General features: G+C 43.3%; 59 protein-coding genes (2 of these 59 cut by a window edge). 41 read left to right on the top strand and 18 right to left on the bottom strand.

Annotated elements, in window-relative coordinates; all coding sequences use genetic code 11:
- On the bottom strand, positions 1-217 hold the 5' portion of the coding sequence (locus AAEO56_RS08025; protein WP_341696512.1) for a cyanophycinase. It extends 680 nt beyond the left edge of the window; only the first 217 of its 897 coding nucleotides appear in the window; it begins with the start codon at positions 215-217; the stop codon falls past the left edge of the window.
- 203 nt (positions 218-420) lie between these two features.
- Here AAEO56_RS08025 and cphA point away from each other — a divergent pair, with 203 nt between their 5' ends.
- A complete protein-coding gene (cphA, locus tag AAEO56_RS08020) occupies positions 421-3,048 on the top strand; it encodes a cyanophycin synthetase (protein ID WP_341696511.1) in 2,628 nt (875 codons plus the stop codon).
- Positions 3,049-3,206: 158 nt separating this feature from the next.
- Here the strand turns inward: cphA and AAEO56_RS08015 are convergent, their stop codons facing one another.
- The gene (locus AAEO56_RS08015) at positions 3,207-3,809 is read right to left on the bottom strand and encodes an NUDIX hydrolase (RefSeq protein WP_341696510.1); all 603 of its coding nucleotides are present in this window, start codon (positions 3,807-3,809) and stop codon (positions 3,207-3,209) included.
- 7 nt (positions 3,810-3,816) lie between these two features.
- Here AAEO56_RS08015 and pyrE point away from each other — a divergent pair, with 7 nt between their 5' ends.
- The 4 genes from pyrE to AAEO56_RS07995 all read left to right on the top strand — a co-directional run bounded on the left by pyrE (position 3,817) and on the right by AAEO56_RS07995 (position 6,627).
- Positions 3,817-4,458: an orotate phosphoribosyltransferase gene (gene pyrE / locus AAEO56_RS08010; protein WP_341696509.1), complete on the top strand. Its 642-nt coding sequence runs from the start codon at positions 3,817-3,819 to the stop codon at positions 4,456-4,458.
- Between the two features lie 159 nt (positions 4,459-4,617).
- Entirely contained in the window at positions 4,618-5,010 is a 393-nt protein-coding gene (locus AAEO56_RS08005; protein WP_341696508.1) for an SRPBCC family protein, read from the top strand.
- A gap of 92 nt (positions 5,011-5,102) precedes the next feature.
- Entirely contained in the window at positions 5,103-5,630 is a 528-nt protein-coding gene (locus AAEO56_RS08000; RefSeq protein WP_341696507.1) for a hypothetical protein, read from the top strand.
- Positions 5,631-5,928: 298 nt separating this feature from the next.
- Entirely contained in the window at positions 5,929-6,627 is a 699-nt protein-coding gene (locus tag AAEO56_RS07995; RefSeq protein WP_341696506.1) for a DUF4241 domain-containing protein, read from the top strand.
- A gap of 133 nt (positions 6,628-6,760) precedes the next feature.
- On the opposite strand, the gene AAEO56_RS07990 is transcribed toward AAEO56_RS07995, so the two are convergent.
- Positions 6,761-7,312 (bottom strand): hypothetical protein, encoded by a 552-nt coding sequence (locus tag AAEO56_RS07990; RefSeq protein ID WP_341696505.1) that lies wholly within the window; start codon positions 7,310-7,312, stop codon positions 6,761-6,763.
- Between the two features lie 81 nt (positions 7,313-7,393).
- Positions 7,394-8,122 carry a biotin--[acetyl-CoA-carboxylase] ligase gene (locus AAEO56_RS07985; RefSeq protein WP_341696504.1) on the bottom strand — a complete coding sequence of 243 codons (729 nt, stop codon included), beginning with the start codon at positions 8,120-8,122 and terminating at the stop codon, positions 7,394-7,396.
- 94 nt (positions 8,123-8,216) lie between these two features.
- Between AAEO56_RS07985 and rsfS the strand changes: the two genes are divergently transcribed.
- The 8 genes from rsfS (at position 8,217) to AAEO56_RS07945 (ending at position 15,040) form a co-directional block, all read left to right on the top strand.
- The gene (gene rsfS / locus AAEO56_RS07980) at positions 8,217-8,588 is read left to right on the top strand and encodes a ribosome silencing factor (protein ID WP_341696503.1); all 372 of its coding nucleotides are present in this window, start codon (positions 8,217-8,219) and stop codon (positions 8,586-8,588) included.
- Positions 8,589-8,601: 13 nt separating this feature from the next.
- The gene (gene ftsH / locus AAEO56_RS07975) at positions 8,602-10,533 is read left to right on the top strand and encodes an ATP-dependent zinc metalloprotease FtsH (RefSeq protein WP_341696502.1); all 1,932 of its coding nucleotides are present in this window, start codon (positions 8,602-8,604) and stop codon (positions 10,531-10,533) included.
- Positions 10,534-10,634: 101 nt separating this feature from the next.
- On the top strand, positions 10,635-11,237 hold the full coding sequence (locus AAEO56_RS07970; RefSeq protein WP_341696501.1) for a lactate utilization protein B/C: 603 nt from the start codon (positions 10,635-10,637) through the stop codon (positions 11,235-11,237).
- Position 11,238: 1 nt separating this feature from the next.
- The gene (locus tag AAEO56_RS07965) at positions 11,239-12,078 is read left to right on the top strand and encodes a phosphatidate cytidylyltransferase (RefSeq protein WP_341696500.1); all 840 of its coding nucleotides are present in this window, start codon (positions 11,239-11,241) and stop codon (positions 12,076-12,078) included.
- The gene (locus AAEO56_RS07960) at positions 12,068-12,721 is read left to right on the top strand and encodes a phosphatidylserine decarboxylase family protein (RefSeq protein WP_341696499.1); all 654 of its coding nucleotides are present in this window, start codon (positions 12,068-12,070) and stop codon (positions 12,719-12,721) included. The genes AAEO56_RS07965 and AAEO56_RS07960 overlap by 11 nt, the downstream gene beginning before the upstream one ends.
- 1 nt (position 12,722) lies before the next feature.
- The gene (locus tag AAEO56_RS07955; RefSeq protein WP_341696498.1) at positions 12,723-12,989 is read left to right on the top strand and encodes an acyl-CoA-binding protein; all 267 of its coding nucleotides are present in this window, start codon (positions 12,723-12,725) and stop codon (positions 12,987-12,989) included.
- 139 nt (positions 12,990-13,128) lie between these two features.
- Positions 13,129-13,776: a superoxide dismutase gene (locus AAEO56_RS07950; RefSeq protein WP_341696532.1), complete on the top strand. Its 648-nt coding sequence runs from the start codon at positions 13,129-13,131 to the stop codon at positions 13,774-13,776.
- 175 nt (positions 13,777-13,951) lie between these two features.
- On the top strand, positions 13,952-15,040 hold the full coding sequence (locus AAEO56_RS07945; RefSeq protein WP_341696497.1) for a hypothetical protein: 1,089 nt from the start codon (positions 13,952-13,954) through the stop codon (positions 15,038-15,040).
- A gap of 104 nt (positions 15,041-15,144) precedes the next feature.
- Here the strand turns inward: AAEO56_RS07945 and AAEO56_RS07940 are convergent, their stop codons facing one another.
- Entirely contained in the window at positions 15,145-17,772 is a 2,628-nt protein-coding gene (locus tag AAEO56_RS07940; RefSeq protein WP_341696496.1) for a valine--tRNA ligase, read from the bottom strand.
- A gap of 155 nt (positions 17,773-17,927) precedes the next feature.
- On the opposite strand from AAEO56_RS07940, the gene AAEO56_RS07935 reads away from it, so the two are divergent.
- The 10 genes from AAEO56_RS07935 (at position 17,928) to AAEO56_RS07890 (ending at position 25,949) form a co-directional block, all read left to right on the top strand.
- Complete coding sequence (locus AAEO56_RS07935; protein WP_341696495.1) at positions 17,928-18,359, top strand: DUF1573 domain-containing protein; 432 nt, start codon at positions 17,928-17,930, stop codon at positions 18,357-18,359.
- A gap of 106 nt (positions 18,360-18,465) precedes the next feature.
- Entirely contained in the window at positions 18,466-19,659 is a 1,194-nt protein-coding gene (locus tag AAEO56_RS07930; RefSeq protein WP_341696494.1) for a pyridoxal phosphate-dependent aminotransferase, read from the top strand.
- 83 nt (positions 19,660-19,742) lie between these two features.
- Positions 19,743-20,282, top strand: a complete 540-nt coding sequence (locus AAEO56_RS07925; protein WP_341696493.1) for a Crp/Fnr family transcriptional regulator — start codon at positions 19,743-19,745, stop codon at positions 20,280-20,282.
- A 56-nt stretch (positions 20,283-20,338) separates the two neighbouring features.
- Positions 20,339-20,887 carry a DinB family protein gene (locus AAEO56_RS07920; protein WP_341696492.1) on the top strand — a complete coding sequence of 183 codons (549 nt, stop codon included), beginning with the start codon at positions 20,339-20,341 and terminating at the stop codon, positions 20,885-20,887.
- A gap of 616 nt (positions 20,888-21,503) precedes the next feature.
- The gene (locus AAEO56_RS07915; protein WP_341696491.1) at positions 21,504-22,640 is read left to right on the top strand and encodes an ABC transporter substrate-binding protein; all 1,137 of its coding nucleotides are present in this window, start codon (positions 21,504-21,506) and stop codon (positions 22,638-22,640) included.
- A gap of 212 nt (positions 22,641-22,852) precedes the next feature.
- Entirely contained in the window at positions 22,853-23,887 is a 1,035-nt protein-coding gene (locus tag AAEO56_RS07910; RefSeq protein WP_341696490.1) for an iron ABC transporter permease, read from the top strand.
- On the top strand, positions 23,887-24,675 hold the full coding sequence (locus AAEO56_RS07905) for an ABC transporter ATP-binding protein (protein WP_341696489.1): 789 nt from the start codon (positions 23,887-23,889) through the stop codon (positions 24,673-24,675). The genes AAEO56_RS07910 and AAEO56_RS07905 overlap by 1 nt, the downstream gene beginning before the upstream one ends.
- A 78-nt stretch (positions 24,676-24,753) precedes the next feature.
- Positions 24,754-25,011 (top strand): hypothetical protein, encoded by a 258-nt coding sequence (locus AAEO56_RS07900; RefSeq protein ID WP_341696488.1) that lies wholly within the window; start codon positions 24,754-24,756, stop codon positions 25,009-25,011.
- Positions 25,012-25,013: 2 nt separating this feature from the next.
- A complete protein-coding gene (locus AAEO56_RS07895) occupies positions 25,014-25,517 on the top strand; it encodes a hypothetical protein (protein WP_341696487.1) in 504 nt (167 codons plus the stop codon).
- Positions 25,518-25,535: 18 nt separating this feature from the next.
- A complete protein-coding gene (locus tag AAEO56_RS07890) occupies positions 25,536-25,949 on the top strand; it encodes a hypothetical protein (RefSeq protein WP_341696486.1) in 414 nt (137 codons plus the stop codon).
- A gap of 52 nt (positions 25,950-26,001) precedes the next feature.
- Here the strand turns inward: AAEO56_RS07890 and AAEO56_RS07885 are convergent, their stop codons facing one another.
- Genes AAEO56_RS07885 through gyrB form a run of 3 tightly spaced genes read right to left on the bottom strand, consistent with a single transcriptional unit; the run spans position 26,002 to position 29,911 of the window.
- On the bottom strand, positions 26,002-26,937 hold the full coding sequence (locus AAEO56_RS07885) for a malate dehydrogenase (RefSeq protein WP_341696485.1): 936 nt from the start codon (positions 26,935-26,937) through the stop codon (positions 26,002-26,004).
- 3 nt (positions 26,938-26,940) lie between these two features.
- Positions 26,941-27,990 (bottom strand): DUF6588 family protein, encoded by a 1,050-nt coding sequence (locus AAEO56_RS07880; RefSeq protein WP_341696484.1) that lies wholly within the window; start codon positions 27,988-27,990, stop codon positions 26,941-26,943.
- Positions 27,971-29,911, bottom strand: coding sequence for a DNA topoisomerase (ATP-hydrolyzing) subunit B (gyrB, locus tag AAEO56_RS07875; protein ID WP_341696483.1), 1,941 nt, complete (start codon positions 29,909-29,911; stop codon positions 27,971-27,973). Before gyrB ends, AAEO56_RS07880 begins: the two co-directional genes overlap by 20 nt.
- A 205-nt stretch (positions 29,912-30,116) precedes the next feature.
- On the opposite strand from gyrB, the gene AAEO56_RS07870 reads away from it, so the two are divergent.
- From AAEO56_RS07870 to AAEO56_RS07860, 3 genes are all read left to right on the top strand, one after another.
- Positions 30,117-30,653, top strand: coding sequence for a hypothetical protein (locus tag AAEO56_RS07870; RefSeq protein ID WP_341696482.1), 537 nt, complete (start codon positions 30,117-30,119; stop codon positions 30,651-30,653).
- 111 nt (positions 30,654-30,764) lie between these two features.
- Positions 30,765-30,920 carry a hypothetical protein gene (locus tag AAEO56_RS07865; RefSeq protein ID WP_341696481.1) on the top strand — a complete coding sequence of 52 codons (156 nt, stop codon included), beginning with the start codon at positions 30,765-30,767 and terminating at the stop codon, positions 30,918-30,920.
- 22 nt (positions 30,921-30,942) lie between these two features.
- Entirely contained in the window at positions 30,943-31,209 is a 267-nt protein-coding gene (locus AAEO56_RS07860; protein ID WP_341696480.1) for a hypothetical protein, read from the top strand.
- Between the two features lie 40 nt (positions 31,210-31,249).
- Here AAEO56_RS07860 and AAEO56_RS07855 read toward each other — a convergent pair whose 3' ends face one another.
- From AAEO56_RS07855 to AAEO56_RS07830, 6 genes are all read right to left on the bottom strand, one after another.
- Complete coding sequence (locus AAEO56_RS07855; RefSeq protein WP_341696479.1) at positions 31,250-32,017, bottom strand: hypothetical protein; 768 nt, start codon at positions 32,015-32,017, stop codon at positions 31,250-31,252.
- Between the two features lie 100 nt (positions 32,018-32,117).
- Entirely contained in the window at positions 32,118-32,783 is a 666-nt protein-coding gene (locus tag AAEO56_RS07850; protein WP_341696478.1) for a TetR/AcrR family transcriptional regulator, read from the bottom strand.
- A gap of 90 nt (positions 32,784-32,873) precedes the next feature.
- Entirely contained in the window at positions 32,874-34,490 is a 1,617-nt protein-coding gene (gene asnB / locus AAEO56_RS07845; RefSeq protein WP_341696477.1) for an asparagine synthase B, read from the bottom strand.
- A 295-nt stretch (positions 34,491-34,785) separates the two neighbouring features.
- Positions 34,786-35,238 (bottom strand): hypothetical protein, encoded by a 453-nt coding sequence (locus tag AAEO56_RS07840; RefSeq protein WP_341696476.1) that lies wholly within the window; start codon positions 35,236-35,238, stop codon positions 34,786-34,788.
- 110 nt (positions 35,239-35,348) lie between these two features.
- A complete protein-coding gene (locus AAEO56_RS07835) occupies positions 35,349-37,079 on the bottom strand; it encodes a TonB-dependent receptor (RefSeq protein ID WP_341696475.1) in 1,731 nt (576 codons plus the stop codon).
- Positions 37,080-37,087: 8 nt separating this feature from the next.
- Complete coding sequence (locus AAEO56_RS07830; protein ID WP_341696474.1) at positions 37,088-40,102, bottom strand: tetratricopeptide repeat protein; 3,015 nt, start codon at positions 40,100-40,102, stop codon at positions 37,088-37,090.
- 432 nt (positions 40,103-40,534) lie between these two features.
- Between AAEO56_RS07830 and AAEO56_RS07825 the strand changes: the two genes are divergently transcribed.
- Genes AAEO56_RS07825 through AAEO56_RS07810 form a run of 4 tightly spaced genes read left to right on the top strand, consistent with a single transcriptional unit; the run spans position 40,535 to position 43,822 of the window.
- Entirely contained in the window at positions 40,535-41,218 is a 684-nt protein-coding gene (locus AAEO56_RS07825) for a cell division ATP-binding protein FtsE (RefSeq protein WP_341696473.1), read from the top strand.
- A gap of 39 nt (positions 41,219-41,257) precedes the next feature.
- On the top strand, positions 41,258-42,148 hold the full coding sequence (locus AAEO56_RS07820; protein ID WP_341696472.1) for a glycosyltransferase family 2 protein: 891 nt from the start codon (positions 41,258-41,260) through the stop codon (positions 42,146-42,148).
- Between the two features lie 5 nt (positions 42,149-42,153).
- Positions 42,154-42,885, top strand: coding sequence for a class I SAM-dependent methyltransferase (locus tag AAEO56_RS07815; protein ID WP_341696471.1), 732 nt, complete (start codon positions 42,154-42,156; stop codon positions 42,883-42,885).
- 4 nt (positions 42,886-42,889) lie between these two features.
- Positions 42,890-43,822, top strand: a complete 933-nt coding sequence (locus AAEO56_RS07810; RefSeq protein ID WP_341696470.1) for a glycosyltransferase family 2 protein — start codon at positions 42,890-42,892, stop codon at positions 43,820-43,822.
- Here the strand turns inward: AAEO56_RS07810 and AAEO56_RS07805 are convergent.
- On the bottom strand, positions 43,813-44,214 hold the full coding sequence (locus AAEO56_RS07805; protein WP_341696469.1) for a sugar 3,4-ketoisomerase: 402 nt from the start codon (positions 44,212-44,214) through the stop codon (positions 43,813-43,815). The two genes, AAEO56_RS07810 and AAEO56_RS07805, sit on opposite strands and share 10 nt — an antisense overlap.
- Before the next feature lies 1 nt (position 44,215).
- A complete protein-coding gene (locus tag AAEO56_RS07800) occupies positions 44,216-45,322 on the bottom strand; it encodes a glycosyltransferase (RefSeq protein ID WP_341696468.1) in 1,107 nt (368 codons plus the stop codon).
- A gap of 41 nt (positions 45,323-45,363) precedes the next feature.
- Here AAEO56_RS07800 and AAEO56_RS07795 point away from each other — a divergent pair, with 41 nt between their 5' ends.
- From AAEO56_RS07795 to AAEO56_RS07785, 3 genes are all read left to right on the top strand, one after another.
- Entirely contained in the window at positions 45,364-46,503 is a 1,140-nt protein-coding gene (locus tag AAEO56_RS07795) for a glycosyltransferase family protein (RefSeq protein ID WP_341696467.1), read from the top strand.
- A 198-nt stretch (positions 46,504-46,701) separates the two neighbouring features.
- The gene (locus AAEO56_RS07790) at positions 46,702-47,568 is read left to right on the top strand and encodes a bestrophin family protein (protein ID WP_341696466.1); all 867 of its coding nucleotides are present in this window, start codon (positions 46,702-46,704) and stop codon (positions 47,566-47,568) included.
- A gap of 160 nt (positions 47,569-47,728) precedes the next feature.
- Positions 47,729-47,899: a hypothetical protein gene (locus AAEO56_RS07785; protein WP_341696465.1), complete on the top strand. Its 171-nt coding sequence runs from the start codon at positions 47,729-47,731 to the stop codon at positions 47,897-47,899.
- On the opposite strand, the gene AAEO56_RS07780 is transcribed toward AAEO56_RS07785, so the two are convergent.
- The gene (locus tag AAEO56_RS07780; RefSeq protein WP_341696464.1) at positions 47,900-49,003 is read right to left on the bottom strand and encodes a serine hydrolase domain-containing protein; all 1,104 of its coding nucleotides are present in this window, start codon (positions 49,001-49,003) and stop codon (positions 47,900-47,902) included.
- A gap of 284 nt (positions 49,004-49,287) precedes the next feature.
- Here AAEO56_RS07780 and AAEO56_RS07775 point away from each other — a divergent pair, with 284 nt between their 5' ends.
- On the top strand, positions 49,288-49,932 hold the full coding sequence (locus AAEO56_RS07775; RefSeq protein ID WP_341696463.1) for a hypothetical protein: 645 nt from the start codon (positions 49,288-49,290) through the stop codon (positions 49,930-49,932).
- A gap of 13 nt (positions 49,933-49,945) precedes the next feature.
- Positions 49,946-50,647, top strand: coding sequence for a hypothetical protein (locus tag AAEO56_RS07770; RefSeq protein WP_341696462.1), 702 nt, complete (start codon positions 49,946-49,948; stop codon positions 50,645-50,647).
- A gap of 172 nt (positions 50,648-50,819) precedes the next feature.
- Here the strand turns inward: AAEO56_RS07770 and bshB1 are convergent, their stop codons facing one another.
- Positions 50,820-51,536, bottom strand: a complete 717-nt coding sequence (gene bshB1, locus AAEO56_RS07765; RefSeq protein ID WP_341696461.1) for a bacillithiol biosynthesis deacetylase BshB1 — start codon at positions 51,534-51,536, stop codon at positions 50,820-50,822.
- Between the two features lie 440 nt (positions 51,537-51,976).
- Between bshB1 and porX the strand changes: the two genes are divergently transcribed.
- The 6 genes from porX to AAEO56_RS07735 form a co-directional block, all read left to right on the top strand.
- On the top strand, positions 51,977-53,530 hold the full coding sequence (porX, locus tag AAEO56_RS07760; protein ID WP_341696460.1) for a T9SS response regulator signal transducer PorX: 1,554 nt from the start codon (positions 51,977-51,979) through the stop codon (positions 53,528-53,530).
- 14 nt (positions 53,531-53,544) lie between these two features.
- Positions 53,545-53,952: a tRNA (adenosine(37)-N6)-threonylcarbamoyltransferase complex ATPase subunit type 1 TsaE gene (gene tsaE, locus AAEO56_RS07755; protein ID WP_341696459.1), complete on the top strand. Its 408-nt coding sequence runs from the start codon at positions 53,545-53,547 to the stop codon at positions 53,950-53,952.
- Between the two features lie 53 nt (positions 53,953-54,005).
- The gene (locus tag AAEO56_RS07750; RefSeq protein ID WP_341696458.1) at positions 54,006-55,199 is read left to right on the top strand and encodes an alanine dehydrogenase; all 1,194 of its coding nucleotides are present in this window, start codon (positions 54,006-54,008) and stop codon (positions 55,197-55,199) included.
- A gap of 243 nt (positions 55,200-55,442) precedes the next feature.
- Positions 55,443-56,795, top strand: coding sequence for an adenylosuccinate lyase (gene purB, locus AAEO56_RS07745; protein WP_341696457.1), 1,353 nt, complete (start codon positions 55,443-55,445; stop codon positions 56,793-56,795).
- Between the two features lie 118 nt (positions 56,796-56,913).
- Positions 56,914-57,516 carry an NAD(P)H-dependent oxidoreductase gene (locus tag AAEO56_RS07740; protein WP_341696456.1) on the top strand — a complete coding sequence of 201 codons (603 nt, stop codon included), beginning with the start codon at positions 56,914-56,916 and terminating at the stop codon, positions 57,514-57,516.
- A gap of 2 nt (positions 57,517-57,518) precedes the next feature.
- Positions 57,519-57,546, top strand: partial view of a monovalent cation:proton antiporter-2 (CPA2) family protein gene (locus AAEO56_RS07735; RefSeq protein ID WP_341696455.1) — the 5' portion only. 1,847 nt of this gene lie beyond the right edge of the window; only the first 28 of its 1,875 coding nucleotides appear in the window; it begins with the start codon at positions 57,519-57,521; its stop codon lies off the right edge, out of view.

Genomic DNA, 57,546 nt, shown 5'->3' with positions numbered 1-57,546 from the left:
CATATTCCGGCCCAACCTCACGCGGCACTACTGATGCCGTGGTTATTACCTCTATCCTTGATTCCTCGTTATGTTTTGATTCGCGTATGATTCGGCGCATGATGCCGGTCTCAAAAAAATTGAGGTTGTTGGCAACATTAGCGTCAAAAGTAGCTTCTGTAAAGCTGCCTTTATCAACAGCTCCACCTATGATTATAAGTTTTCCAAGTACATTCATGCGCCAAAAATAATTAAAAATAAAATAACATTTTCCTTTATGTTAAAGTTACCTTAAAAGAAATTTATAAAAAAAATCCATAAATCGTGTATTTTAAATATTTTTTTAATTAATTTTCTGACGATGAATTGCCGACCTGTCCCAATCATTAAGAATAACCAAAAAAACACCTATAAACACCTCTAACTTACCCTTTACCGTTTATGAAGATAATGAAAATACAGGCGCTGCGCGGGCCTAACATTTGGAGCGTTTACAGGAAAAAGCTCATCCAGATGCGCCTTGACCTTGAAGAGACCGAACAAACACCTACCAATCTGATACCGGGCTTCCGCGAGCGTATCGAAGCCCTTCTTCCATCCCTGGTAACGCACCGTTGCTCTGAAGGAGTGAGAGGCGGCTTTTTTATGCGTATTGAACGCGGCACCTGGATGGGCCATGTTATAGAACATATTGCCCTTGAGATACAGACACTTGCCGGTATGGAAACCGGTTATGGGCGAACGCGCGAAACCAAAACGCCCGGCATTTACAATGTAGTTTTTAGTTACCTTGAAGAAAATGTCGGTATTTATGCTGCCGAGGCCTCGGTACGCATTGCCGAAGCGCTGATTGCCGGAACTGAATATGATATTGATATCGATATACAAGAGATGCGCAAGATACGTGAACGCGACAGGCTTGGGCCAAGTACCGGCAGCATCGTAGAAGAAGCTGTAGCACGCGACATCCCCTGGATACGGCTGGGGAGCAACTCCCTGGTTCAGCTTGGTTACGGCATCAACCAAATGCGTTTCCAGGCAACGATAACTAATAAGACAAGCCATATCGCCGTTGATATTGCCTGCAATAAAGAGGCTACAAAGCGCATGCTCGAGGCTGCTTCAATCCCCGTTGCAGGTGGCGGCATCTGTACCGAAGAGGAGGAACTGGAAGGTATCATTGAAAAAATAGGCTACCCAATAGTGCTGAAACCGCTTGACGGCAACCACGGTAAAGGCGCCTCTATCAATGTAACAAACCTCGAAGATGCCAAAGCAGGTCTTGTATTTGCACAAAAATACGGACGGCGGGTTATTGTGGAGAAATTTATTACCGGTTTCGATTTTCGCGTATTGGTTATAGACAATAAAGTGGTTGCTGCTGCACAGCGTGTCCCCGCCCATGTGAAAGGCAACGCCAAAAACACGATACAGGAACTCATTGACATAGAAAATACCGACCCGCGCAGGGGCTATGGCCATGAAAACGTGCTTACCGAAATAACCATCGACAGGGATACAACCGACCTGCTTGAAAAAATGGGCTATACGCTGGAAACCGTTCCGCATCAGGATGAAATAGTATATCTCAAATCGACCGCAAACCTGAGTACGGGCGGGACATCTGTAGATGTTACCGACCTCATGCATCCTGAAAACATTTTCCTTTCGGAACGTATTTCGAGGGTTATAGGACTGGACGTTTGCGGCATTGATATTATGGCTGAGAACCTTACGCAGCCGCTTAAAGAAAATGGCGGTGTAATTCTTGAAGTTAATGCTGCACCGGGGTTCCGGATGCACCTGGCACCTTCAGAAGGGCTTCCGCGCAATGTAGCCTCGCCGGTTATCGACATGCTGTACCCGCCTGGCAAGCCAAGCCGCATCCCTATTTTTGCGGTTACGGGCACCAACGGCAAGACCACCACTACCCGACTACTGGCCCATATTGTAAAAAACAATGGCTTTAAAGTAGGCTTTACCACATCCGACGGTATCTATGTGCAAAACCATATGCTCGAAAAAGGCGATACCACAGGGCCTTTCAGCGCCGAATATATTTTAAAAGACCCTACTGTAGAATTTGCAGTGCTGGAAACGGCACGGGGCGGCATCCTGCGTTCAGGGCTTGGTTATAGCCGTTGTGATATTGGCATAATTACGAATATACAGGAAGACCACCTTGGACTTAATGACATCCATACACTGGACGACCTGTCCCGGGTGAAGCGCGTGGTAGTGCGCAGTGTGAAAAAAGACGGCTGGGCCATCCTGAATGGTGATGATGCCGAATGTATAAAAATAGGAAAAGAGCTGGATTGCAACGTAGCCTATTTCAGCATGGATGAAAACAGTGCTTTTATAAAAGAGCTGGCGAGAGAAGGAAGAACGACTGCCGTATACGAAGATGGCTTTATTACAATAAAGAAAGGCGAATGGAAGATACGCATCGAAAAGGCCTCGCACGTCCCGCTAACGTTAGGCGGCAAAGCGAAGTTTATGATAGCTAATGTGCTGGCTGCATCGCTCGCCTCCTACCTTTGGGGCTTTAAGACCGATGATATCAGCCTTTCATTGCAAACCTTTATCCCTGGTGCTGCACAGACACCGGGCCGCATGAATATCTTCAACTTCAGGAAGTTTAGCGTTCTCATCGATTTTGCACACAATCCTGCCGGCTACCGCGCTGTGGAGGAATTCCTGCAAAATGTAGAAGCTACCCAAAAGATAGGTATCATCGCCGGTGTGGGCGACAGGCGCGATGAAGATATAAGGGAATGTGCCGAGATTGCTGCACGAATGTTCGACCATATCATAATTCGCCAGGAAAAACACCTGAGAGGCCGCACAGACGACAATATTAACGGCCTCATTATTGAAGGTATCAAGCAATCCGGAAAGGATGTTTCATATGAGATAATTGCCAAAGAGACTGATGCCATAAAGCACGCCATTGACAATGCGAAAGACGGCAGCTACATTACCGCATTAAGCGATGTGGTTGCTAATGCCATTGATATTGTACAGGGCTATCTGGACCGGGAGAATGAGGAAATATTGAGTGAGTAGCCAAAAACAGCTACAGGTTCAGGATATTTAATTTCGGGCTGCTAAGTTGAATTGAAGCATTTCCTATATTAAATTACCTCATATACTATAAAAGTGGCTTAAACTTTTTTGATTAAAAGAGTTTAAGCCACTTTCTATTTTATTTGAATGAAACGGAATTATTTTTCAACTTCAACCCCTTCAAAAAGCAGTTTTATATTTTCGTAAGAATTCTTAAGCACGTCTTTAATCTCTTCAGGTTTGAGCCAGGCAACTTTTTCGATGCATTCGTTTTCCTGAGGTACCAGCGTTCCTTTGTAACTGGTCTTCATCTCGAACCAGTGTGTGATTTTAAGCTTGTAAACACCATTCCTTTTGAATACATGATAGGTTTTTTGCAGCTTCTGTACGATCTTTAGCCCGCTTACCCCCGTTTCTTCCTCTACCTCACGAATAGCCGTGTCCTCAATTTCTTCTCCTTTCTCTATACCGCCTTTCGGGAGGTCCCACTTTCCGTTACGAAAAATAAAGAGCACTTCGCCTTCATTGTTGTAAACAAGACCGCCGCCCGCCTTGGCAACAGGTATTTTTTCCTTGAGCTTTTTGAGTATCTCTTTCTCATCAGGATAGTACAAAAAGGCTTTATGCACCTTATTATTGAACATCTTTTTGATGAGCTGCTCAATATCAACGCTTTCCAGTAAAAACATCTGGAAATCGGTTTCTTTCTCGACCTGATTTGTCAAAAAAAGTGGTTTATCGTTTACAAAAACTTTATACATTTGCAGTATGATTTTTAATACAGACACCGCTAAAAAAACAGCTGAATTGCTTTTACAAATAAACGCAATTAAATTAAATCCGCAAACTCCATTTACATGGGCTTCGGGTTGGAAATCTCCTATATACTGTGATAACAGGATAACCCTTTCATTTCCACCTATCCGCAACTATATCCGTGAAGAATTTTCGAAGCATATCGAGAAAGAATTTGGCAAACCCGATGTTATTGCGGGTGTAGCTACCGGGGCAATAGGCATTGGGATGCTCGTGGCCGAATATATGGGGCTGCCTTTTGTATACGTTCGCCCCGAGCCTAAAAAGCACGGCCGCCAGAACCAGGTGGAGGGCTTTTTGCAGAAAGGCCAGAATGTAGTAGTGGTAGAAGACCTTATCTCAACCGGGAACAGCAGCCTGCTAGCCGTTGACGCACTGAAAGCTGCCGGAGCCAACGTAAAAGGCATGGTAGCAATATTCACCTACGGTTTTGATGTTTCTGTAGAGAATTTCAAAAAGGCAAACGTAACGCTACATACGCTGGGCAACTATGATACCCTGCTTGAAGAAGCGGTGGCGAAACAATATATTACCGAAAAAGAACAGGACACCCTGAAAGAGTGGAGGAAAAGTCCTTCAACCTGGGGACAATAATTTCAGATTTCAGATCGTAGATTTCAGATTTCACTCAATCCTGAAATGCTGCATTAAAGAAATTCTGAATCATTATTATTACTAATAGCAAAGTGAACATAATCAAATTCCATTTTGAGTGAAGCTCAATCTGAAATCTAAAATCTACAATCTGAAATAATGAATTTAGAAAGCCCTAAAGTAACCGTAAACAAACCGGCCCAGTATATTTTTGATGCCCTTAGCAACGTAAAGAACTTTGAAACGCTGATGCCGGAGAACACGGCGAAGTTTGAAGTGACCGGCGAAGAGTCGTTCATTTTTGCGCTGAAAGGCATGCCTGAGATCAAGTTAAAAATGAAGGAGAAGCAGGCGCCCAACAAACTGGTACTCGGCGCCGCAAGCGATAAGCTTCCGTTTACCCTGACAGCAAACATTAATGCAACTGCCACTGACAGTAGTGAGGTACAGTTATTTTTTGAAGGGGAATTCAACGCGATGATGGCAATGATGATAAAAGGGCCTATATCTAAATTCATCGAGACATTGGCAAACAATATGCATAAGCTGTAATGTAATTTCTTTACACTTACGTTAAAAAATTAGCCTTTTAGTAAAAACTAAGAGGCTTTTTTATATTTTTATGCAAACGTTATCCTATCGTTATGAGAAAAATCTTGCTGCTATTCTGTATGATGGCCGTCATCGCGGCGCATTCGCAGGGCGTTAACGGTGCACTGGACAGTGTGATACTCACGCAGGCCGATGCTATGGGAAAGGCTTTTATCGCCAAGGATTATTCTTCTTTTGTGAAGTACAGTCACCCTACCGTAGTACAGATGATGGGAGGCAAGGCTAAAATGGTGGAAGACACAAAAAAGAGCTTCGAGGAATTTGAAGCTGAAGGTGTTATTTTTTTAAATGTGACCTTTGGCCCACCCTCGAAAATAGTGCTTGCAGAAGGCGAAATGCAATGCACTTTCACTGAGATGATAGAAATGCGTATACCGGGCGGCAAGCTAACAGCTTTCACCAATGTGATCGCTGTATCAAACGATAACGGCGCAACCTGGTATTTTATCGACTGCTCCGAGAATAACGCACAAGCTATGCGAAAGCTCATACCGTCACTAAGCCCGGACCTTGTACTGCCCGAGCCAATAGGCCCAGCATTTGAAGAAGACCCTAAATAGCCCTTAACTGCCACGTGTTGAGTTACCTTAATCTCTTATTTTGGAATCACCTGCAATTAATTCCAAGTAAATAAAAAGCCGGCAACTGAACGAATGGTGATTAACTATCATCCGGAGGCTTTACAACTACATGGGCTCGGGCTTACAGAAAAATAGTTTTTGGGATCCTGGTTGGTTTTTCTGAGCTTTGTTTTGAATTTTGTTTTTTTAGAATTTCTACTGGTGGTTAAAGATTTTATAAAGTGGCGGCAGGCATCATTGTTTTGATTAATTTTAGTACCAATAAAAAAACCACACCATGAAAGATATTAACGATTTTGAGCTGCCCTATGATCTTGATGATGAAATGAACGGCCAGGAACTGACAGAGATCCATATTGGCGATGTAAACCTGCCTACAGGAAGAATCATTGTAGCCGATCCATTTTTCACCGAAGAGCAGCAGCCTTTTTCGCGTACTGTAGAACCTGACAAATACCCTGTTTATATTTACGTGGCAAAAGTCGATGAGCTGCATCACCGGATTGCTTATGCGAAGATAAAATTCCGCCCCGAAGAAGCATCAAAGTGGATACTTGCACTCACTAACGACCTTTCAGCTGAAGAGATCAATGAACTTGGAGAAGACGAATTTTACGGTTTCCCTGTAGAATCCGGACTGGCATGCTTCCTTGATGAGCAGACCAATTCCGAACTGATTGCAAAGATAGATGCGGTACAGGACAATAAGCCGGAATCGAATTATTATGACGAGATACTCGCAGATGAGTTTATGCAATATTCCGGCAAGAACACGTTTTCCAGGCAGCTGGGGGACTGGAACGACCACTACCCTAACCCCGATTCTGATAATAATGCCATTATGTTCGCTTCAGGCTGGGGCGACGGCTACTACCCTGCATACTGGGGTGTTAATGAAAATAATGATACGATAGAACTTGTTGTTGATTTCCTTATCAATGATTTTGAAGAAGAAGACGAGGAGCTGGAGGATTAATCTATTTCAGATTGTAGATTTCAGATTCCACTCTTGCCTCTAATGAGGCTGAATGGAATCTGAAATTAATAAAAGCATTTTTAAATTTTGAGGTAATTGTTCCAACACGCAGAATTTAAGTAAGGCCGTATTGTTAATCCTTCCATTCCGGAGAAGCAGCAGAGATTGTTTTACCATCTTTTGTAGCACCCACATAGCCATAGCCTTTCTGATAATAAAAAACATAAGTAACTTTCGGGTATTCTGCTTTAATTGCAAGAAGCCCATTATATTGGCAATATGGGGTTTCCAGTTTTTCATCATACCCTATAAGAGTAAAGGTACAGTTCCGTAATTCATTTTTCCAGGTATAGCCCGGCCTGAAAGAAGGATCTATACGTATAATTTCTTTGTTATTTTCGGGAAAGTACTGAAAAACAATACCTGATTTCTCCCTGAATAAAAGAATGTCACTATCGCCTTTCTCCCAAACCTGTTTAAACTTAAGGTACTTATTTCCTTTTATAATCGTATCTTTTTCAAACATTTCAAAATAAAAGGTATCACTCCATAATAATTTCTTTTCTTTAATGTCCAATGGAAAATAAGCGCCATCAGGTATGCCTTTACAAAAGTCCTGCCCTTCCTTTTGGGCATAGGTGATGCCAAAGCATAAAATTGTAAGCGTAAGTATAATGACTTTCATAATTTGCGATATGTTTATTTTAATATAATTTATTGGTTGCCTTTATTTTTTTGTTCAGTAATATTTAGCTTGAACTGACAATTAATAAAGCAGCACCACTTCTTTCAAACCAAATGAAGCGACACTATTATCTTCCAACTGCACTTCAAGATTACCATCGCGTGACACGCCTTTTATAATACCCATAAAACGCTGGCCGTCTTTCTCAAAGGGCATGGGAACATCTTTTTTGTAAAGTTTTTGATGGTAATTGTCCCAAACTGTGGCGGTATCTTTATTTAGGATGCGCGAAACATTCCGTTTGAGTTTTTCGACAATAGCTACCATGATGGCATCTTTATCAAACACCTTCCCTTCGGCGACTGCCAAAGACGAGGCTTTCGGAAGTCCTGTAAAATCTTTTTGGTTGACATTAATCCCAATACCGATGATTGAATAGATCTCCCCATTGTTTTTAATGCTGTTTTCTATCAATATCCCGCCAATTTTATGATTCCCTGCCAAAATGTCGTTAGGCCATTTAATGCATATTTCTTTTTTTATGAACTCCTGAATAGCTTCTGTTATACCAACAGCTACTGCGGCATTAAGGCTGAATATTTCATTTATTTCGAGGAGAAGATCTTTTACCAATACGCTAAATGTAAGGTTTTTGCCCGGTTCGGCATCCCATTTGGCTCCCATCTGCCCCCTTCCCTGTGTCTGGTTTTCGGCGGCCACCACCGTGAAGTTTTCAACATACCTTTCGCCCAGCAGGCCCTTCAGGTAATCGTTGGTAGAGTTAATGGCACTGAGTTTGATTATATTCATCACAAATAATGACGTATTAAGTCTTTTAATCTTGTGTTAAGGTTCAAAAGTAAATACAAAAAATGGTAACTTTGCTAAATATATAAAATTTTAAATGGCGAAAACGAACGTAAGCAATGATGATTTATTAGCCAACATCATCAAAGGCATTGAAGAAGTAAAAGGCAACGATATAGATATCCTAGATTTAAGGGCAATAGATAACACTGTGTGCGATTATTTTGTAATCTGCAACGGTACTTCAAATACGCAGGTGAACGCGATTGTTCACTCCATCCAGAAAGTTGTTTCCAAAGAATTGAAAGACAAGCCGTGGCATGTGGAAGGCACAGAGAACGGCGAGTGGGTCCTTATGGATTATGTGAACATTGTAGTGCACGTATTCCAGAAACACATCCGTGAGTATTACAACATAGAAAGCCTGTGGGGTGATGCAAGGATAACATCAATAGGAAACAACTATTAATTAAACCAGATTCATGTCAAAAGATAATAAATCAAATAAGCTCAAAATAAGCCCATGGCTGATATATGGCGGTATTTTGCTCATGTTCCTTGCCATAAATTATGTTGTTGGAGGCTCTAACTGGAGCGACCCTAAGCCTATATCGCTCTCCACATTCTACAAATACCTTGACAGCGGCCAGGTACAAAAAGTTGTACACAGCAAGACAACGGCAGAAGTATATATCAAAGAGCAGTTCCTGAAAGATAAAGAACACTCGAAACTCCAAAAGACCGATATGCTGGGCAACCCCGCAAAGGGCCCGCATTATACGGTTATTACCGGCGATAAGAACGAACTTTTCACTCAGAAGCTTGATGAAGCGTCAAAAGCAGGAAAGCTTCCCGATTATTCTGTAGAAGGGGAAAGCATGTGGGGCGACTTGTTGATGACACTCCTCCCTATCCTCATCCTTGTGGCATTGTGGATCTTTATGATGCGCAGGATGTCAGGCGGCGGTGCCGGTGGCGGCGGGGGACAGATATTCAATATCGGGAAATCCAAAGCCAAATTGTTTGATGAGAAGAACGATATCAAGGTAACATTTAAAGATGTTGCAGGCCTGGAAGGCGCAAAAGAAGAGATACAGGAGATCGTTGAATTCCTGCGCACTCCGGAGAAATACACAAGTATAGGTGGTAAGATACCAAAAGGAGCGCTTCTTGTAGGACCTCCTGGAACCGGTAAAACCCTTTTGGCGAAAGCCGTAGCAGGTGAGGCCAAAGTTCCTTTCTTCTCACTGTCGGGATCTGACTTTGTGGAGATGTTTGTAGGTGTGGGCGCCTCGAGGGTGCGTGACCTTTTCAAACAGGCAAAAGAAAAATCTCCTGCCATCATATTCATTGATGAGATTGATGCGGTGGGCCGTGCCCGTGGAAAAAATAATTTCTCAGGCTCCAATGACGAGCGCGAGAATACACTGAACCAGTTGCTTACAGAAATGGACGGCTTTGGTACCAACACTAATGTGATTGTGCTTGCTGCCACCAACCGTGCAGATGTACTGGATAAGGCACTAATGCGTGCCGGACGTTTTGACAGACAGATATATGTAGATCTTCCGGATATCCGTGAGCGCCGCGAGATATTCGAGGTACACCTTAAGCCACTTAAAAAATCGGAAGATCTTGATACCGAATTCCTTGCTAAGCAGACTCCCGGATTCTCGGGTGCCGATATCGCCAATGTATGTAACGAAGCGGCACTGATAGCAGCCCGTAACGATAAAAAAGCTGTTGACAAGCAGGATTTCCTAGATGCGGTAGACCGTATCGTGGGCGGCCTTGAAAAGAAAAACAAAATTATTTCCCCTGAGGAAAAACGCGCTATCGCGATACATGAAGCAGGTCACGCCACTGTGAGCTGGATGCTCGAGCATGCTGCACCTTTGGTAAAAGTAACTATCGTTCCGCGTGGGCAGAGCCTTGGTGCTGCCTGGTACCTGCCGGAGGAACGACTGATCGTGAGGCCGGAGCAGATGCTTGACGAAATGTGTGCCACTATGGGAGGCCGTGCGGCCGAAAAAGTGACCTTTGATAAAATATCTACCGGTGCGCTGAGCGACCTTGAAAAGGTGACCAAACAGGCACGAGCCATGGTTACAATATACGGCCTTAATGAAAAGCTGGGCAACGTTACGTATTATGATTCGTCAGGGCAGAGCGAGTATAATTTCTCCAAGCCTTATTCTGAAGATACCGCGCAGGTAATCGATAAGGAAATATCGACGCTGATAGAAGCACAATACCAGCGTGCTATAGCGATACTCGAAGAAAACAAGGATAAACTGACCAGGCTTGCGGATATCCTCATCGAAAGAGAGGTCATATTTAAAGACGACCTGGAAGAAATTTTCGGCAAAAGGCCTTACGATAAACCGGGGCATGAGACCGTTACGGAAGCGTAATCCTTATTTTGCTAAATAATACTAAAAATCTTAATTCAATTGCATGATTGAATTAAGATTTTTTTATCTTTGAGATTCAAGGAAAAACCGGGTATAACTGTATGAGTCTTTTTAGAAAAATTTTTGGCGCCGCAAACGATATTTCCGGCGAAGAGAAAAATCCGGACGGGAGTCCTTTTCTCCCAGAGCAGCAACTTCCTGCTGATGAGCTGTTCATGACAAATTTTAAAAAGAACGGTGGCAAATTCATCTATTGTGATAACCTAAGCGAAGTGCATGAGCAGTTCCTTAATGTGCTTGAAGAAAATGACTGGTTTGAATGCGAAGTGATGTGTTTAGAACCACGCCTCTACCCACTACTCGACGAAAACAAGCTTATTTACGACAAACCGCAAAACCCAAAATTCCTTTTAGCTACCTGCGAAAACCTAATCGCCGACGAAGGCTCGATACTTTTTTCATCGAACCAGATAAAGCAGAACAAGCCCAATGAGCTTCCTGACAATATCGTGATCTATGCAACCACCAGCCAGATACTGGGAAGCAAAAGCGATGGCCTGCGGGTAATAAAGAAAAAATATGACAGGGCCTACCCTACTAATATCACTACCATAAAATACTTCGAAAAAGCAAAAGAAGAAGACTTCCTGCATTACGGGAGTTCTGCCAAGAATATGTACCTGTTGCTTTTAGAAGACCTGTAAGATGAACGAAAGCGTAGTCAGGGCACTCTCAGGCATTGTATATATCGCACTTCTCATTGGCGCTACCCTTTATTCCCCTATAAGTTTTATAGTCCTGTTCGGCATTTTTATGCTGATAGCTATTGCTGAATTCTGCAAACTGGTTAACCTGGCTTACATAATGCCGCTTATTTTGGGCGCAACATGTTTTGCCCTGTTTACGTTTGTAATACCATACAATAGCCAATCGGCAAACTTTACCCTCTCCCTTGGCGCCACTTTTATTGACTTACTTCTCTTGGAAGACCTTTTCAGCAAGAGGCCTTCAGCTAAAAAAAATACTACCGTAAAATTTGCGCAACTTTTAGGATATGTAATATTCCCGTTCCTGCTTATTATAAGGTTTGCTTTACGGCCTGCCCAAATTGCCGAAGAACAAATCGAAAATTTTTATCTGCCTCAACTTATCATTGGCGCATTCATAATCATTTGGACCAACGACACATTTGCCTATATCGTCGGCAAATCCATTGGCAAACGCAAGCTATTCGAACGTATATCACCAAAGAAAACTATCGAAGGATTTATAGGTGGGATGGTTTTTGCAATTGTCGCTGTACTGATATTGGGCAAATATTATGAATTTCCAAACATGATAATCTGCATCATTTCAGCCGTTATACTGGTAGTATTCGGGACATTAGGCGACTTAGTAGAATCGAAATTTAAAAGAAATGCCGGCGTTAAGGACAGCGGAAATATTATGCCCGGGCATGGCGGAATTTTAGACAGGCTGGATAGTATTATATTTGCAATACCTTTCCTATTTTTGTATTACCAAATCATAAGTTATGTTTCATAAAGAAGGAGCAAAAATCATTTTCATCGCACTGGCGATAACTGTAGGGGTAGTAATACTCTCTGACCAATTCATATACAGCTTTTGGCTGCTCAAGTCCATCCAGGTTTTTGCACTCATCTTCCTGATACTCATACTTCAGTTCTTCAGGAACCCGAAGCGTTATGTTGATGCTGCCGACCATGTTATCATTGCACCCGTCGACGGTAAAGTGGTAGTGATTGAAGAAGTATTTGAGCCGGAGTATTTTAAGGACAAACGCCTTCAGGTGTCCATCTTTATGTCGCCTATAAATGTGCACGTAACGCGTTACCCTGTAAACGGGCTTGTTAAATTCAGCAAATACCATCCGGGCAAATACCTTGTGGCATGGCACCCGAAAGCGAGCGAAGAGAACGAACGCACAACTGTAGTTACAGAGAATGGCTACTTTGGCGAAATATTATACAGGCAGATAGCCGGTGCATTGGCAAGGCGTATTGTTAACTATGCGCGCGAAGGCATGCAGGTAGTTCAGGGTACTGATGCAGGATTTATAAAATTCGGGTCGAGGGTCGACCTGTTCCTACCACTGGGCACCGAAGTGAATGTTACGCTGGGCCAGAAAGCCATTGGCGGAAAAACAGTAATAGCAACAAAAGCATAGTATGCCCGAAAAGGACCTCAATACCCTTTTTCTGGAAGCTTATGAAAAGGCTTCGAACATGCAGCAGGCACTCCCGCAGGATGTCATGCTTCGCATTTACGCCTATTATAAGCAGGCCACATCAGGAGAGGCGAACCAACGCTATAACCAAAGCTTTGACCTAAGGAATGCTTTTAAGATGAACGCCTGGATGCAGGTACAGCATCTAACGCCGGACGAGGCCAAACAACTGTACATAGAAACTATAAATTCTATAATTAAATATTGACGATATGAAAAAAGTAAAAATTTTCCTTTCTGCACTTGTAGTAATAGCTTCATTACAGTCCTGCAAGGATAAGAATGAGCTGGAAGAAGTGGTTGACGTGCCTGCTCCTGAAAAAGAAACGGCAGCAACAGCAACGCCGATGGGCAATCCTGACGATGTAAAAGCAGATGATGGCCCATTCCAGATGGCAAAGCTGGGCTATGCTTATGACGCGCTGGCACCTAATATTGATGCTAAAACAATGGAAATCCATTACTCGAAGCATTACAAAAAATATACTGACGAGCTTAACAAAGCTATCAAGGGGACCGATCTTGAAAAGAAAACCATTGAGGAGATATTTGCTACGCTTGACATGGAAAACAAAGCGGTACGCAACAATGGCGGCGGTTTTTATAACCACTCCCTGTTTTGGGAAATAATGGGCCCGAAAGCTGGTGGTGAGCCAAAAGGTGCACTTGCAGAAGCAATAACTAAAGACCTCGGTTCTTTTGAGAATTTCAAGACACAGTTTACTGAAGCGGCTACAAAGCAATTCGGTTCCGGATGGGCATGGCTTGTAGTAACCAAAGACGGCAAACTGGCGATTACCAGCACACCAAACCAGGACAACCCGTTAATGAAAGGTGCAGCAGTAGCCGGAAAACCGATACTGGCGCTTGACGTTTGGGAACACGCTTACTACCTGAACTACCAAAACAAAAGGCCTGATTATATCACTGCCTTTTATAACGTGATCAACTGGGATGCTGTTGCTAAAAAATATGAAGCGGCTATCAAGAAATAGTTGTTGCCACTAATTTCACAATTAGTAAATTATTATCCGCCTTCGGGCGGATTTTTCTTTTATCCAAATAAGAAATCTGTGAAAATCCGGCCAATCCGCGTTATCCGTGTTCCAGTCCCTTGCCTGTCTCGAAAAAAAGAATGATTTTTGGGATGCAAATAAACAATACAAACACATGAAATACCTTTATCTCCTAACCATAGTGCTGGTACTGGCTTCCTGCGGGGAAGAAGAAAAGAAAAAGCCTCTTGACAGGACAAAAACCGACTGGCAGTTTTATAAGCTTGAAGGCAATGTGAAAAGCGTCTCGGAGAAATCATTCGAAATTATGGATGCTGCGGGGCAAAAAGGCGGCACCAAACACGAAGTTGCCAGTAGTCATGACAACGACCTTACATTCAATGAAAAAGGAATGCTGGTTTCAGAAAAACTATGGCTGGACAGTACTACTCCCTTTGAAGATATAAAATACAGCGGGCGGGAAAATATGCTCAGCAGAGTACAATACATCAACGGGCAGATAGGCATAAAAACCGAAAACAGCCGGGATAAATCGGGAAACATTACAGGGATAATACGCCGTAACGCCGACAACTCGCAAATCGACCGTATAGCCATGACCTACAACGGCAAAATGCTAACGGAAAAGAAAACCTTTAATAACCAGGACAACCCGAATGACAGGATCACCTATGTATACGATGACAAAGGCAACCTTAAGGGTGAAAACCTGTATTTGGGCAGTGAGTATGTGCAGGTGAAAAATCTTTATGATTATGACGGGCAAAACCGAAAGGTCGCTGAATCCCGTTACAGTAAAGACAGCCCTTTATATAAGACTACTTTTGAATACGACGGCAAAAACATTGTAAAAAAAGAAACTACCGATGCTAATGGCATAGTTCTAAACAGTGAAAAAAGCAAGTACGACAAAAAAGGTAACCTTCTGGAACGCTATACTACCGACAATTCAGACAAATCAGAAGTATTTGACAGTTATAAATATAATGATAAGGGAAATGTAACCAGTTGGACGGTAACCCGTAATGGCGATCCCGAAATGCAGGTGCTTTATAAGTATGACGGGCATAATAATGTAACTGCCGTGAAATCAGTCAACGGAAAAGGGCAGGTTATTGACAACCGGGCATACGCTTACGAATATGATGATAATGGCAACTGGACTAAAAAGACGGTAGTGGTTAACGATAAGCCATTTACTGTTGTTGAAAGAAAAATAACTTACTTTCCTACTGAAGAGTAATTTTTTAGCCACGAATTACACGAATTCCATTATGGGTAATTAACAGCTCAATCAATAAAAAACTCCCACTTTCCGTGGGAGTTTTACTTCTGTAACTTTTATTATTATTTCAGGCTGGCAAGGCTTTGCTCTATGGTAGCGATCTTCGCCAGTGCATCGGCCTCTTTCTGCCTTTCAGATGCTACTGCCTTTTCAGCGGCGTTGCTAACGAATTTTTCATTTGACAGCTTTGCCTGTACTGACTTAAGAAATCCTTTATTGTATTCAAGCTCTTTAGTAAGCTTGGCTATTTCGCCCTCTACGTCCACCGCACCTGTTACCGGAATGAAGTACTCGTTGGAACCTGCCCTGAAGGTAAGCGCACCGTTTACTTTTTCGGGTGTATAATCAAGGTTGGCGACATTCCCAAGCTTTTTGATGATACTGTCGAATTCTCCCGAAAGACCTTCATTGTTCAGGACTTTAAGGTCGATCGTATCTCTAAGGATATTCTTTTCTTTCCTTATGGTACGAATACCTGAAATAACCTCTGAAGCTTTTTCAAAGCCCGCTATGAGCCTTTCGTCAGCTTGCTTCAGCGTTGGCCATTTCGATATAATAAGCGCTTCTTCAGGCTTCCTGTCAGCAATGTACTGCCAAATCTCCTCTGTAAGGAATGGCATGAACGGATGCAGCAGCTTCAGGTTGGCTTCAAGCATCTCAATAGCTTTATTATAAGTCGTCCTGTCGATCGGCTGTTGGTAGGCCGGCTTGATCATTTCAAGGAACCACGAACAGAAGTCGTCCCAAACCAGCTTATAGGTTGCCATTAGCGCATCGCTGATACGGTATTTTTCAAAATGATCTTCAATCTCTGCAATGGCCTTGTTAAGCTTTGCTTCATACCAGTTGATCGCCATGCGGGCATAATCCGGCTGTTCAATATCACTTACCTCCCACCCTTTTATCAGGCGGAACGCATTCCATATTTTATTGGCGAAAGCCTTGCCCTGGCTGCACAACTCCTCATCGAACATAATGTCGTTCCCGGCAGAGGCGCTTAGCAGTAGCCCGGTACGAACACCATCGGCACCAAATTTCTCAATAAGGTCAAGTGGATCAGGTGAATTCCCTAAAGATTTCGACATTTTCCTGCCCTGCTTATCGCGAACAAGCCCTGTGAGGTATACGTTCGTAAATGGCTTTTCACCTGTATATTCGTATCCTGCAACGATCATCCTGGCCACCCAGAAGAAAAGGATATCAGGGCCGGTAACAAGGTCGTTGGTAGGGTAATAGTATTTAAAATCTTTATTCTCAGGATCTAATATCCCACCGAAAACAGCCATTGGCCACAGCCATGAAGAGAACCACGTATCCAGTGCATCTGCATCCTGTTTCAGGTCGGCAGCAGTAAGGTTCTGGTTTCCTGTTCGTTCTTTGGCTAAAGCCAATGCATCAGCTGGGGTTTCGGCAACTACAAAGTCTTCTTTACCATCGCCAAAGTAATAAGCGGGTATTTGCTGGCCCCACCACAGCTGGCGCGAAATGTTCCAGTCGCGGATGTTTTCCATCCAGTGGCGGTAGGTATTATCAAAACGTTTTGGGTACAGTTTTACGTCTTCCGACTCAAGAACGGCTTTGATAGCTGGTTTTGCCAAGCCTTCCATTTTCAGGAACCACTGGTCGCTCAGCCTTGGCTCAATAACCGCTTTTGTCCTTTCGGAAGTGCCTACTTTGTTCACGTGAACTTCGGTTTTTGCGAGGCTGCCAAGGGTCTCAAGTTCTTTGGCAATCTCATCACGAACTACAAAACGGTCTTTGCCAGCATACTGAAGGCCAAAGCTGTTGAGTGTAGCATCATCATTAAAGATGTCAATGATCTCGAGGTTGTGGCGTTCGCCAAGTTCCTTATCGTTCACATCGTGTGCAGGTGTTACCTTAAGGCATCCTGTACCGAATTCCATATCTACATACTCATCAAAAATGATCGGGATAACGCGGTTGGCAATAGGCACGATCGCATTCTTACCTTTCAGGTGGGCATAACGCTCATCGTTCGGGTTAATACAAATGGCAGTATCGCCCAATATCGTTTCAGGGCGCGTGGTGGCTACGGTAACGTAATCCTCACTGCCTTCTATCTTATATCTTAAATGGTATAGTTTACCCTGACGCTCCTCATAATTCACTTCTTCATCAGAGAGCGTTGTTTTTGCTTCCGGGTCCCAGTTCACCATACGGTAACCCCGGTAAATAAGGCCTTTGTTATAAAGGTCAACAAACGATTTTATAACCGATGCCGACATATCAGGATCCATAGTGAACTTAGTTCGGTCCCAATCGCATGAGGCGCCCAGTTTTTTTAGCTGTTCGAGTATTACGCCACCGTATTTATCGGTCCACTCCCATGCGTGTTTCAGGAATTCCTCACGCGTGAGGTCATTTTTGTTGATTCCTTCGGCTTTAAGCTTAGCCACAACCTTGGCTTCGGTCGCGATAGAAGCATGGTCGGTGCCAGGTACCCAGCACGCATTAAAACCTTTCAGGCGCGCGCGCCTTATCAGCACATCCTGTATCGTATTGTTAAGCATGTGGCCCATGTGCAGCACCCCGGTCACGTTTGGCGGCGGGATTACAATGGTATATGGTGTCCTGTGGTCGGGTTCCGAATGAAAATAGTTGTGCTTCATCCAGTATTCATACCATTTGCCTTCAGCGGCTTTGGCGTCAAATTGCGATGGGATTGTCATGATCTTCTAAGTGCTTTTATTCCAAAAAAATGTTTGGTCTGGTTTTTGTCAATTACCTGCAAAAGTAACTATATAAGTACAATAAAAAAAGTGGCCTACTATTTGCACTTTAATTTAAACTGAGTATTTTTACTAAAAACAAATAATTACCAAAGATGAAAAGAATTTTAGGTTTAATCGCAGTGTTTGTTATCACCGCTTCAGGTTATGCACAGTCAGGAGCCAAACTGGAACTTAAGAATGGAGACACCATAGATTATGGCACAACCAATAAAGCAGACGATAACGGGGTAAGGTTTTTTGAGTTTACCAACACCGGCGATGCGCCCCTCATAATTAAGGAGGCAAAATCTACCTGTGGGTGTACCGTACCAAGCTGGCCGAAAGAGCCCATAGCTCCCGGAAAAACCGGCAAGATCGAAGTGAAGTACAATATGAATCCCGGCCCTATACGCAAAACGATTACTGTACAGTCTAACGCGGTAAATTATCCCGGCGGCACTGTGGCCCTTAAAATAAAAGGTGAAGTAGTTGCACAGGACCAGGTAAACGTATTGCAAAAGAAAAAGACAATAGTGAACCAGTAAGCATTTGCTGAGAATATGATCAATAAGCCCGTTTTTAGCGGGCTTTTTTATTTCAAATCTCTAAAAAAAGTTGCAAATTTGCCACAACAATATAAAATCTACAAAGATGCCGCAAGTATCAGAAAAAGGCAGGCAAATGCCTGAATCTCCTATCAGGAAACTGGTTCCTTATTCAGAAATAGCCAAAAAGAAAGGCCACAAGGTATACCACCTTAACATTGGCCAGCCGGACATTAAAACTCCCGAAGTGGCGCTTGAAGCCATTAAGAACAATACTGTAAAGATCCTTGAATACAGCCACTCTGCCGGTTTCGAAAGCTACAGGGTAAAACTTGCCGCTTCCTACCAGGCGCATGGTGTGAATGTAAACACCGAAAATATCATCATAACCACAGGAGGATCTGAAGCATTGCTTTTTGCCCTTGGAAGTACTATGGATGCAGGCGATGAGATCATTATCCCTGAGCCGTTTTATGCCAACTACAACGGGTTTTCTGTTGCATCAGGTGTAAAAGTAGTACCGGTTATCTCTACGATAGATGAAGGCTTTGCCCTTCCTCCTATCGCGGACTTCGAAAAACTGATCACGCCAAAAACAAAAGCGATACTCATCTGTAACCCGGGCAACCCTACGGGCTACCTTTATACGCAGGAAGAGATACAGCAACTGGCCGACCTTGTAAAGAAACACGACCTGTTCCTTATTGCCGATGAAGTGTACCGCGAATTTACCTATGACGGCGACAAGCATTATTCGGTAATGAATGTTGCGGGTATCGAAGAGAATGCAATTATGATCGATTCGGTTTCCAAACGCTACAGCATGTGCGGCGCAAGGATAGGCTGTATCGTATCTAAAAATAAAGAAGTGATGGCAACGGCTATGAAATTTGCCCAGGCGCGCCTTAGCCCGCCTACCTTCGCCCAGATCGCCAGCGAGGCTGCACTTGACACACCGCAAAGCTATTTTGATGAAGTTATCGGCGAATACCGCGAGCGCAGGGACACCCTGATCGCAGAACTAAACAAAATTGAAGGTGTAAAAGTTGCTACTCCAAAAGGCGCATTTTACTGCATCGCAAAACTCCCAATAGATAATGCCGACAAATTCGCCCAGTGGCTGCTTGAAAGCTTCGACCTGAATGGCGAAACTGTTATGGTAGCACCGGCTGCCGGTTTCTATTCCACACCGAATGTAGGCCTTGACGAAATTCGCATTGCATACGTACTTAAAAAAGAAGACCTTATCCGTTCGGTTGAGATACTGAAAGTTGCTATAGAAAAGTACAATAACAAATAATTTTTGCCATTATATATGAAAGCCTTTCGCAATTGCGGAAGGCTTTTTTATTTGCAGTTGCTATATTTGTGAAAACAAACGCAATGGATGTAATGCAACAGCTCCTCAGCGCCATGCAAAATGCCGGGCTGGAATGGTCGGCAGCCGTGGAATTAAAACGTGGCGAATCGCTGTTTATCGCGGGCAGGGCCGATTTGCCGGTGTATTTCCTGGAGCAGGGCACTCTGCGCATCATCTGCCAGAATGGCGAAGACACGAACACCATACGCTTTGCCTACAAGGATTCGCTCTTTGCCGCGATGGATGAATTAATAACGAGCCTGCCAACCCTCTATTCTGCAGAAGCTATAAAACAAACGGTTGTCAGGTTCATCCCAAAAGCAGATTTCCTACACTTCATCAACAGCGACACGAAGCATTTAGAATTATGGAATACCATTTTGGGTTACGTTATCATTGGCCAGCTCGAAAGAGAAACCGACCTCCTTACCACATCTCCCCGCGAGCGGTATGAAAGGGTACTCCGGCGTTCCCCACAACTCTTTCAGGAAGTACCGCACAAGTATATCGCCTCCTATTTACGCATGACACCCGAGACACTTTCCCGCCTTCAAAAATCTTGAGGCTGATCAATATTTTTCGTTAGGCAGGTACCGACCTTTGCTATAAATCATCAATCATGAAAACGAATAGTACAAAACTGTTGCAGGAACTCGAAAACATAACTCAGGCAAATATCGAAGCAGCAGTCGGTTTCCTTAACTTCAGCGAACAGCAGCTAAATTTTAAAGCCGTACCCGGCTCCTGGAGCATACTGGAATGCCTGGAACACCTAAACAGGTACTCATCTTTTTATCTTCCTGAACTACGCAAACATCTTAGCGCAACAACAGATGCGGCTAAGCAGGAATTCAAAAGTGGCCTGTGGGGAAACTACCTTGTAAAAATGGTCATCCCGAAAGACGGCGGCAAAAAGATGAAAACATTCCCTGCCATGGATCCGTCAGGCAGTAAGCTGGACAAAGCCGTGGTTACCCAATTCCTCGAAACGCAAAATGAATTACTTCGAATAATAGAAGTTGCAAAGTCGGCTGATCTTAATCGGGCAGGCATCCCGGTCACTTTCACCAAATTGATCAAACTGAAACTCGGCGATGCCTTGCGCTTTATGGCCGATCATAACCAAAGGCATGTAAGGCAGGCACAGCGTATTAATTTAAGCACATAAATCTTTTTTTGGAGCGAATGGCCTGGGCTTCCCTGCTGTCCATGTTCCCGCCGTCGCCTTTATCCCGCCGAAAAAAGCGGGGATACCGGCTCCGTCGGGGCTATTGGGAAACTTGCTGAACTTTTGGAGGCATAGGGTTAATCCTAATTGTTTCGCCCTTTCAGGGCTTGGATGTGTACACCTATAATTTCACCGGGCGGTGCCCGGGACTAATTTGTGTAACCCCGTTGGGGTGCCATGAGCCGGATTACATATGCATTATTTTTAAAGTCTTTAACTCGTAATTAATCCTCTTATACATTATAGGATTTTAAAAATTACATCGTCAATAAACCCCAACGGGGTTACACAAATTAGCCATCGGCAACGCCTATGGTTTAGACGGTTCTTATGAAATAGCCCTGAAGGGGCGTAACAATTCAGAAGGAGTGTAGCTCGCGTGACGGATAGAGGCGGCATACCCGCAGCGCAGCGGAGGGATATAGCCGATAGCCGGACGGCGTAGCCTGCCTGCCGGCAAAGGCAGGGCACGGAGCCGGCACGCCCAAAAACTTCAAACAGGAATAGATAATTTTGGCTGAATTATAATTTATACATTTGCAGCAATCCGAATTTCATGAAAAAATTATTCAGCGTCTTCCTCATTATTGCAGTAGCTTTTGCTTCATGCAAAAAAGAGGCTGCCTCTAAAGTCCCGGTTACAAAGGCTGTTATTAATGGTGTAAAGCACGCCAAAGGCCTTGAAATTTATAGATATGAAGGCTATACCATAGTCAAGGTGACCAACCCCTGGCCGGATGCAACAGATACCTTTACTTATGTGATGCAAAAGAAAAATTCGGTGCTGCCCGACAGCCTTAAAAACTACACTATTGTGCAGGTGCCGCTAAAAACAGTGGTGGTAACCTCTACAACGCATATCCCGTCATTGGAGATGCTTGGCGTAGAAAATACACTGGTAGGCTTCCCCGATATAAGCTTTGTTTCATCTGAAAAAACAAGGGCAAGGATAGATGCCGGGCACGTGAAAGAAGCCGGCCAAAATGAGAGCCTGAACACTGAAGTGATGCTGGACCTGAACCCTCATGCGGTGGTGGGCTTCAGTATCAGCAGCCATAACAAAACGATGGAAAACCTTCAGCAGAGCGGGATGAAAATACTATATAACGGCGACTGGACCGAGCAATCGCCTTTAGGAAAAGCCGAGTGGATAAAGTTCTTCGGGGCGTTATACGGACTGGAGGATAAAGCTGACGAGCTGTTTGCCAACATTGAAAAAGAATACAATGCGGCACGGCAATTGGCAAAAAAAGTGACCGTAAGACCCACGGTGCTTTGCGGTGCCATTTACAACAACCAATGGCTGATGCCTCAGGGCGGAAGCTGGGCATCGCTTTTCCTGAAAGATGCAGGGGCTAACTACCTATGGGCAGATTCGGATGGCACGGGCAGCCTGAGCCTGTCATTCGAAACAGTTTTGGATAAAGCAGAGAATGCCGATTTTTGGATTGGGCCGAGCCAATACACTTCATTAAAGGAAATGACCGATGCGAACCCTCATTACGCCCAATTCAGGGCTTTTAAGAATAAACAGGTCTATTCATTCGGTAACAAAAAAGGCGCAACAGGCGGGCTTATTTACTATGAGCTTGCACCCAACCGCCCGGACTTAGTATTAAAAGACCTGGTACATATATTACATCCGGAATTACTTCCCAACCATGAGCTACAATTTTTCGAGAAGCTGAAATAGGATGGATTTGGTGATATGACAAATTCTTTAAATTTCACGCAAAGTCGCAAAGCCGCTAAGACTCATGCCGAAAACAGTCTGTTTGAAGCCGCAAAGACGTTGCGTCAAAATGATTTGTGGGTAGTGGACTTTGCGTCTTTGCGACTTTGCGTGACAAAATCTGCTACATTTGCCAAAAAGACTTTCGCGCATTCCCGAACATGCATTAAACAATGATAAACAAAAAGCGGAACATAGCTGTTTTTACGATACTGGGCATTGCCCTGGTGTTCCTCTTTTTGGTTAATATAAGCCTTGGCGCTGTAAAAATTCCAATAGGCGAGGTATTCAATGTGCTGACGGGGGGTAATGCCTCTAAACCCGCTTGGGATTATATCATCCTGAATTACCGTCTCCCGAAAGCCGTTACAGCAGTGCTCGTGGGAATGGGGTTATCAGTAAGCGGGTTGCTGATGCAGACGCTTTTCCGCAACCCGCTTGCCGGGCCGGATGTTTTGGGGCTAACGTCTGGTGCCAGTTTGGGCGTGGCTTTCGTCATTTTGGGAGCAGGGCTGTTACCCGGCACTCTGGCAGGGTTTTTCTTTTCTCCGTATGGTATTGTTTTGGCGGCTACTCTCGGAAGTTTTATGGTGCTGATGGCCATACTTGTCGTAGCACAGCGCCTTCGCGATACTATGGCAATACTCATAATCGGGTTGATGTTTTCCAGCTTTACCGGGGCTATTGTGGGGGTACTCACTTATTTTAGCACTGCAGAGCAATTGCAGAAATATACATTTTGGTCTTTAGGCAGCCTTGGAAATTTGCCGTGGAGCACTATAGCTGTATTAGGCATAGTGGTTGGTATTGGATTAATTCTGTCGGCATTTTGCATTAAGCCTTTGGATGCCCTGCTGCTTGGGGAACGCTATGCGAAAAGCTTGGGCATCAATTTTAAAAAAACGCGCCTACTCATCATACTTTCTACGAGCCTGCTTACCGGTTGTATTACTGCCTTCGCGGGCCCCATTGCCTTCGTAGGGTTGGTTGTTCCACATATAGCTAAGCTTGCTTTCAGGACAAGCAGCCACTTTACCTTATTTTGGGCAACGCTGCTTTCCGGTACAATAATCTTGCTAATCTGCGATACGTTTACGCAACTGCCCGGCAGTGAATTCGTACTCCCTATTAATGCCATTACATCAATAATAGGGGCACCGATTGTAATATGGCTGCTGATGCGCAAACAAAAAGGAATATTCAGCTGATGGAAAGGAGAAAGAACATAGTAGCTACTTCGCAATTACGCATAGGTTATACTTCGGGTAAAATCACGAATGCAATTGCCGGAGATATAAATATTACTTTGAAACAAGGCAGCCTTACCGCGCTGATTGGCGCTAACGGCATTGGGAAATCGACGCTGCTGCGGACGCTGACCGGAATTCAGCCGCCATTAGCCGGAAGTATTTTGCTTAATGATAAAAGCCTGGCCTCCTATTCTGCAAAAGAACTCGCGCAAAACCTCAGTATTGTTTTAACCGGGAGCCTCCCGCCAAGTAACCTCACCGTGTTTGAACTGGTGGCGCTTGGCAGGCAGCCCTATACCAACTGGCTGGGTTCGCTTGCTGATGACGATCTTGCGCAGGTAGAAAAAGCGATGCAGCTTACGCAGATAACGTCATTGGCACATAAAAAGCATTACGAGATCAGCGACGGGCAATTTCAAAAGGTATTGATAGCGCGCGCACTGGCACAGGACACACCACTTATAATCCTCGATGAACCTACCACGCACCTTGACCTGCTGCATAAAGTAAACCTGCTGCGCCTGCTTAAAAAACTGGCTTCGGAAGCGGGGAAGTGTATCCTCTACTCTACCCACGACCTCGACCTGGCTTTGCAGATGAGCGATGAGATCATTGTTATGGCAAATGAAAAAGTAATTCAGGATACTCCAAAAAATCTCATCCGACAAAAGGTATTCGATACACTGTTCAATGACCCCGGCATTGTCTTCGATGCGGAAAAAGGCGGATTTTTCATACAGCCATAATTACCTTTAACATAAGCTAAACATTTATCGGTTTTAGATTGGGTATATTTACGTATCAAACTAAAAATATAAAATATCATGGGGCAATTTACAGTCAACTATCCGGGCGATAAATCACAGCTTTTAAATAAGATAAAAAACACCGTTGGTGAAAAAGGCAAAGTAAGCGGAGACGAGCAGCAGGGAAATTTTGCAGGCGAAACACCTGTAGGTGATTTTGAAGGAACGTACACCATCGAAGGCGATAATATCAATATCAATATTACCAAGAAGCCTTTCCTTGTTTCTACGGGAATGATAAAAGACGAGTTTGAAAAAGCCCTTAAAAAAGCATGATAATGCATAAGCTGCTCTTTTTACTGTTCTCAATAACTGCACTGGCACAGCCTCCAAAAATGGAATTGCAGCCCTATGGTTTCGATCCTGTAGACGTATCTATCCCTGCAACACAAAACGATAAACTTGTGGAAATAACGAAAGCCTGGGTGCAGGAATATAACAGGCGCGAAAAAGGTGCAGACGTTAGTAATGTAACCGAAAACACAATAACTGTAAGCGCTTTTAAGAAAAACGGCTTTTTCTACAGGAACCGCGGCCAGGCTTTTGAGCACAAAATACGCTACACCATGAAGATTACTTTTCATGAGGACCGGTATACCCTCGCTTTCTCCGTAGATGACATTTATGCTAACGGCGATGCGCTGGCCAAATATAAAATCCCTGATTATTTTAATTCTTCCGGGGTGCTGAAAGATGGTTATACCGACCTGGAACCGTCGTTGGAAAGAACCGTGAACGATATCGTAACCTCGCATTACAACTTTATACTGAATTTCAGATAACTTAAAAAAAACATTGTTATGGCATCAGGAACAGACGACCCAAAAGATTTGGGATCAAAAAAAATAGGCAACCAGGAAAAACAAAGTGACAGGAATGAGGGCTTTAGCGGGGATAACCTGCCGAAGAACTATGATCCGTCAGCTGATAAGTTAAAAATGGAGCTTGAAAAAAACAAGGATGGCGATACGGAAACGGTACAGCGTGCCCGCGATGTTGATGAAAAAAAGGCGCCGCCCATAAGCGAAAGCAGTAACACCACCCGTGATGACGGTACCGTTGTGGATAAAAGCCGTGGCACTACCAGTGAAGCCGAAGATGTAGAAACAGCAGAAAATCGCGATTTTAATTCGGATATAAATGAAAAACGTTATCCCGCCTCACATCCCGATAATAAAGAACACCGTGGAAATACCCATGTGGGCGATTCATAAAACAACAAAAGCCGCGTTAAGCGGCTTTTGAATTCTATATATCAAGAAGAAGTTATGCCAGCACCGATTTCAGGTCACCGTTCATAGCCCTTACTGCATCGGCGCTTTTTGCGAACAATGCTTTTTCTTTTTCATCAAGCTTGATATCAACGATCTCTTCAAGGCCGTTTTTACCAATGATGCACGGAACACCCATGCAGATATCTTCCTGTCCGTATTCGCCTTCAAGCAATACAGAGCAAGCTATCATTTTCTTTTGGTCGTTCAGGATGCTGTCTACAAGGTAAGCAACCGAAGCTCCCGGTGCATACCATGCTGAAGTACCCAAAAGGCCTGTAAGCGTAGCGCCGCCCACCATGGTATCCGCTGCTACTTTATCAAGCACTTCCTGTGAAAGGAAATTCGAAACAGGGCTTCCGTTGTACGAAGCAAGCCTTGTAAGCGGTATCATGGTCGTATCGCCATGCCCGCCTATTACCATTCCCTGAACGTCATTCGATGGTTTGTCAAGCACTTTTGACAAATAATATTTAAAGCGGGAGCTGTCCAAAGCACCGCCCATACCTATGATCCTGTTTTTTGGAAGGCCTGTGGCTTTCAGTGTGAGGTAGGTCATAGTATCCATTGGGTTGGAAACAACCACTATAATTGTGTTTGGCGAATGTTTCAACACATTCTCTGCAACCGATTTAACGATGCCAGCATTGATTCCTATAAGCTCCTCGCGGGTCATGCCCGGTTTCCTCGGTATTCCCGAAGTGATCACAACTACATCGCTGTCAGCTGTTTTGGCATAATCGTTGGTTACGCCGCTTACCCTTGTATTAAAGCCTGTAGTGGTAGCGCACTGCATGATATCCATAGCCTTGCCTTCTGCAAAGCCTTCTTTAATATCGAGTAAAACTACTTCACTGGCAATTCCCCTGTAGGAAATAACATCGGCACACGTAGCGCCTACATTACCGGCGCCTACTATTGTTACTTTCATAATCTAATCTTGTATTTCTGGTTTGTTGTTTTTAAAAGTATATTGTAATGATATGTTTGTATTGACAAATTTACCAAAAGCAAGTATAGTTTGTATATCAAATTTGCCAATATTATACTTAAGTGACGCTTCCCCAATGTAATTTACCTTCGTTTTATAAATATCCTGAAGGCGGGTATTGAGTATCTGCTGCAACGGAAGCGTATTTTCTATAGTGCCTTTAGGGCCGCCCACCTTATATTTAATATCACTGGTATTCACCATAAAACTCGCCATAGCTTCAAATCGGCCGAATTCCTTCGAACCGCTCACCTGCCCCTGCCATGTATCCACCAGCCCATTGATGGTATTTATGCCCAATGTACCATAGTCTGTCTGGACATTAAGGAAATTGAACTCGACATCTTCCTTACTATAGGAAACCGACACCGCAAGGTTTATTTTTTTTGCTTCAAGGCTTTTAAAATACTGGCTGAAATTGTGTTTCAGGCCAAAGCCATATACCTGGTAATCGCTCTTTTTAAGCTTTACTTTAGGAGAGTATTTTATCAAAATCTCGGTGCCATACCACAATCCTAAGGCGCCCTGCAAATAAGGATAGGCAACCGTTTCCATATCAATACCTTCGGGCGTTTCCAGCCGCACCGGGCTGTTGCCCAAAGTGCCTGTTAAATACACCTGCTGGTCATTTCCCAAAGCAGTAGGCACGGTAGCCGATGTCCTCTGCTCTAACTGGAAGAATTTAAAATCACTGTTATTGATGGTAAACTTCCTGTCACGCTGTGGCGTAAAGAATACATTGGTATGCAATCCGAACGAAACTTCCCACAACTCCCTTTTCTTCGGGCTGGTTATCCATCCGGAGGCCGACTGGTAAACAGCAGCATCGGTAGCAGGAGTTATATATTTATCTGAAAAAAACAGGGCATCGTCTAGAAGATGCCCTATTTGTGTAATTGCTTCCTGGTCTGCCTGCGCAAATGCCCTGCCCGAAACCAGGAACAAAACCGCAAACAATCCTTTTAAGAATGGCTTATGCATCAATTTTTGCATAAGCAGCATTCTTCTCTATAAATTCCCTTCTTGGCGGAACCTCATCGCCCATAAGCATCGAGAATATCCTGTCGGCTTCTGCAAGGCTGTCGATGTTTACCTGGCGCAGCGTGCGGAACTCAGGGTCCATAGTGGTATCCCAAAGCTGCTCGGCATTCATTTCACCAAGACCTTTATAGCGCTGTATGGCCGTACCGCCACCCATCCTTTCAGAGATAAGGTCGCGCTGGTTATCGGTCCATGCATATTCTTTTTTGGTTCCTTTTTTTACTAAATATAAAGGAGGTGTCGCGATGTACACGTGGCCGCCTTCTATAAGCTCTTTCATAAAACGGAAGAAGAAGGTAAGGATAAGCGTGGCAATGTGGCTTCCGTCAACGTCGGCATCACACATGATAACGACTTTGTGATAACGCAGCTTCTCAAGGTTAAGCGCCTTGCTGTCTTCAGCTGTACCAATGGTTACGCCCAGGGCTGTAAATATATTACGTATCTCCTCGTTTTCAAACACTTTGTGGTGCATGGCTTTTTCCACATTAAGGATCTTACCCCTTAGCGGCAATATCGCCTGGAAAGCCCTGTCGCGCCCCTGTTTTGCGGTTCCGCCTGCAGAGTCACCCTCTACAAGGAATATTTCGCATTTTTCCGGATCCTGCTCAGAGCAGTCGCTCAGTTTACCGGGAAGTCCGCCGCCGCCCATAACGGTCTTGCGCTGCACCATTTCACGTGCTTTTTTAGCAGCGTGGCGTGCCTGTGCAGCAAGGATAACCTTCTGTACAATAATACGCGCATCGTTAGGATTTTCTTCGAGGTAATTCTCAAGCATTTCGCTCACCGCCTGGCTTACCGGAGCCACTACCTCGCGGTTACCCAGCTTGGTTTTGGTCTGGCCTTCAAACTGCGGCTCCTGTACTTTTACCGAGATAATAGCTGTAAGCCCCTCACGGAAGTCATCGCCGGAAATTTCGAATTTAAGCTTGTCCAATAAGCCTGAACTGTCGGCATATTTTTTAAGCGTATTGGTCAGTCCACGACGGAAACCCGATAAGTGGGTACCTCCCTCATGGGTATTGATATTATTTACATAAGAGAAAATATTCTCGGTGTAGCTCGTATTGTAGATAAGCGCAACCTCGACCGGCACTTCTCCTTTTTCACTTTCCATGCTGATAACGTGCGAAATGATAGGCTCGCGGTTGGCATCAAGGAAACGTATATATTCTTTTAATCCTTCGTCCGAATGGAAAACCTCAGATACGAATTCGCCTTTGTCATCTTTCTCCCTTTTATCGGTAAGCGTTATGGTAATCCCTTTATTAAGGAACGACAATTCGCGCATGCGGGCAGCAAGGGTATCGTATGAAAACTCTGTAGTCTGCGTAAAAATAGACGGGTCAGGATAAAAAGTCTGGGTAGTACCCCTCTTTTCGGTTTCGCCAATCTGCTTAACAGGATATAGCGATTTCCCTTTTTCATATTCCTGCTCGTATATTTTGCCTTCCCTGAAAACGGTAGAGCGCATATGGTTGGAAAGTGCATTTACAACAGAGACACCAACACCGTGAAGTCCCCCGGAAACTTTATAGGAATCCTTATCGAATTTACCTCCGGCGCCAATCTTGGTCATTACCACCTCAAGAGCCGAAACACCTTCTTTTTTATGCAGGTCGACCGGGATACCACGGCCGTTATCTTCAACGGTTACAGAGCCATCCTCATTGATCGCCACACCAATAGTGTCGCAATGCCCGCCCATGGCCTCATCAATAGAGTTATCTACAACTTCATAAACAAGGTGGTGCAAACCGCGCACCCCCACATCACCAATATACATCGAAGGGCGCATCCTTACGTGCTCCATGCCCTCAAGAGCCTGAATACTATCTGCTGAATAACTGTTTTTCTTTATCTCCTCACTCATAAAAATTTGGTTCTTAAACGGATTTTAAGTTTAACGAACAAATATAAGTAAACAGGAGGGATTATGCCAAGAAACAGGTTGTTTTGGGAAGTAAGTTATTAACAATTTATTAAAATTCACGCATCAATAATAATATTGTAAAACTCAGGTGAACTAATTAAATTTTAAGTATAATTGCTAATACAATCTTACACCATCCTACTGTATGGAAGACTACCAAAATAGAATCAGGCAGCTTAAAGATGAAGCGCTTGTAGAATATAAAGCCGGCAGCATTGATAAGGCTATCATCCTGACCATCCGGTCGTGGGATGCGTTGCCCGAACCTAAATATGAAAAACCCGACAGCTACCTTATTGCAAGGTCAATGGTATTTCTACTCAATAAAGCCGAACGCTACGATGAAGCGTTAGTATGGGCACAACATTTAATGCAAAGTTCTCCAGACCGGTACGACTCGGGCGACCGCGAGTTTATGGCAGGCACAGTGCTTTATCACATTGGCCGGAAAGACGATGCATGGATGTACTTTGATGTTGCCAACGACAAATCGGAAAGCCGCTGTTTTGAAAGTACAGACACGATATACCGGGAGTTCTTTGAAAGCCGCGACGGAAAAATTCTAAAACAAAAAAAGCATATCATGGCAGCAAGTATTATCGCCTACATCCCGGACCTGCCGGAAGACAGATCGGACCTTTTTGAACGAATCGTTGACAATGAAGAATTTGAAAAAATCTAACTCTATCACCTGATCAGCCTTGATTTTGCAATAATCAACTCCCTGGCCGGCACCAAATGGGAAAGCGAAAACAACCCGGTAGTTTATGACGAAGAAGGCGGCCTTGCCATAGTGCATCTCACCCGGGAAGGCCTGCAATCTGTAATCGGGTTCGAAGGCGGGCTGGACGATATCAGTAAGGAAAACCAGGATGAAGATATTGCACAGATAAAGGCATTCGTCGAAAAGCATGGGTACGATAACCTGTATGAAGTAGCTACTTTTTAAAAATGCAGGCACCATATATTTTATGAAAACCATCCTCGAAATAGACAGCATATATAATCCCGCATCCGGTGGGACTTTTTTCGCAGGGATACTTACCGGAAATAAAGAAATGTTTTCTAAAAGCCTGTGGGTATTGACAGCTGACAGTAAACCGGCACAAGAAGTTACTATTACATCTGAGCAATGGCCTGACAATCATCCCGGCAGGAGGATATTGGTATCAGAAACTTTTTATGATAAGGATGATATACCACAAGGTTCACGATTAGAATTGATACGTTACCTGTAACCGGGTGATCCTTTTTGTCATCATTTTATATATTACAAAATCATTTGTGTAAGAATGGTTTACCCTGAAGTGCCTGGACCAGCGTGTAGGTTACGTATACAAAATAAATTGCGGAAATAATTATTACGTCGCGTCTTGTTTTTGCAAGTACATAGCTGATTAACGGAATGAGCTGTAAAGCATGCATTCCCAAAAAATGCGCTACCCGTAAATCGCCGTAATTTGTACTCCAATTCACTATCGGCAAACCTGTGCTTCCGTCGTTAGCGCCAACAGTATGTTTCATATATGCACCCATTACAAAACCCTCAAACGCAAACAGAATCATTATAACCATGCTTAGTCTAATTGATAAGATCAATACAGCCGGAGCATCAAACTTTACCTGTGAGAAAAATAAAATCGCTATGTAAACGGTATGCAGCATGAAAATGGTTATAGCTACTCCCATAGCGCCGAAAATAATTATGCCAGCAGTATTTTCCCTGTTGAAGTGGGATATTTTACCCCTTGAAGCCTGATAGGCTATGAGTATGAGCTCAACCGACAATAAAATTATTAAACTCCAGCTATATATACTAACCTGCCTTGTGTTCTCTAAGAACTGCATATAGTAAGCCATTGTCCACGCCATTATTGCTACAGAACTGCAAAACTTGAATGGCTTTATCCACCCACTGATACCCAGTATCGGATTGGGATTTATTTTACTTAATACAAAAAAAATGATGCCTGCAGCAAAACAGATTAATCCATAGTAAAACAGGGCTTCGTTTTTTAGCTTTACGGTCTCAAAAAAGTATTTCATAATATTTGGTATTTGTTATTTTATTTGGATGGCCAGGTTTTATTCTATATCAATTTACAGTGTTTTATATTTGAACAACGTTCAAAATATTACAAAAAATTTATGCTTTGCCTATCATCAACAAAAATTCATTGTAACTGTCCGTTACTATTGTCTCGGGATTAGCCAAATTAACCCCTTTACTTCTTTGCCTGATTTCTAAGCAACACATTCCGTGCACGAGGCTCCATATCATAAATGATAGCGGTTCCAGCGTATGGCCTTTAAAATGTCCTTGTTCCATACAATGCTCGACAGTAGATTTTAACACGCCGAAAGCCCCTTTCCCTTCATTCCATTCTTCCTGATTGCCTTTCGTTAAAAATTCCATTGGAGCTTTCAGGTTGAACATCAAATCATACATCTCTGTATTCTCTAAAGCAAACTTTATATAAATCCTTCCCATTATGCGCAATCTTTCCATTGGGTCGGCTATGGTGTATAATTCTTTAAAATAGCCACCCAGTTCGGCGAACCCCCCGGAATGCAACTCATGAAGTATGGCATTTTTATCTTTAAAGTATACATATACGGTGCCAATGCTATAATCAATTTCATCAGCGATATTCCGGATTGTTGTTTGCTCAATACCTTTTTCCACAAAGAGCTTTTTAGCCCCCTGCAGAATTAAACTTTTTAAGTTTTCTTTTTCCCTTGCCTTTCTATCCGCTATCGCCATAAATAAACTAAAGTACAAATGTAAAACTATTTTTTGAACATTGTTCATTTTATAGTTATTATATACAAAAAACGCCCCGGCTCGTCGGGGCGTTTTTCTACAAACAAACAAACAAACTAAATTCCAAAAAACCTGAAATTATGCTTCTGCCTTCACTTGGGCAATTGCGGTATCGGCGTGTACGTGCGCCGCGTTGGCCCTTCCGCTCGGGTCTGTATTTTCCTGCCACTTCGGTATCCATTTCCTAACCGTTTGCGCCGCGCTCACCTGCGGGAAATGCTTATGGAAAACCGACCTGTAAAAATAGGCCTCCTTGGTAACAGGTGTATTGTAAGGGAAACGCTGTTCGGCATTTTCCAGTTCTTCATCGGTAACCTGCGCAGAACAGTATTCTATCAGCGTGTCGATCCAGCTGTAGCCTACGCCATCGCTAAACTGCTCTTTCTGCCGCCACAGCACCTCATCCGGAAGGTAAGGCTGCTCCGGGGTATCAAAGGCTTTGCGCAATATATATTTCTCTATGCCGTCATATGTTTTCGGCTGTTTATCTTCAGGATTTATCTTTATTGCCAGCTCTAGGAATTGCTTATCTAAGAACGGAACGCGTGCCTCAAGCCCGTGTGCCATGGTACTTTTATCTGCCCTCAGCAAATCGGCGGTGAACAGCTTCTGTACCCTTTCTATAGTTTCCTTCTGGAAATCCGCTGCCGATGGAGCGTTGCGGAAGTACAGGTAGCCACCGAAGATTTCATCGGCACCTTCGCCGGACAATACCACTTTCACGCCCATATCGGTAATCGCTTTCGAAAGGAAGTACATGGGTGTGCTGGCCCTTATCGAAGTCACGTCGTATGTTTCCAGATGCCATATCAGCTTGTCCAGTATCGCTATCCCCTGCTCTATCGTAAAGTGGATCTCGTGGTGCTCCGTACCTAAAAACTCAGCTACTACTCGTGCTGCGGCAGCATCCGGCGCCATGGCATCAAGCCCGATAGAGAACGAATGCAGTTTCTTCCCACTATCCTTCATCAGCCTTGCAGCAATGGAAGAGGTCAGCGAAGAGTCGAGCCCGCCCGAAAGCAGCACCCCGATAGGCACATCGCTCATCAGCCTCTTCTCTACGGCGTGTGTCAATGCCTGGCGGATGGCGGCAAAATCAACTGCCTCAACCGCTTTAGATGCATCTTCCCATTGCGGCCTGTAATATTTTACAAAACCGGTTTGTGGAGTATAGTAATGCCCCGGAGGGAACGTTGAGAACGTTTGGCACTGGTCGGCTATCGATTTCATTTCTGAAGCGAAGTAGATCCTGCCCCTCTCGTCAAGGCCATAGTATAATGGCTTAACGCCAAGCGGGTCGCGGCCTGCAATAAAATCATCGCCATCTATTACCACAAAAGAGAACATTCCATCCAGCAGGTTACAGAAATCGTAGCCATATTCCTCATACAGGTGCACTATCACTTCCGAATCCGAAGTTGTCCTGAACTTATGGTTTTTCAGTACGGTATCGCGCAGTTTCTGGTGGTTGTATATTTCGCCATTGTGCACCATCCATGCGCTTTTCGTCCCCTGTATGGGCTGCTTGCCGGTATGCAGGTCAATTATCGAAAGGCGCTCGTGGCTCAGTATATGCCCTTTTTCTGTTACATGAAGGTCGCTTTCGTCAGGGCCGCGGTGCGACATCCTTTTAGAAAGCTGCTTAACCAATGCCTCATCTTTTCCTTTACCGATAATTGCTAAAATTCCACACATACTTGTCTCTGTTTTAAATTGGCAGCCGACATATTGTTTAGTTATGTTCAGCAAGACAAAATTGTATTTTTAGTTTCAATTGTAAAACAGTAAAAGCTTTTTATATTACAAATTACAACTTAAAGCACACAAATTAACTAATTAAGTAAGCTGAACTGCAAATTTCATCATAAGGCGATTACAAATCATAAAAAAACCATCTTATAAGATGGTCTATAAATTATGGAACGGCGGACGATGCGGATTGAGAGGATGACCGCAGATTCTTCCATGCAGCTGAAATACATTTCAAAAATTACTGTACTTCCTCAATACAATATTTTGTCGTACCTACTTCAAAGCTATCGCCCTTGCCCATCCCTAGCATTTTCATACCCAGCGGCGATTGCGGTGAAAGCGCTATTATAGAGATACCCTCAATACTTATTTTAGGAAGTGCCGCACTTACGAAAAGATAAAGATTGTTGGCTTTAACCAAACTGCCTAACGCTATTTTTGAGTGTGCAGTCTCAGGATTGATTTTATCAAGGATGGCCTTCTGCTCTAAAAATTCCTTCATCTTATGGTTGAGCTTCTCCTGCTCCAAATGCATCATCGAGAGCGCTGTTTCGTGCTTATCCCCTGCGGAGCCTTTGGCATCATTGGATGCATCTTCGGTAAGGGCAGCGATCATATCCCGGAAGGCATCGATACGGTCATCTACCTGCTGCTTGTAGTAAGCGAGTATTTTTTGTTTCAGTGTCTGCATAGGATTGTTATGCAAAGATTCGCAAAGAAGACACAAAGGACCACAAAGAATTTATATTGAACTTTGCGAATCTTCGTGTCTTCTTTGCGAATCTTTGCGAAATAGCGCTTTTAGAAATTAAACTTATACGATGCCCCTATCAAAAACTGGAAACCCTGTACCTGGTAGTTTACCCAGCGCTCGTAGTTCTGCCCGGTAATGTTGTTCAGCTTCAGGAAGCCGGTAAGGCGCTCGTTATATTTATAGCCGGCATGGGCATTCAGGTCGAAATAGCTTTTCAGGGTTACTGTTTGCATCCCTTCGTTAGTGGGAGCAAAATCTTTTCTGTCACCTACAAAGAAAATATTAGTACCCGTATACCACTTGTCTGTAATATCTACATCAAGGCTTGCTCCTACTTTCATCTGCGGAAGGTTCCAGGCTTCATCAAGGTTTTCTACCGAATAGTTGTAATAACTACCATTGATACCGAAATGTACTTTTTGCGAAAAATCGGCTTTCAGTTCCCCAAAGAAACTAAAGGTCTTTAGGTTGTCATATATCACACCGAACGAGTTACCATGCGAGTACCCATCATTATCAATTGCTATCCCAAGCGCCGCGTTGTTCAGGAAAAAAGCATGATTGTCCTCGTTCATATACGATCCCCTGATGTTATAGGCGACAGTACTTGCCAGCTTGCCTTTCAGCCCCACATAGATATCATATTTTTGGTCTGTCGGAGCAATGTATTGCGTTGGCGATGCAAAAGGATTCTGACTCACAAAATCCGCATACGAATTCTGGCGCAGCGTACCTTCAGCTCCCGCATAGGCAACCATCAGGTCGCCAACCAGTTTGTAGGATGCTTTTACCTGAGGATAAACAAATAATTTATTATCAGTGGCCTTATTCATTTTACCCATGCTGTAAAATATTCCCGCGCCAAGTTGCACTGACAGGTCTTCCTTTTGATAAAGAAGGCTTGGCTGTATGCCCAGGTTGAAATAGTTATAGCTAAGATCACCCATATTAATAGCGTCCTGTTCAAAGGTTCCGCCCACATAATCAGCCACAAAATCTACTTTAATTTTCTCACTCATTATCGGAATATCAAGCGAAGGCGTTATAAAAAAACGGTTTTCTGCTGAACCGAAAGCATCCCAAAAGCGCTTATATTGCGCAGAAGCATTATGGAAATAGCTATCCTTTGTAGCAATTTTACCACCAATATAAAATGTATTGTATGTTTGCTTTGGGTCGATTGCTGCAATAGCTGCCGGTGTTAGTTGAAGGTAGTCCTGTGGAAGGCCATACCAATTGTACACCTGGTTTTGGTAACCCAGGTCAGTGCTCCAGTTGTAGCCCTGCTGGCGGCTGCCATAGGTCAGATCCAGCGATGTGTTATAATACTGGTCATCGAGCAATACTCCTTCTATGCCACCTTGTGACGAAAGGTGGCGCAGCATTCCGCCCATATAATCGGTATCGCTTACATTTTCGGTCACGAACAATTCGGCATTAATGGTACCGTAATTACCCACACCTAAAGTAGCGTAGTTATTAAAATATTTCTCTTTGGCTTCCTTGTCCACAGCTGCTGCCCTTCCCTTTGCCGGTGCAAATGTAGAGGCCACAGGAAATGAGAAGATGTTGTATTTGATCTCTTCTTTCTGGGTATTCTCATCGTCCTCGATAACGGGAGTCTCTTTTACTTTAAAGGCATCCGATATGGTTGGGGTATATGGCTTTACCACGTTTACCACCTCGGTACCTATGTTTTCGTCCTTCTTTTGTGCGAAGGCATCCTGCATTCCTGCAAATGCAACCGCTATGGCTATGTATCTGAATTTGGTCTTCATGGCTTAAATTAGTTTTGGATGGATGAGTTACGTTTCGCTTCTTCGCCTTTGATGGTATCAAGCTCGGTTTGGGCTTCCTGCACTACGTCAGGATATGCCGTAAAGTTCTTGATAACGCTTTCGAGGATGTAGGTAGCCTGGTAGCTGTCTTTCAGCCCGAAGTAATTCTTAGCCATTACCACAAGGCCTTTTGCACCAAAGTATTTGTAACCCGAATAGTCTTTTGAAAGCTTCTGCACAGCGGTGTTCGATGCCTCAAATTTTCCTTCTTTATTTTTAAAGTAAGCATCGTAGTACAATGCTTCGGCAGCCAGCTCTCCCTTAGCGATAGTGAGCAATTTGGCATAGGCCGCTTTTGCTTTCACCTCGTCATTGGTTTTTATAGCCGAACGCGCCACGATAATCTGTGCGTCGCTTTTCACCCTGTCTTCGGTTTTGCTGTTTGCCAAAACTTTTTCAGCATAAACAACCGCATTGGCATAATCCTTACCGTCATAATAACCTTTCATCAGGTTCGACTGTGCGAAGGTTACATTCTGCGGGAAGTCGGCTTCTGTCTCAAGTCTTTTCAGTACCGGGATGGCTTTCACGTAATCATTTTTCTTCAGGTGGATATCGGCAAGCCTTACCAATGCCTGCTCTGTAAATTCACTCCTCGATTTCGAAATAACGAACTCATAATGAGGGATGGAATTAGCCTCCAAACCATCGGCATAATACGACTGCGCCAGATAGAAGTTCGCTTTAAGTGAAGAAATACCATTCGGGAACTTTGCCACATAATTGCTAAGCGATGATATTGCCTGCTTGGTATTGTTTTGCAGGTACTGCTTTTCGGCAGCCTCAAATGCGGTGTTGTCAAGGTCGGCATCGCTGATGTCAACGAAGGTCAGGGTTTTTACCCATGCGGCATACTCATCCGTACGGCCGTTATCCACATAGATAAGACGGGCCGTTTCCACCGCTTCCATAGCTTCAGGCGTATTCGGGAATTCCGCTACCACTTTTTTGAATTTGGCAAGCGCCTGGTCATCTTTCTCAGCGTTATAATAAATAAGCGCCTGACGCATTATCGACTTGCTCACATAAGAGCTGGTCTTATAATCTGCGATAAGCCTGTCATAAGCCTGGATCGCTTTATCGGTCTGTTTTTCAGTCACGTAGGTGTTACCCAATTCATACAACGCATCATCGGCATATTTCGATTTTGGGTACGTCTGCACGAATTTGGTAAGGTCTTCTATCTTCTTTTCGTTACGCCCGACAAACCCGTAGCTGATGCCTTTTTGGAACAACGCATAATCCGCATCGATACCTTTCATGTCGATAGCCTTATTGTAGGCTTCCATTGCGGGCCAGTATTTACCAGTCACGAAATTACTATCACCAAGGCGCAGCAATGCGTCGTTTATACGTACCTTATCATCTTTGGCCACAGCTAAATAATCACCAAAATGCTTTGCTGCCTGCTCATATTCTTTCTGTTTGAAATACGAATAGGCAATGTTATAATGGATGTTCTTGTACTCAGGTGTGGTCTTAGCCTCGTTCATGCCCAGGAACTGCTTGAAGCTGATAAGCGATTCATTGAACTGGTCAAGAGCAAATTCTGTTTCTGCTTTCCAAAAAGTTGCTCGGGCCGTGAATCGTGGGTCGCGCTGCTCGGCTAATGATTTTTTAAACATTGCCAGCGCTTCCTGGTTGTTGCCATCGGTAGCAAGCTCCATTCCACGATAGAAGGTCACTTTTTGGTAGGCCGCCCTGTTTTCAGGCGATTTATTTTTCTCTAAAAGCACAAGCGCTTCCTTATAATTTTTAGAAGTGATGTACGAATTGATAAGCAGGTTCTGTATTTCCTGCTTAAACGGCGTGGCAGGATATTTCTCAAGGAAAGCCCCAAGCACTTCCGGAACGCTTTGGTACGGATTGCCTATCTCGTAGCTCAGCTTGGCATAGTTCAGGTAGGCATCCTCCTGTATCTTGGCTTCAAACTCCATTTCCGAAGCATTTTTGAACGCGTTTAGCGCCTGCTGCTTCTTACCGGTTTTCAGGTAGCTTTCGCCCAAATGATAGTAGGCATTCTGCGCCACGGCATCATTACCGCCGATTATCTTGTTGAACTCCGTTATCGCATTCTCATAATCACCCTGCTTGTAATAGGCATAGCCCAACTGGTAAAAGTCGGTATTGCTCCATTTGCCTTTTTTGCCTTTGTAATTTTTCAGGTACGGAATCGCCTTGTCATACTGCCCGAGGTTGAAGTAGCTCTCCCCGATTATCTTGGAAAGCTCCGACTTTTCATTGGCATCGCTCTTCGGCAATTGTGGTACTCCAAGGTCAATCGCCCTTTGGAACTTACCTTCCTTAAACGCCATATCCGCCTGGAAATACGACATCTTATCGCTGTATTTCTCCTGATCTTCCACCTGCTCAAAATACTGGCTGGCTTTCTTGTAGTCATCGCCTTCGTAGGCCATAAAGCCCAGATAGTATTTGGCCTGCGAGCCATATTCCTTGGAGTCTTTTACTTTCAAAAGGTATTTGTCGGCATTCTTTTTATCGCCCGCGCTAAAGTAGCTGTAGCCTTTCTGGAAATTATAGCGGTCGCGGTCGGTATCCCCAAGGCTGCCCTCGTCTACCTTGTCGTACCATTCAAGCGCCTGCTTAAAACGGCCCTGGCTGAAATGATGCCCGGCCACCTCAACATACGCCTGGTTTTGCTTGGTGCTGGTGGGGTAATCTTCTATGAAATCTTCCATCAGCTCATCGGCATTCTTCTGGTTGAGCTTTATGGCGCTGGTCGCTATGTAGTAAGCACAGTCGGCCTGCACGTCCATATCCTGGTTATCGCTTTTTGTCTTCTCAAAAAGTATCTGGGCGGCCTGGTACTGCTTGTCGTTATAAAGCGTAACGGCTTTATCAAAATCCTTAAGCTCGTGGGTGTAAATAGCCGACTGCTGTGCCGAGAGGGTGAGCGCGTAAAGCGGGACCAAAAACGGGAGAGACCTTTTAAGTATGCGCATAGTTCGTGTTTTTAGTGATCGTTCAAATATATCAATTCCTTATTTTATTTAACGGATGTCCATCGGGTTTAGTATTGCACCCAAACCACGGCCCGCCAATGCAAAAGCCAAACTTACGAATATACCTACCCTGCCTCAAAGGCTTTAATTTATTATTAACGCGAATTTATTAACAATTCCCTGTGGATAAAGAAGAAGGCTTAGCCACGAATTACACAAATTTCACTAATTTTTAAGCATCAATTAATGCATCAGACCTGTCAGGTTTTAAAACCTGTCATGTCTTTGTCAATAAGCAGACGTTAATCAACATCCTTTAATTTGGTAAAATTTGTGTAATTCGTGGCAAAAAACTCCTACTCTTACCGAAAATAAAATTTTGAACACAAGCGTTATCTTAGTACTTTTACCAAAACAAACACATACATAATTATGTCTCAGGCCGTACTTTCGCTGCAAAATGTTACCATATACCAGGAGGGCAATGCCGTATTGTCCGATATCAACCTTGAGGTAAACCACGGCGAATTCCTCTATTTAATAGGAAAAACGGGTTCCGGGAAGAGCAGCTTCATGAAATTGCTGTACGCCGACCTTAAGCTGCAGGAAGGTGAAGGAATGTTTGTAGACTACGACCTGAAAACCCTGAAGGAGCGTGACATACCGTACCTGCGCAGGAAAATAGGTATTGTTTTCCAGGATTTCAAATTGCTTCCTGACAGGAGCGTGTTTGATAACCTACACTTTGTACTGAAGGCTACCGGCTGGACCGACAAAGAAGAAATGAAAGTGAAAATTGACGAAGTACTGGACAAGGTAGGTATGAAGAATGTTTCCAACAAAATGCCGCACCAGCTATCCGGAGGTGAACAGCAGCGTGTTGCCGTGGCCCGCGCCCTGCTGAACGACCCCGAAGTCATCCTTGCCGATGAGCCTACCGGTAACCTCGACCCGCAAACCAGCGTTGAAGTAATGCAGCTCCTTCGCGAGATCAACCAGAATGGCAAAACTATCATTATTGCAACACACGACTATGCCCTCCTGATGAAGTTCCCATCAAAAACACTGAAGTGCGAAGACGGAACTATTTTTGAAGTGGTACAGCGGACGGTTTAGAGGAGATTGTTAGATTTTATACTATAAATAAACTGTCGATTGCTATCCATTCTCATCCCAACCTATAATTATAATGTGCTTCCGCTTGTTTCGGAATTGTACCAACAGGCGCAACAGTCAGCTATAGCATTTGAAATTTTAGTTTTTGATGACGCTTCACCCGATAAAACTTCTATTGCAGAAAACCAAAAGATAAATAGCGTGGACCACTGCCGCTATGAATTGTTGGAAAGTAATATTGGCCGCAGTGCCATACGCAACCTGCTGGCCAAAAAAGCAAAATACAGCTGGCTGTTATTTCTTGATGCAGATACTATCCCCGTTACTAAAAACTTTATTTCCGGATACCTTCCCTATCTTACTGATGAAGAGAAAGTGGTGTATGGCAGCATCAAATACCAGCGGGAAAAGCCTGCCGCCGACAAGTTGTTACGGTGGGTTTATGGCAATGAACGCGAAGCACTGCCAAAAGAAGCCCGCGACAAAGACCCTTACCTTAGCTTGCTGACACTAAATTTCGCGATAAGCAAATCCGTTTTCACCAAAGTGAAGTTCAATGAGGAAATTCCTAACCTTCGGTATGAAGATACTCTATTTTCGTACGACCTGATGAACGCTGGTGTTAGGATAGAGCACATTGCAAACGAGGTATACCATCTGGGACTTGACACCAGCGAAATTTTTGTACACAAGTCGGAAGAAGCTACAAAGGGACTAAAATACCTTATCGACCAAAAGCTTATTGCTGCCGATTATATAAAGATCGTAAAGGTTTACACCCGCCTGAAAAAATTTGGATTGTCTCCTGTACTGGCTATGCTGCATTCAGCAATGAATAATGCTTTCCGTAAAAACCTTGTCGGTAGCAACCCTTCACTTTTTATTTTCGATTTGTACCGATTGGGCTATCTTTGTTGTTTAAAGAAATAGATTTTATGTATAGCTTTTTCAAAAAGATTATCTACAGATTCATCAATAAGCAAAAGCTGATAAAGCATGAACTATTTTTCAGGAATATCTATGCTGTGCTTTATTCGGGAAATAGGCATCAATGCAATATCTGCAGCAAAAAATTAAGCAAATTTATTACTGTTCATAAACATGACCTTCTATGTCCCCGTTGTGGGAGCCTTGCCCGTGACAGGAGGCTTTGGAAGCTTTTAAATGACGACTTTGTGAACAGTGGCATAAATGTGCTTGATTTTTCTCCCTCCCGCTCACTTGCGCGGAATATGAAAAAAATAAAAGATATAGAATACGTCTGTAGTGATCTTTCAGGTAATTTTATAGCAGACCATCAATACGATATTACTGATCTTGATATAACCGCAGAGTATTTTGATCTTATAATATGTTATCATATACTCGAACATATTGAGAACGATAAAAAAGCTATGGAAGAGCTTTACAGGATAATGAAACCCGGTGCAAAAGGACTAATACAAACCCCATTCAAAGATGGGGATATTTATGAGGATTCCGCTATAACTTCAGCTATGGATAGAGAAGTGCATTTTGGGCAGGACGACCATGTTAGGATATATTCAGTTAGCGGCCTTAAGCAAAGGCTAGAAGATAGAGGGTTTATTGCTGAAGCACGACAGTTTGAAAAAGATATTTATAATGGCTTGCTCGAAGAAACCGTATTCACAATAACAAAACCTTAGATAGATGGCTTTTTTTTCGGTAGTCATTCCACTTTATAACAAAGAAAATTTCATTGCTAAAACTTTAAAAAGCGTTTTAGCACAGACGTTTTCTGACTTCGAGGTAGTTATTGTAAATGATGTGTCTACTGATAGCAGCCTTTCAATTGCACAAAATTTTGTTGACAGTAGGATAAAAATAATAAGCCATCCTAAAAACAAAGGGCTTTCAGCATCACGGAACACAGGTATAAAAAATGCTTCTGCCGATTATGTTGCTTTTTTGGATGCTGATGACTTATGGAAGCCGGAGTTTTTGAAGACTATCCATATCCTTATATCGAAATATCCTGAAGCAGGATCATTTGCAACAAAATATGAGGAGGTATATCCTGAAAATACTATCATCCCTTCTTTCGATCTTCAACTTGAAAAAAACATGGGTATTATAGAATTTTACAGATCAAATCTTAATCAGTCCATTTATTATCCGTCATGCCTTTGTGTACGGAAGGAAGTATTTAAAAAAGCAGGATATTACAATGAAATGATAACTTTTGGAGAAGATATTGATCTGAATATACGGCTGTATCAACATTTTAAACTTGCATATTGCGACAAACCATTGGTATCGTACACGATGGACTCCCAAAACCAGATAACACGTTCGGGAATAACAAATAAAATACTCACCGATTTCGATAAATATGAGTCGATAGCCAAAAACCGTTTAGACATAAAACGATATCTCGATTTCAACCGATACTTTATCGCTAAGCTTTACCGCATGGAAGGCAATATGGCAGGGTACAAAAAAATGATTAAAGGCATCGATATGAAAAACCTGAACTACAAGCAAAGAATATTACTCATACTGCCCGGGTTCCTGTTAAAGTTGGTTAGCAAAGTGAAAATGCGATTACTAAAAAGAGGAATCGTGGTAAACAGTTACGACTGAGTTTTGATATACTCCAAAAAAGATTTATAATCCCTTATATAATCGGTTTCATCATAAGCCTCCGAAGCTATCACCATACAAACCGCTCCCGAAGAAAAGTTCTCAAGCTCGCGCCATATATTGCTGGTAATAAGCAAGCCTTTATCGGGTTTGTTGAGTGTTATGGTTTGTTTTTTCTTTCCGTCTTTCAGTACCACGTCAAAGCTGCCGGATAGCGCCACGAGCATCTGCTTTAAGTTTTTATGGGAATGCCCTCCCCTTTTGGCCGAGCTCGGTACATCATATAAGTAGTACACCCTCTTAATTTCGAAAGGCACGACATCATTTTCTATTACACCAATATTGCCCCTGGCGTTTTTTATTTTAGGTATATCTATTATTTGAATGTCCATATTATCCGTTTATTTTAAGGTACTCCATCCAGGCTTTACCTACATTGTCTATCGAAAATTTTTCAATGCTCTTGGCCGTGTTTTCTTTGCACCGTTCATAAAGTGCTTTATCAAGAAACATCATGTCGATACCTTCGGTGAGCTTGCAAAAGTTCTGGTCCTCTATTAAAAGTCCATTTTTGCCATCATCAATAATCTCAGAAGGGCCTGTGAAGCAGTCAAACGCGACTACCGGTATTCCGGACGCCAGTGATTCAAGCACTACCATAGGCATACCTTCAAACCTGCTGGACAGGACGAAAAACAGTGCATCCCTCATGTAAGCATACGGATTTTCCTGAAAACCATTAAAGAGTATTTTATCCTTTAGATCTTTTCCGTCAACAAGTTTTTCCAACAATCCCTTTTGCTTTCCTTCACCTAATATCAGCAGCCTGATATTGTTTTCAGGAAGCACAGATTCAGAATAGGCTTCTATAAGCCGGTCAAATTGCTTCACGTTATCTTCACTGAGCCTGCCTGCCGCTAAAATATATTTATAGCCGCCATTGATATGGCTTTCCCGAAGCCTGCTATTTATGTATTCTGTATCGATAGGATTATATATCACAGCCAGATTTTTCAGGCCATGCCTCTGCTCAATATATTCCTTCATTTTATTGTTAAGGGCTATCACACCATAACTTTTCCCATACATGAGTTTGGTAAGCCACGATTGTCCTGGCATATACCAGTTTATATTGGAGCTGTGCACAGTATAAACTGTCGGTGCAGTAAAAACAAATTTAGCTATCAGCAAGTCTTGTAAAGGCTTTCGTCGCATACGAAAGTCAATGATATAGTCGAACTTATTTTTTTTAATATAATTCCTGAGTATGCGCAGCCGTTTGAATTTATTGGAAAAACCATTGGCATCGTCCTTTTCCTTCCCGAGGTTAAGGAGCTCTCCTGCATAACTGTACGTTACAACATCCTGCACGATCACATTATGTACCTCTATTCCCTGCGTAGCTAAATACCTGGATAACGCAGCATGGGCTTTTTCCGCGCCACCGGCTGACAGCATATCGCCTACCAGGCATATTTTAGTTTTAGAGGGTTGCAACATTTGGTTTTATTAGCTACTTTTCAGGGCAAATATAAACATTCATGAGGATTTTACTGATAGGCGAATACAGCAGGCTTCACAATTCCTTAAAAGAAGGCCTTGTGGCTATAGGGCATGAGGTAACGCTGGTAGGAGACGGGGACGGGTTCAAGCAATTCCCTGTTGATTATACAATAGATCCTGCATTCAGTAAAACAAAGCTCATTAATCTTTTCAGGCAGGCTATTTTCAAAGTTTTTAAATATGATATTGCGGCTACAGAGCGTGGCCTGCGATTTTATTTTCTGCTGAAGAAACTAAAAGGCTATGATGTTGTACAACTTATTAATGAGGCGCCAATAGCAACTAATCCTTCTTTGGAAAAAAAACTGCTTGGGAAGCTTATGAAGCAGAATGCAAAAACTTTCCTGCTTTCCTGTGGTGTGGATTATATTTCGGTAAAGTACATGCTCCAAAGTAATTTCAGCTATTCATTAATGGATCCATTTTATGCTGATGATAGCCTCCTGCCTGATTATCGGTATATTTTTAACTACACCGGCAAGAAGCATAAAAAGCTCCATGACTTTATATTCAATAAAATAAATGGCGTTATCGCGAGCGATATGGATTATGTCCTGCCCCTGAAGGGCCACCCCAAATTTTTAGGGCTTGTGCCAAATCCCGTCAATCTGGAAAAACTTGAATATAAAAAGCCTGTAATTACCGATAAGGTGGTTATTTTTTTAGGAATCAACCGTGGTACATACAATCAAAAAGGTGTGCCATTTTTCGAAAAAGCGCTGGAGATAATCAGGCAGAAATACGGCAGCATGACGGAGATTATTGTTACGGAGAACGTTCCCTACAATGATTATATAAACCGGTACAATAAAGCCCATATACTACTGGACCAGGTTTATGCTTATGACCAGGGCTATAATGCTCTCGAAGCAATGTCGAAAGGAAAAGTTGTATTTACCGGCGCTGAAAAAGAATTTACTGATTATTATGGCCTGACGGAAAAGGTTGCCATAAATGCACTGCCTGATGTAGGTTTGATAGTCTCCGAACTGGCGTGGCTTATAGAAAACCCTGGCGAGATACTAGCAATTGGCGAACGGGCAAGAGCATTTATAGAAAAAGAGCACGATCATATTATGATAGCCGGGAAATACCTTGAGAAGTGGGAAACAAAATAAACCCTTAAAATTATACTGAGTCAAATTTACAATCTGCTTTTGAAAGCGGGGATTTTGAAATTAAATTCAAAGACAGGGGTTCGTGGAGAATAACGACTTAACTTTTGTTGAGGGAAGTACATTTTCACCCTAAAAAATTTTATGAATGTATTACACGTTTTATAATGATTTACTTACTTTGGTAAATAAAAACATACGATGATATCCTACGATCCTAAAGAATGGTTCTCTTTCATATTCCAATTCCATAAAGGCGACACCTTCCGTAAACTCCTGCCTATCATGGCAGGTATCGGCTTGTATTCGGCTGCTATTGCCTGGCTTGAGATCGAATACTGGCAGCTGTCGGAAACCAGCTATGTTAAGAACATCACGGTTATGCATACAATGCTGGGCTTTGTCATTTCGCTACTGCTGGTGTTCCGCACCAATACAGCATACGACCGCTGGTGGGAAGGCCGCAAAATGTGGGGTGCACTGGTAAATAACAGCCGCAACCTTGCCATTAAGATGGCGGTGATGCTAAAGGACCCAGCTGACAAGGAGATCATGAAAAAGCTGATCCCTGCCTATGCATCTGTCCTAAACCTGCATTTGAAGAATGTTGACATCAGCCACGAGTTGTTTGACGATGCTATCCTGGCGGCCGATCACTATAACCATAAGCCCAACCAGATCGCCAAAACCATTATGGCACGCGTTAACGATATGTACAAGGAAGGCAAGATAACAGGCGACCAGCTTATTGTACTGAATGAAGAGTTACGTTCTTTCCTGGATATCTGCGGGGCATGCGAGCGTATTAAAAATACACCGATACCCTACTCTTACAGCGCATTCATAAAAAAATTCATTTTCTTCTACGTTATGACACTGCCTTTCGGATATGTGTTCCAGCTTGGATATTATGTGATACCTGTGGTTGTTTTCATTTTCTATGTGCTTGCCAGCTTAGAACTAATTGCCGAGGAAATTGAAGATCCTTTTGGAACAGACCCTAACGACCTTCCGCTCGAGAAAATTGCCGAAACTATAAAGAAAAATGTTGAGGAGTTGATTTATTAGCCGGTTGGAGGTTGCGGGTTTGGATTATAGGTTCAGAGTTAGCCGCACTGTATGGCAACCCAAAACACGGAACACTAAACTCTGAACCCCGAAGCTTTACCACCAATTTAACACAAAACGGCGCTAAATTCAATACCTTCATTTATATAAATGAAGAGCCATGCATAGTGATAAAAAACCATCTGAAGGAACTACCAGTGCTGACGACAATGTAAATAACAATGCCCATTATTCTGACTCCGGAGAAATTACCCGCGACGATGAGCGCGACCGCAACGACAGCACCGAAGATTGGGATGCCGAGGACAGCCGTACCGGGCGCAATAAATAATTAATAGTTAGCTGCTAAAGAATCGAATAACCCGTCCCAGTCGGTATTACCATGGTTTTTGCCAAGCCGCACGATTATAAGGTTCTTAGCAGGATTCACATAGATATATTGTCCCAGGATACCCTTAGCCAGATAACTGCCATCGCTATTGAGCCACCATTGATTGGTGTAGCCCTCACTGCCGGGTATTGATGTTGTAGATTCCTTAACCCACTGGCTGCTAACAATCTGCTTTCCATTCCATTTACCATTATTTAAATACAGCCTCCCAATTTTGGCAAAATCACGAGCCCTTGCGTTAATGCAGCAGAACGTTTTTTCCAGGCCGTCTTTTTCTTTGTCAAGGCTCCATGTAGCATCATATTCCATGCCTAAAGGCTTCCAGAGTTTTTCCTCAAGATAGGATGTGATGGTTTTGCCTTTCAGTGCCCGCTCCAGGACAAAGCCGAGGAGCTGGGTATCACCACTACTGTACTCAAAATCACCGCCGGGCGCATGGGCCATCTTCCTATTATACATAGACCGGCGAAGATTTCGCCCGTAGTAATAAGTTGCTGCATCTCCAAACGGGTTTACGTAACTCTCATTAAAATGGATGCCGCTCTTCATATCCAGCAAGTCTTTTATGGTCACTTTTTCAAGGCCATCATGGTTTAGTTCCGGGATATAATTAACCATAGGCTCGTCTGTAGATTTGATAAGCCCGTCGTCCAGCGCACAGCCGATCAGTATAGAGGTTACCGACTTTGCCATGGAAAATGATGCTACAACCGATTCTTCATTATAGCCATTGAAATATTTCTCATATTGGATGCTGTCATTTTTAATAATGATGAAGGCAACGGTATTGCTGCCTTTAAGATAATCATCAAAAGAGGTTTCCTTATTTCTGATGGTAAGTTTTTTAGGAGCTCTTGGATTTTTTGAAACTGCATAATGGAATTTTACAGAATCGGCCTTTGCAGTACGTGAAGGGAAAATCTTGTGGTCGGTTATATTTGCGAAGTTATAATATGCAAAACGCCCTATTGTACACGATGTTAAAAGCGTTGTGGTACTTATAAGGCAAAAAAGAGTCAGGCACCGGTAAAAATATGTTTTCATTATTATTGCAGCGTTATTGTACAAATATGGCAAAAAAATTTAATCAGGCACCAAAGCAGGAAAAGATATTCCTTATAGTGACAGCTAATAGCTTATGGCAAATGTCAGTTGTTTATTGGAAAACAATTTAACGACTCAGGAGGCTTTGCAAAAGAAGGATTAACTTTTGCCGATGTGGTGATGTTAAGGGGCAAAATAAAATTTACCATAATTCGTTATCAATAAACTGGTTTTAAATTTAAAGTGGCAAAATTTTTGTTACTTTGTTTAAAAGATCTCTTTTTATGAAATACATCTTTATACTCTTTACAGCACTTACTTTCACCGGCGCATGGGCACAGCTCGATAGCGGAACCGGAGGTATTGCCATTCCACGGGGTAAGAGTACCGTGCCAAAAGCAGCGCCAACCATGAGTGCGGCAAGCCCTTTTTCGCTTAATAAAGAGAAAGCGCCTACCAACAGCACAGCACCGAAGATTGGCGAAAAGGAGAAAAACTTCAGCATGTTTCAGCAAAATAATTTTGTAAGCCGCAGCAACGAGTACCAGGACAGGGTAGAGATAAGGGAAAGAGGCGAATCTAATGAAGCCTATAAAGGAAATAAATATTTTGGCGAGGTGCGTACCAAAGCGAAATTTGTACAGGTTCTGGCACGCGATTTTGAATATGCCGATGGCGACAGGATAAAGGTACTGGTTAATGACCGCGTCGTGGTTGCCGAAATTATACTGGACAACAGCTTTAGGGGTATCCAAATAACCCTTGAAGAAGGTTTTAATAAAATTGATTTTGAAGCGCTGAATCAGGGTACTTCAGGTCCTAATACCGCCGAGTTCAGGGTTTTTGACGACAAGGAGCAGGTAATATCTTCCGACCAATGGAACCTTGCCACCGGTTTTAAGGCTACAGTGATGGTTGTAAAGGAATAAATAATACCAATCTGTGATTAAAAAATTAATTTTCCTTTTACTTGTCATAACTTTCTCAGGTGCATTGGCACAGGGCCAGGATAATGAAGGTTATGAAGCTACCCTTTATTTCAGGGATGGTACCAATATAGCAGGATTTGGCGATATCAAGCGTGTAAGTAACTTTTCAGCATATGAGAAAAGTACCGTAATCATTTTCAAATTAGCAAAAACAGATGAAGCCGAGGAATGGAATGGTGAGATGGTAGACAGGATCATCTTTCATGGCTTTGAGTTTTCGGTAACTTTCCAATTTGTGCCTACCCCTGAAAATCGCCGTAATTCATACGAGCTTCTACGGCTTATAACGGAAGGAGAAGTAAACTTATATTCCAGTATTGACGATTATTTTACTGAATTACGATATGTAGATATGAAGACGCCGGGATTAAAAATGCCTCATACGCCTGTAAATAATTTTGGCCCGGTAATACCTGTAATGTCAAAGCCTACCGGACATAAATATTATATGAGAAGGCAGAATGAAACTAAATTTTTCAATTTTTCCGGAAGCAAGAAGAAAATCGCAGCTTATTTCAATGACTGTTCGGGTATTGCAAAAAAACTGGAAACGGGTGATTTTACTATTGATACATTAAAAGAAATAGTAGAATACTATAATGACCTGTGCGCTGGCTACACCGAAGATAGCGATAAAAGTGATGATGGTAAATAAAAAAAGCCCCGAATAAATTCGGGGCTAAAATAAGGGTGAAAGACGGGGCTCGAACCCGCGACCTCCGGAACCACAATCAGGCGCTCTAACCAACTGAGCTACAATCACCATTTGTTTTGAGAGTGCAAATATAAGCCTTTCAACTATTTTTGCAAATAAAAATTGAAGTTTTTTATATCAAATCTCCTAAGCTATTCACTGCCAAATACCTTTCTACAGTAAATCCTTCGGCATATTCTCTATTGATGAGCCTGCCAAGGTCGGCGGCACGGTAAAGAATGCTGTCTTTAAAGTTTTTTGTGGCTATAGGCGTTACAGGTTCATCACTTCCCGGATCGTAAAACTGCGACTTATATGCCATAAGCGATTGTACTTTTACATCCATAAAACCGGTTACATCTACCACAAAATCGGGCACCAGGTTTTTCCATTGTATGTAATGGTAGACCAGCTTTGGCCTCCAGGCGTCCTGCTTCCCTGCTTCCGACTCCGTTTCAATCCGCCTCAGTCCTGATAAAAAGCACGCGTCAGAAACCAGTTTGCTGCCTTTGCCATGGTCGATATGGCGGTCATCTACCGCATTGCAAATAACAATTTCAGGTTGGTACTTGCGTATCATTTTTATTATTTCCAACTGATGGGCTTCGTCATTAGTAAAGAACCCGTCACGGAAGCGCAGGTTCTCCCTGATTGTCACACCAAGTATCCTGGCAGCTTCGGCAGCTTCTTCGTCCCTTATTTCTGCCGTGCCACGGGTACCGAGTTCACCGCGGGTAAGGTCTACTATCCCTACTTTTTTGCCAAGGGAAATTTCTTTTGCAATGGTTGCGCCGCAGCTTAGTTCCACATCATCGGGATGGGCGCCAAAAACAAGTATATCTAATTTCATCTGTTTGCTGTTGTTGGTGCAAAGTTAGGGAAGTTTTGTTGGAGGAAATGAAACTTATCATGTATATGTTTTTGGGCGGGCCACACCCTATACTGCATCCGTTGCAGTGGCCGGGCTATCGGCTTTATCTGCTTCGTGCCTCCGCAGGATACCGCCTCTATCCCTACCGCATGGCCTCACCCCCAGCCCCTCTCCAAAGGAGAGGGGAGCAAGGACGATAAATAACTATATTGCCGTAAAATAGGAAGGTTACATACGCTTAAGGGATGGAAGCGGCATCCCCGTAGCCTGCGGAGGGATACAGCGTACAGCCTGACGGCGTAGCTTGCGGAGGCGGCACGCCCAAAAATAAACAGCTACTTTTATAAAATAATTAGGAAGAAAATCGTTAAATAACTATAACTTGCAGGATTAATTTACGAACGAAAAATACTCATAAAATGAATGAGATTAAGATACTTTGGGTGGATGACGAAATAGACATGCTCAAGCCACACATCCTTTTCCTTGAAAAGAAAAACTACAACGTGACTACCGCAAATAACGGACAGGATGCCATTGATATGTTCGAAAAGGAAAACTTTGATGTTGTGTTCCTTGACGAGAACATGCCGGGACTGAGCGGGCTTGAAACGCTGTCGATAATTAAAGAGAAAAAATCGTCGGTGCCGGTAATCATGATCACGAAAAGTGAGGAAGAGTACATCATGGAAGATGCCATTGGCTCCAAAATTGCAGACTACCTTATCAAGCCGGTGAATCCAAACCAGATATTACTCTCGCTTAAAAAGAATCTTGACCATTCACGCCTCGTTTCTTCCAAAACCACGCTGGATTACCAAAAGGAATTCCGGAAAATATCTATGGATATGGGCATGGTAAACTCATGGGAAGACTGGGTAGAAATGTACAAACGACTGATATATTGGGAACTTGAACTGGAAACGATTGAAGACCAGGGAATGGTAGAAATACTGGAATCGCAGAAACAGGAAGCTAACTCGCAGTTTGGCAAATTCATAGAAAAGAACTATGAGGACTGGTACGAGCCAAAGGCAGATAAACCCGTGCTTTCGCATAACCTGTTCCGCGAACTCGTAGTGCCTGAGATTCAAAAGAAACAGCCGATACTTTTTGTGGTGATAGATAACCTGCGCTACGACCAGTGGAAGGCTTTTGAAAGCGTGGTTACCAATCATTATAAGCTGGAAAAAGAGGCTGCCTATTATGCCATCCTGCCAACAGCTACACAGTATGCACGGAACGCCATATTCTCGGGACTGACACCACTGGAAATGGAGAAAAAATTCCCGCAATACTGGAAGAATGATGTAGACGAAGGCGGAAAAAACCTGTATGAGGGCGAGTTCCTTACCGAACAGCTGAAACGCCTTGGCCTGCAGAACCTCAAACAGGAATATTATAAGATCACCAATTTTCGTGACGGGCAAAAGCTGGTGGATAACTTTAAGGGGCTTAAGGGCAACGACCTCACTACAATTGTTTACAACTTTGTAGATATGCTTTCGCATGCCAAGACCGAAATGGATGTGGTGAAAGAGCTTGCCAGCAACGACAAGGCCTATCGCTCGCTTACCCTGAGTTGGTTCCGCAATTCGCCATTACTGGAAATGATACAGCAGGCCCAGCAAATGGGCTTCAGGCTGATACTCACTACTGACCATGGTACTATAAATGTGAAGAATCCAAGTAAGGTAATAGGCGATAAAAATACCAGCCTCAACCTGCGTTATAAAACAGGCCGCAGCCTTACTTATGAAGACCGCGATGTTTACGCTATAAGAGACCCGAGGCGCATCCAGCTGCCTACCATAAACATGAGCAGTTCCTACATATTTGCCAAGAACGACCATTTCCTGGCCTATGTAAATAATTATAACCACTACGTGAGCTATTACAGGAATACCTACCAGCATGGCGGTATTTCGCTAGAGGAAATGATCATTCCGTTCCTCGTGTTCAACCCTAAATAATTGGATTAAAGTATATGGAAATTACTTTTTCCCTTGAGGAAATAGACAGTGCGGCAAAGCAGGTACTTGCCCAAAATATAAAGAGCATTATAACATTCCATGCAGGGATGGGTGTTGGCAAAACAACATTCATCAAGGCTTTGGCGCGGCAGCTGGGCGTAAAGGACATGACCTCCAGCCCTACTTTCTCCCTTGTAAACGAATACGGGACCGAAGACGGAAGGATATTATACCACTTTGACCTGTACCGGCTTAACAGCGAATCCGAAGCGTATGATATGGGTATTGACGAGTACTTTTATTCGGGCAACCTGTGTTTTATCGAATGGCCGGAAAAGACCCCGAACCTCATCCCGATAGACCATACTGCAATTACCATGAAAATGCTGCCGGATGGCAAAAGGCAGCTCATCGTAAAATAGTTACTTTCGTTTTGTTTTTTTTGTAAATTAGAGCCAAATTATCCGCATAGTCCATGTCCTTAACACCTTTTACAAAACAGCAGCTGCTTCCGCAGGAAGAGAAACTTGAAGTGGCCCGGCAAAAGAGCGAGCTCTTTATCGGTATTCCTAAAGAAACATCCTATCAGGAACGAAGGATATGCCTTACCCCGGATGCCGTAAATTCGCTTACCGCCCATGGGCATCGTGTGATGATCGAGGCAGGCGCAGGGCTCAGCTCCAGCTACAGCGACAGGGATTACAGCAATGCAGGCGCAGAAATTACACAGGACCCTAAAAAGGTTTTCGGATGCCCGGTAATACTGAAAGTGGAGCCGCCTTCGGTATCTGAAATAGAAATGATGAATATGGAAACTCTTGTCATTTCGGCTATACAATTAAAAACACAGCGAAAAGAATATTTTGAAGCGCTGGCCTCCAAAAAAATTACCGCACTCGCCTTTGAATTCATAAAAGATGAGGACGGTTCCTACCCTGCCGTCAAATCGCTTAGCGAAATAGCAGGGACAGCATCAGTACTCATAGCCGCCGAGCTGATGATCAACCAAAAGATTGGCAAAGGCTTGCTTTTGGGTAACATTACAGGCGTACCACCTACAGAAATCGTTATCATCGGTGCAGGTACCGTGGCTGAATTCGCCGCAAAAACCGCAATAGGCCTTGGGGCAAGCGTAAAAGTTTTCGATAATTCCATTACAAAATTACGCCGCCTCCAGGATACCCTTAACCAGCGTATATTTACCTCTACCATACAGGAAAAATCGTTATTAAAAGCCCTGATGCGCTGCGATGTGGCTATTGGCGCCATGAAAGGCAAGAACCGTACGCCTATTATCGTGAGCGAAACAATGGTGGAGCACATGAAAAAAGGCGCCGTTATTATCGATGTCTGCATTGATACTGGTGGATGCTTCGAAACATCGGAAGTGACTACTCATGAGAAACCAACTTTTGTAAAGAACAACGTAATACATTATTGTGTCCCGAATATCCCTTCGCGCTATTCGAAAACAGCATCAATGTCAATCAGCAATATTATCAGCCCTTTCCTTTTGCAAATGGCCGACGATGGAGGTATAGAAAGCGCGATACGCTGCAATGCAGGATTAAAAAACGGCATTTATTACTACCACGGACTGCTGACCAACCGCTCTATTGCCGATTGGTTTTCCTTATCCTACAGGGATATCAACCTTATTGTTTTTTAAAGAAATCAATACTCAAATATAATGTGGCGCTGTTTCCGATTTCAACCGGATCGTGAACGGTGTGTATACTATTTACATTACATAGTGAGATTGATTATTTCATCGGAATCGCGGCTGTAGGTGCCCGCAAAATCCGGGCTAGTGCGACGGAGCTTTGTTATCTGTTTTCTGTTTAAAATCCTTTTTAAATCTCCCTTCAAAACCCTATATTTGCGGTTCATTCCATTTTACAACACAACTACAATGCAGCAATTATCCGAACTGAATGCCATATCTCCTATTGACGGGAGGTACCGTGGCAAAACCGTACCACTATCCCGCTATTTCTCTGAAGAAGCGCTCATACGGTACCGCGTCCTCGTGGAAATAGAATATTTTATAGCCTTATGCGAACTGCCATTGCCACAGCTTACCGGCGTGGACAAAAATACCTTCGGGCCACTAAGGGAAATCTATAAAAATTTCAGTTCCGGCGATGCACAGCAGATAAAAGACATTGAAAAGACCACCAACCACGACGTAAAAGCCGTGGAATACTTCATCAAAAAAGCATTTGACCAATTGGGCCTTGAGGCTTATAAAGAATTCATCCATTTTGGCCTTACATCACAGGACATCAACAATACTGCCATACCGCTTTCTACAAAAGAAGCCTTTGAGGATGTATACATGCCGGAGCTGATTGCCGTTATTGCAAAGCTGAAAGAATTGAGCGTGGAGTGGGCTAATGTCCCGATGCTGGCACGTACCCACGGACAGCCTGCTTCCCCTACCCGTTTGGGCAAGGAGATAGGCGTATTTGTAGAACGCCTTGAAGAGCAGTTGCGATTGCTGTTCAACATACCATTTGCTGCAAAGTTCGGTGGTGCAACGGGTAACTTCAACGCGCATTTCGTGGCCTACCCAAAAACCGACTGGAGGCAGTTCGGGAATAATTTTGTAGAAGGGACACTGGGACTGAAGCACTCCTTCCCTACTACCCAAATTGAGCATTACGACCACTTTGCCGCTTTCTTCGACGCACTGAAACGCATAAATACCATAATCATCGACCTGGACAGGGATATCTGGACGTATGTGTCAATGGATTATTTCAAGCAAAAAATAAAAGAAGGCGAAATAGGCTCTTCGGCTATGCCGCATAAGGTGAACCCTATCGATTTCGAGAATTCTGAAGGCAACCTTGGGATAGCCAATGCCATCTTTGAGCATCTTTCTGCCAAGCTGCCGCTGTCAAGATTACAGCGCGACCTTACCGACAGTACGGTATTACGTAACATTGGCGTACCGATGGGACATACCATAATTTCTTTTGAAGCCACACTGAAAGGCCTTAATAAACTATTGCTGAATGCGGATAAGTTTGCCGAAGACCTCGAAAAAAACTGGGCTGTAGTTGCCGAAGCGATACAAACCATACTGCGCCGCGAGGGGTATCCAAATCCTTATGAAGCACTAAAAGACCTTACGCGTACCAATACAACTATAGACAAAAACGCGATACATACTTTCATAGGAAATCTTAATGTGAGCGATGATATCAAGAAAGAACTGATGCAGATCACCCCGTCTAACTATTTGGGCATACAACCATAAGTTCGACTGAAATGTTAATTCCTGTTTAAATTTTGACCGGCCTGCTTAACAAGGTAACCTTTACAAGGATAAAAATTGTTATATTGCAGGGAACAGCAGGATTTAAACAGGATTTTTTATGCCCAATAAGGTACTCATACTTTTTGCCCACCCATTGTTCGAAAAATCGAATGCTAATGGTGTGCTGGTACGGCATATCCCTGATTCGCCAAACATCACCTTTCACGACCTGTACCAGGAGTATCCCGATTTTGATATCGACATGAAACGGGAACAGGAATTGCTGTACAACCACAATATCATCATCTGGCACCATCCTATGTACTGGTACAGCTGCCCACCGCTGCTGAAGCAATGGATCGATATAGTCCTGGAACACGGATGGGCCTACGGGAAGGAAGGCTTCGCGCTTAAAGGCAAACTTCTTTTACAAGCTATTACTACAGGGGGACGACGGGAAAATTACTCCCCAACAGGACGCGACGGGTTTACCATACCGCAATTACTGGAACCTTTTTGCCAGACGGCGAAAGTGTGCAATATGCATTACCTTCCCCCTTTTGTGGTACATGGCACCCACTCCATGACCGAAGAAGGATATGAAAAGAACGGAAAACTGTATGGGCAGGTCCTGGAATATCTTGTGGACAATACTATTGATCCGGGAGAGATGGCAGGTTTCCATTATTTTAATGATTGGTTTAAAACTAAAAACGGGTAATTATGGCAGACGGATTTTTCTTTCAGGCGC

Source organism: Flavobacterium arundinis, from assembly GCF_038289855.1.
GTDB lineage: Bacteria > Bacteroidota > Bacteroidia > Flavobacteriales > Flavobacteriaceae > Flavobacterium > Flavobacterium arundinis.
The sequence above is the reverse complement of the archived record's forward strand: the minus strand, read 5'-3'. Positions and strand labels throughout refer to the sequence as shown.

Bases quoted from the DNA above. Each gene is read 5' to 3' on its own strand.
- cphA (WP_341696511.1), top strand. From the start codon at position 421: ATGAAGATAATGAAAATACAGGCGCTGCGCGGGCCTAACATTTGGAGC.
- AAEO56_RS08015 (WP_341696510.1), bottom strand. From the start codon at position 3,809: ATGTATAAAGTTTTTGTAAACGATAAACCACTTTTTTTGACAAATCAG.
- pyrE (WP_341696509.1), top strand. From the start codon at position 3,817: ATGATTTTTAATACAGACACCGCTAAAAAAACAGCTGAATTGCTTTTA.
- AAEO56_RS08005 (WP_341696508.1), top strand. From the start codon at position 4,618: ATGAATTTAGAAAGCCCTAAAGTAACCGTAAACAAACCGGCCCAGTAT.
- AAEO56_RS08000 (WP_341696507.1), top strand. From the start codon at position 5,103: ATGAGAAAAATCTTGCTGCTATTCTGTATGATGGCCGTCATCGCGGCG.
- AAEO56_RS07995 (WP_341696506.1), top strand. From the start codon at position 5,929: ATGAAAGATATTAACGATTTTGAGCTGCCCTATGATCTTGATGATGAA.
- AAEO56_RS07990 (WP_341696505.1), bottom strand. From the start codon at position 7,312: ATGAAAGTCATTATACTTACGCTTACAATTTTATGCTTTGGCATCACC.
- AAEO56_RS07985 (WP_341696504.1), bottom strand. From the start codon at position 8,122: ATGAATATAATCAAACTCAGTGCCATTAACTCTACCAACGATTACCTG.
- rsfS (WP_341696503.1), top strand. From the start codon at position 8,217: ATGGCGAAAACGAACGTAAGCAATGATGATTTATTAGCCAACATCATC.
- ftsH (WP_341696502.1), top strand. From the start codon at position 8,602: ATGTCAAAAGATAATAAATCAAATAAGCTCAAAATAAGCCCATGGCTG.
- AAEO56_RS07970 (WP_341696501.1), top strand. From the start codon at position 10,635: ATGAGTCTTTTTAGAAAAATTTTTGGCGCCGCAAACGATATTTCCGGC.
- AAEO56_RS07965 (WP_341696500.1), top strand. From the start codon at position 11,239: ATGAACGAAAGCGTAGTCAGGGCACTCTCAGGCATTGTATATATCGCA.
- AAEO56_RS07960 (WP_341696499.1), top strand. From the start codon at position 12,068: ATGTTTCATAAAGAAGGAGCAAAAATCATTTTCATCGCACTGGCGATA.
- AAEO56_RS07955 (WP_341696498.1), top strand. From the start codon at position 12,723: ATGCCCGAAAAGGACCTCAATACCCTTTTTCTGGAAGCTTATGAAAAG.
- AAEO56_RS07950 (WP_341696532.1), top strand. From the start codon at position 13,129: ATGGGCAATCCTGACGATGTAAAAGCAGATGATGGCCCATTCCAGATG.
- AAEO56_RS07945 (WP_341696497.1), top strand. From the start codon at position 13,952: ATGAAATACCTTTATCTCCTAACCATAGTGCTGGTACTGGCTTCCTGC.
- AAEO56_RS07940 (WP_341696496.1), bottom strand. From the start codon at position 17,772: ATGACAATCCCATCGCAATTTGACGCCAAAGCCGCTGAAGGCAAATGG.
- AAEO56_RS07935 (WP_341696495.1), top strand. From the start codon at position 17,928: ATGAAAAGAATTTTAGGTTTAATCGCAGTGTTTGTTATCACCGCTTCA.
- AAEO56_RS07930 (WP_341696494.1), top strand. From the start codon at position 18,466: ATGCCGCAAGTATCAGAAAAAGGCAGGCAAATGCCTGAATCTCCTATC.
- AAEO56_RS07925 (WP_341696493.1), top strand. From the start codon at position 19,743: ATGGATGTAATGCAACAGCTCCTCAGCGCCATGCAAAATGCCGGGCTG.
- AAEO56_RS07920 (WP_341696492.1), top strand. From the start codon at position 20,339: ATGAAAACGAATAGTACAAAACTGTTGCAGGAACTCGAAAACATAACT.
- AAEO56_RS07915 (WP_341696491.1), top strand. From the start codon at position 21,504: ATGAAAAAATTATTCAGCGTCTTCCTCATTATTGCAGTAGCTTTTGCT.
- AAEO56_RS07910 (WP_341696490.1), top strand. From the start codon at position 22,853: ATGATAAACAAAAAGCGGAACATAGCTGTTTTTACGATACTGGGCATT.
- AAEO56_RS07905 (WP_341696489.1), top strand. From the start codon at position 23,887: ATGGAAAGGAGAAAGAACATAGTAGCTACTTCGCAATTACGCATAGGT.
- AAEO56_RS07900 (WP_341696488.1), top strand. From the start codon at position 24,754: ATGGGGCAATTTACAGTCAACTATCCGGGCGATAAATCACAGCTTTTA.
- AAEO56_RS07895 (WP_341696487.1), top strand. From the start codon at position 25,014: ATGCATAAGCTGCTCTTTTTACTGTTCTCAATAACTGCACTGGCACAG.
- AAEO56_RS07890 (WP_341696486.1), top strand. From the start codon at position 25,536: ATGGCATCAGGAACAGACGACCCAAAAGATTTGGGATCAAAAAAAATA.
- AAEO56_RS07885 (WP_341696485.1), bottom strand. From the start codon at position 26,937: ATGAAAGTAACAATAGTAGGCGCCGGTAATGTAGGCGCTACGTGTGCC.
- AAEO56_RS07880 (WP_341696484.1), bottom strand. From the start codon at position 27,990: ATGCAAAAATTGATGCATAAGCCATTCTTAAAAGGATTGTTTGCGGTT.
- gyrB (WP_341696483.1), bottom strand. From the start codon at position 29,911: ATGAGTGAGGAGATAAAGAAAAACAGTTATTCAGCAGATAGTATTCAG.
- AAEO56_RS07870 (WP_341696482.1), top strand. From the start codon at position 30,117: ATGGAAGACTACCAAAATAGAATCAGGCAGCTTAAAGATGAAGCGCTT.
- AAEO56_RS07860 (WP_341696480.1), top strand. From the start codon at position 30,943: ATGAAAACCATCCTCGAAATAGACAGCATATATAATCCCGCATCCGGT.
- AAEO56_RS07855 (WP_341696479.1), bottom strand. From the start codon at position 32,017: ATGAAATACTTTTTTGAGACCGTAAAGCTAAAAAACGAAGCCCTGTTT.
- AAEO56_RS07850 (WP_341696478.1), bottom strand. From the start codon at position 32,783: ATGAACAATGTTCAAAAAATAGTTTTACATTTGTACTTTAGTTTATTT.
- asnB (WP_341696477.1), bottom strand. From the start codon at position 34,490: ATGTGTGGAATTTTAGCAATTATCGGTAAAGGAAAAGATGAGGCATTG.
- AAEO56_RS07840 (WP_341696476.1), bottom strand. From the start codon at position 35,238: ATGCAGACACTGAAACAAAAAATACTCGCTTACTACAAGCAGCAGGTA.
- AAEO56_RS07835 (WP_341696475.1), bottom strand. From the start codon at position 37,079: ATGAAGACCAAATTCAGATACATAGCCATAGCGGTTGCATTTGCAGGA.
- AAEO56_RS07830 (WP_341696474.1), bottom strand. From the start codon at position 40,102: ATGCGCATACTTAAAAGGTCTCTCCCGTTTTTGGTCCCGCTTTACGCG.
- AAEO56_RS07825 (WP_341696473.1), top strand. From the start codon at position 40,535: ATGTCTCAGGCCGTACTTTCGCTGCAAAATGTTACCATATACCAGGAG.
- AAEO56_RS07815 (WP_341696471.1), top strand. From the start codon at position 42,154: ATGTATAGCTTTTTCAAAAAGATTATCTACAGATTCATCAATAAGCAA.
- AAEO56_RS07810 (WP_341696470.1), top strand. From the start codon at position 42,890: ATGGCTTTTTTTTCGGTAGTCATTCCACTTTATAACAAAGAAAATTTC.
- AAEO56_RS07805 (WP_341696469.1), bottom strand. From the start codon at position 44,214: ATGGACATTCAAATAATAGATATACCTAAAATAAAAAACGCCAGGGGC.
- AAEO56_RS07800 (WP_341696468.1), bottom strand. From the start codon at position 45,322: ATGTTGCAACCCTCTAAAACTAAAATATGCCTGGTAGGCGATATGCTG.
- AAEO56_RS07795 (WP_341696467.1), top strand. From the start codon at position 45,364: ATGAGGATTTTACTGATAGGCGAATACAGCAGGCTTCACAATTCCTTA.
- AAEO56_RS07790 (WP_341696466.1), top strand. From the start codon at position 46,702: ATGATATCCTACGATCCTAAAGAATGGTTCTCTTTCATATTCCAATTC.
- AAEO56_RS07785 (WP_341696465.1), top strand. From the start codon at position 47,729: ATGCATAGTGATAAAAAACCATCTGAAGGAACTACCAGTGCTGACGAC.
- AAEO56_RS07780 (WP_341696464.1), bottom strand. From the start codon at position 49,003: ATGAAAACATATTTTTACCGGTGCCTGACTCTTTTTTGCCTTATAAGT.
- AAEO56_RS07775 (WP_341696463.1), top strand. From the start codon at position 49,288: ATGAAATACATCTTTATACTCTTTACAGCACTTACTTTCACCGGCGCA.
- bshB1 (WP_341696461.1), bottom strand. From the start codon at position 51,536: ATGAAATTAGATATACTTGTTTTTGGCGCCCATCCCGATGATGTGGAA.
- porX (WP_341696460.1), top strand. From the start codon at position 51,977: ATGAATGAGATTAAGATACTTTGGGTGGATGACGAAATAGACATGCTC.
- tsaE (WP_341696459.1), top strand. From the start codon at position 53,545: ATGGAAATTACTTTTTCCCTTGAGGAAATAGACAGTGCGGCAAAGCAG.
- AAEO56_RS07750 (WP_341696458.1), top strand. From the start codon at position 54,006: ATGTCCTTAACACCTTTTACAAAACAGCAGCTGCTTCCGCAGGAAGAG.
- purB (WP_341696457.1), top strand. From the start codon at position 55,443: ATGCAGCAATTATCCGAACTGAATGCCATATCTCCTATTGACGGGAGG.
- AAEO56_RS07740 (WP_341696456.1), top strand. From the start codon at position 56,914: ATGCCCAATAAGGTACTCATACTTTTTGCCCACCCATTGTTCGAAAAA.